Here is a 57671-nt window from a genome sequence, read left to right on the forward strand (position 1 = left end):
TTCGAGAGTGTTGATGAGATAGCGGTGAAGGGAGAAGAGATCACAAAGAGGTTCAAAGAGATCCTTGGAAGGATAGAGGAGATCAACAGCATGATAGAGAACACGGCGGCAACAGCTCAGGAGCAGGGAGCTGCGGCGGAAGAGATGGCGAGTGCCATGGACAACGTCACAAAGGTTGTGGAGAAAGTTGTGGAAAGTCTCTCGAGAATGGAGTCCCTCATAGAAAACCAAACCACTTCCTCTGCCAGGGTGAGTGAGGCGGCAGAGAGACTGTCTGATCTTTCTAAAAAACTCTCCGAGCTTGTGCAAAAGTTCAAAGTGTGAGGTGAAAGAATGCAGGCACGCTGGATCGGAAACATGATGTTTCATGTCAGAACAGACTCCAATCACGATGTCATCATGGATTCTAAGGAAGAGGCCGGTGGGAAGGACGCTGCTCCCCGGCCTCTTGAACTGGTTCTTTCTGGTCTCATGGGATGTACGGGAATGGACGTGGTATCCATCCTGAGGAAAATGAAAGTGGTCGACCGAATGAAGGATTTCAAAATAGAAATCGAGTACGAGCGAGCGAAAGATCATCCCAGAATCTTCACCAGGGTTCATCTGAAGTACATCTTCAAGTTCGATGGTGAACCTCCAAAGGATAAAGTCGAAAAGGCTGTTCAGCTTTCTCAGGAGAAATATTGCAGCGTCTCTGCCATTCTGAAGTGTTCCTCGAAGGTGACCTACGAAATCGTCTACGAAAGTTGAGGTGGAAAACATGTGGGAGTTCTACATGCCCACGGATGTGTTCTTTGGAGATCATATCCTTTCCAAAAGGGGTCCTGTAGTGAAGATACTGGGGAAAAGGGCTCTCATCGTCACGGGTAGAACATCTTCGAAGAAAAACGGCTCACTCGATGATCTGACAGATCTTCTGGAAAAGCTCGATATTTCCTATGTCGTCTTCGATGAGGTTGAGGAGAATCCTTCTTTTGTGAGTGTTGAAAGGGTAGCCGAAAAGTTCAGAGACGAAGATTTTGATTTCGTGGTGGGGCTTGGTGGTGGAAGTCCCATGGATTTTGCCAAGGCGGTCTCGGTTCTTCTGAAGGAAAAAAATTTCAACGTTGAAGACCTCTACGACAGCGAGAAGGTCAGAAGATGGCTTCCGGTTGTGGAGATCCCAACAACAGCAGGAACCGGCAGCGAGGTGACACCGTATTCTGTTCTCACAGATCAGGAGGGAAACAAAAGAGGATGCAGGTTGATGTTTCCCATCTACGCTTTCCTGGATCCCAGGTACACTTATTCCATGCCGGAGGATCTGGTCCTGTCAACGGGTGTTGATGCCCTCTCCCATGCCGTGGAAGGTTTCCTTTCCAGAAAGGCGACTCTTCCATCAGATGCCCTCGCCCTCGAGGCCATGAGACTCATCCGCAAACATCTTCCTAAAGCCATGAGTGGTGATGAAAAAGCCAGAAGGAAGATGTTGATAGCCTCCTGCCTTGCCGGGATGGTGATCGCTCAGACGAGTACAACCCTTGCTCACGCCATGGGCTATCCTCTCACCACGGAAAAGGGGATAAAACACGGAAGGGCAACCGGTATGGTTCTGCCGTTTGTTATGAACGTCATGAGAGAAGAAATCCCCGATCGTGTCGATGAAGTGAACAGGATATTTGGAAAAAGTCTGCTGAACTTTTTGAAAGATCTGGGTCTCTATAAAAGGATTGATGTTTCTCAGGAAGATCTGGAAAGGTGGTCCGAGAAAGCATCAAAAGCGAAACACGTGTCTAACACACCGGGGACTTTCACGAAAGAAAAGATCCTGATGATCTACAGGGAGGCCCTGAGTGTGTGAGGATCCTTTTTCTGTGTTTTCTTTTCACCCTGATGCTCTTTGTGAACCTGTATAGGTTGTTTCCAGACGACTATTATGATTACATCTCAAGTTATTCCGGTGACATAGATCCCAGGCTCATCCAGAGTATAATCTGGGTAGAGAGTAACTTCGACAGAGCCGCTGTGTCCTCAGCGGGTGCGTTTGGGTTGATGCAGATCATGCCATCGACGGCGATGTGGTTGAAAGAGAAGTTCGCTCTCACTCAGGACTACCAGAACCCGGAAGGAAACATACTCTACGGAATCGTTTACCTTCGCTTTTTGAGGGACATCTACGGTGATCTTGACAGGGCGATCATGGCTTACAACGTCGGGCCCGGCGCTTTGAATGATGGTAGATACATCGAGAGTGCACAAAGATATCTGAAGAAGGTGAAGAGGGTATATTTCATCTATCGTTTTCTCTATGGTGAGAGGTGATACAAAGTGAAAGTGACAACCGGTCGAGAGATGAAAGAAATCGATGAGATCACAATAAACGAATACGGTATGGATTCGAAGGTTCTGATGGAGCGAGCGGGCATCTCGGTTCTTCTTGCTCTGGAAGAGGAACTTGGAAACCTTTCTGGACGCAGATTTCTCGTTCTCTGTGGAGGGGGAAACAACGGGGGTGATGGATTCGTTGTTGCGCGGAACCTTCTGAATGTGGCCAGAGATGTTCTTGTTGTTTTCCTTGGAAAGAATAGAACACCTGACTGTGACTACAACTACAATCTCTACCTCAAATTTGGAGGAAAAATTCTTGATCGTTTCGATACTTCTCTTCTGAAAGAGTACGACGTGGTTGTGGATGCGATCTTTGGAACAGGGTTGAAGGGAGAGGTCACGGGTGAATTCGCAAAAGTGATAGATTCTGTGAACAACTCGAACACCTACGTTGTATCGGTGGACATTCCGTCTGGTGTGGATGCAGACACGGGAAAAGTCCTTGGAACCGCTGTGAAAGCGAACCTCACGGTGACTTTCGGAGCGCCAAAGGTGGGACACCTTATTTTTCCAGGAAGGGAATACACAGGAAGGTTGAAAGTTGCAAACATCGGACACCCTCTATCTCTTCTGGAGCCTCTCAAAAGGCATGTGATAACCAGAGAAATGGCAGTTTCGTTGCTTCCAGAAAGACCGAAAGATTCTCACAAAGGAACGTACGGAAAGGCGTTGATTATAGCAGGTTCAAAACTGTACTCTGGAGCTCCTGTTTTGGCTGGTATGGGGGCTTTGAAGGTGGGGGCGGGCCTTGTGACTCTTGTGGTGCCTTTTCCACAGAATCTGGTTGCAACATCCAACTTTCCTGAACTCATCTCCGTTCCCGTTGAAACGAAGAATGGATACTTCAGCGCTGAAAACGTGGAAGAGTGCTTGAAGATGGCGGAGAAGGTCGATGTGGTGGCTGTCGGCCCTGGACTTGGGAACAACGATGACACGAGAAGATTCGTCAACGAATTTCTGAAAAAACTGGAAAAACCCGTTGTTCTGGACGCCGACGGTTTGAACGTTCTAGATTTATCGATACTTTTGGAAAGGAATCATCCAACGGTGATAACACCGCATCCTGGGGAAATGGTAAGGCTCTCTGGTAAAACGATAGACGAGGTGAAGTACAACTACGGTTTCGCGGAAGAGTTCGCCAGAAAACACCGATGCGTCTTGGTTTTGAAATCAGCCACCACCATCGTCACAGACGGAGAAAATACATTCTTCAACACAACGGGTAACACGGGTCTTTCGAAAGGAGGCAGTGGGGACGTTCTGACCGGGATGATCTCAGGTTTCATGGCTCAGAAACTATCTCCTCTTGAGGCAAGCATTCTTGCGGTGTATTTGCATGGAATGGCGGCGGAGCTTTTCGAAGACGATGAAAGAGGTTTCACCGCCTCAGAGCTTTTGAGGCTCATCCCGAAAGTCATAAGGGGGCTGAAAGAATGAACGCTGTGGAAAAAATCGTCAGGGATCTTCTGAGCGAAAAAAGGATAACCGAAGCCCGCAATCTCCTCTCCCTCTTTCCTGGAGAGTTTCCTCACCTCGAACTGGAGGTAGAGTACGCTGCTCGAAACTGGAAAGCAGTAAGGAAAATCTATGAGTCTCTACCCGAAGAGTTGAAAGAAAAGTACGCAGAACACTACGAACATGCGACGAGTCAGTACAGCATAGACTATTCGAGAGAGGCAGAAGAAGCCTTGAAAGAACTCGAAAGAAAAAACGTCCAGGGAGCCATCTCCATCGTCGAGTCCATCGTGAAAGATTATCCTGAACTGGTCGAAGTCGTTGCGCTGAGATACAAACTCGCCAGACAGCGCAACGACAGGAAGGCAATGGAGAAGTATAGAAAGATTCTGACGGAACTCGATAGAACGCATCCTGTGCTTTTCGAAAATGGTCTTTCCAGTCGAAAAGCCGGTCTCTTTGAGATCCTGACCATATCTCTCCTTGTAGCCATCTTTCTTGTTTCCATTTTTGCTCTCTACATCGTTCCTTCGAGCGTAAAGGAAAAGGTTGGAGCGCCAGTGATCGAACAGGTGGTCGATGTAAAGCCTTTGGAGCAGCGTGTTGAAGATGTGCTGGCAAACATATCAGTTCTCGCTGAAAGCATGGGAAAACTGAACGATCTTGTTGAAGGAATGTTCACTGAAGTACAAAGCGACGTGAAAACTGTCTCTGAGGATCTCGAAAGCCTGAAGGATCTCCTGACAAACCTCAACAGGAAGCTTTCTCAAATAGAATCAGCACTGGGTGCGAGTTCAACCAGAGAGTCCACCCCTTCCGTGGTCTACGTCCCATTGAGGGAAAGTCGTATAGAGAGGGCAAGGTCTCTCTGGCTTCTCGGTTACATGTTCTACTTGAGAGGGGATTACGATGAAGCCATAAGGAGATTCGATCTGGCCATAGAAGAGATAGGAGAAGAAAACGTTTACTTCAAAGACGATGTCTATTACTACAGGGCGCTGAGTTACTACTTCAAAGGAGATCTCTTCACTGCAAAGAGACTCTTTGAAGACTTCATAGAGAAGTTTCCGGACAGTGAATACGCAGACGATGCCGAGTACTTCCTGAAGAGATTATGAAAAGCGCTGTTTTTTACAAAAGACTGGAAAAGTGTGATATCTGCCCCAGAACCTGTGGCGTGAATCGCCTGAAAGGTGAAAAGGGAGCCTGCGGTGTTTCTAACCGTCCCGTCGTTTCTTCATGGGGCCCTCACTTCGGTGAGGAAAGAATCCTCGTTGGGAATGGAGGAAGCGGCACGGTCTTTTTCACCTTCTGTAATTTGAGATGCGTTTATTGTCAGAATTACGAAATCAGTCAACTTGGTATGGGAAGAGAAATTACCATCGAAAAACTTGCAGAGATATTTTTGGAACTTCAGAACATGGGTGTGGAAAACCTCAATCTGGTGACTCCGACCCATCAGGTTCCCTTCATCGTTGATGCCCTTGAAAGAATAGAAAGGAAAATACCCGTTGTCTGCAACTGTGGTGGATACGAGTCCGTTGAAACGATCGATCAACTGGCAGGCTTTGTGGACATCTACATGCCCGATTTCAAGTACAGTGATCCGGAACTTGGTATGAAACTTTCAGGGGTCACAGACTATCCTCAGGTTGCCTTCGAAGCCCTGAAAGTTATGGTGAAACAAACTGGAGAACCCGTGTTGAAGAATGGTATCATGAAGAAAGGAGTTCTTGTGAGACACCTGGTCCTTCCTGGATACATCGAGAACAGCCTGGGTGTTATCGATCTGCTTTCAAAGATAGAACCAAAGCCTCTTGTGAACATAATGGCACAGTTTCGTCCAGAGTACCGTGCGCAAAAGTATGGCCTGGACAGGGGTATAACCCGGGAGGAATACCTGAAGGTAATTGAGTACGCACAAAAAAAGAACCTGAATCTCATAGAAACTGAGAGGTGGCTCAGGTGGTTGTAGTAGATTACGAAATAAAACCTCAGAGTTTTCCGTTCTTTCCTCTCGACTGGTCACAGATCTTTGGTAGAGAGTCGAAAATCGTCGTGGAGATAGGCTTTGGAAACGGCGAGTTCCTTGCGGAGATGGCAAGAAAACACCCCGAAAAGGACTTCGTGGGTTTTGAGGTTTCCATAACCTCTTTCGTCAAAGCGCAGAAGAAATTCAAAAACTACGGTTTGAAGAACGTGAAACTTGTGAAAGTGGACGGCAGATTCGGTCTGAGAGAACTTTTTCCCGACAACAGCGTAGAGAAGGTCTACGTGAATTTTCCATGCCCCTGGCCGAAGAAGGGGCACGAAAACAGAAGAATCACCAGTCATGATTTCATACAGACCCTCTCTGCTGTGCTGGAAATGGACGGTACCCTTGAGTTTGCAACTGATGAGGAATGGTACGCTAAAGAGGTGCACGAAGCTTTTGACACCTCCGAATATTTCGTAGTGGATTCCTTCGTGGAAAACTTTCAAAGGGAAGTGGAAACACGCTACGAGAGAAAGTGGAAGTCTCAGGGTAAAAGGACCTTCCTGATCATTGCACGAAAAGTAAAGCACGGAACGGTGAAAAGATTGCTGGAGGGGGAAAACACCGTGGCGCACGTCACTTTTGAAGGTACGGTTTCCTGGGAGAAACTGAAGAGTTTAGAAGGAAAGGTGTTCAAAAACAAAAACAAAGTGTTTGTTGTGAAAAGAGTCTATAGAGACGGCGGATACCTTTTGAAGGTGATCTCAACGGACGAGGGAGATTTTCGTCAGATTTACTATCTGGATCTTTCGGGGAAAAACGGAAGATGGGTTTTGAAACTGGACGATGGGTCCGATCCTTACAGAACTCCTGCCATAAAGTGGTCTCTCAGAAAGATCGCTGAAGAACTAACCACTTGAGGCCCTGTGGGATATCTCACCAACGATTTCATCGATGTACATCTTCAACTGCCTGTTTCCCTTGAGCAGGGAGTTTTTGACCTTTTTCACACTATCGGCGACCACAGGGTGGGACCTGTTGAACTTTTCCGCAATCGTCCTCAACGAACTCTTCAGATAGGTCTTTGCAATGTACATTCCTATTCTTCTGGCCATGAGTGCCTTTGCGTTCCGGCTGCTCGACAGAATCTCTTCCTTCGGAACATCCATCACCCTCGAGACGATCTCTATCAACTCATCGATGGGATCGAAAATCGGCTTTCTTTCGGGTTTTATGAAATCCTTCAAAAGTGCGATCGCCTCTTTCAGATCGACCTCTCTTCCCGTGGTTTCTTTGTAAACAAGAAGTTTTATTATCGCGCCCTTGAGTCTTCTCAGGTTGTCGTCCACATTCTCTGCAACGAAATCTAGAACCTCTTCTGGGAGTTCTCCCTCTTCAACTTCAAGCATTTTTCTTGCGATGCTCTTCCTTGTTTCCTTGTCGGGTGGCTCCAGCTTTGCAACGAGTCCCATCTGGAATCTGGAGATCAATCTGTCCTGAAACTCTTTCAACATGTGTGGTTCTCTGTCAGAGCAGATGACTATCTGTTTTCCCGAGTCATGAAGTTCGTTGAAGGTATGGAAGAGCTCTGTCTGAACTCCCGTTTTCCCTATGAGAAACTGAATATCATCTATCAGAAGAACGTCCACTTTCTTTCTATACTTTTCTCTGAACTCGGCAAGCTTTCCCTCTTTCATACTGTCGACCAGATCGTTCAGGAATTTCTCACTGGTGATGTACATCACTCTCAGATCAGGTTCTCTCTGAACGATGTAATTCCCTATCGATTGAAGAAGGTGTGTTTTCCCAAGTCCCACTCCTCCGTATATGAAGAGTGGGTTGTACTTTCCCGGGTGTTTTGCAACTTCCAGTGAGGCGTGATAGGCAAAGGAATTCCCCGGACCAACAACGAAATTCTCGAAAGTGTAGGCAGGGTTCAACGGCGTGAGAAGAACCGCTTTTTTCCTCACAAGAGGCTCACTGTAAGATGTGTGCGAGTCAAACGATTCATAGGTCAGTTCATAAGTTGCATCGTGCCCAAGAACCGTCTTCACCGCTCTTGAGAGCACCGAACGATACTTCTTCTCCAGCCACTCTTTTATGAAGAGATTCCCCACGGAGAAGATGACCTTGTTCCCCTCTATCGTTTTCACTTCGAAAGAGTTGAACCAGAGTTCCCAACTTTTTCTGTTCACTCTGGTCTTTATTTCCTGGAGTATTCGCTCTTTCATTCTGGGAAACCCCCATACAAGGTGTGCCAGGAATAATTATCCAACGAACAGGTTTGTCAGGTCAACAGAGAAAAAGAAACAGATCTGAAAAAATTCTAAAGGGGTGGAAGCCCACCCCTTCTTCCTCACTCTTCAACGCTGATAGCACCGGTGGGACAGCTATCAGCAGCGTCTTTCGCACAGGGAAGGTCAGTTTCAGGTTGGAGGACCTTGGCCTTTCCATCGTCACCGAGCTGGAAGACATCTGGACAGAGGTTTTCACAAACTCCACAACCGATGCAGGCATCTGCGTCGACCTTTACCTTCATGTTTCGCCCCTCCTTGGAAAGTTTTCGTACATTGTCTATTATATCATCGAAATGGTCACTTCGTATATTTTCTTCAATCTCTTCAAGAAGTCCTCCACAAAGGACACAAGATCGAAACCATCCTCGAAAAACCTGTCGTAACTGATCCTCAAACTGAGGAACGTTCTTCCCTCAGGATTTTGAGCCGGCTGAATGTTCTCCTTTTTCCTGAGAAGGACCCCTATTTCGTGAAGCAGTGAAACGTGGTCCTTTTCGACCCAGTCCGGCAAATCAAGGAACACATCTATTCCTTCGTTTCTCAGGATCAACTTGAGTTCTGAGTTCAAAAGATTGAGAAGCTTTTTCAGATCTTTCTCCGATACTCTCTCCTGAAACAGGAAAAATTCTTCACTTCTTACCCTCTCTTGAAGGAATATCTTCTGAAGCCACGTTTCATCGCCAACTGACCGCAAAACTTTCACTCTCAACGGCATACGGAAGATTCCTGAAGAAACCGAATCCACTTCTTTGAAGAGCTTCCTGTAGAACGAAAGTAGGGTGTCGGGAACGTCCGCAGACACCCGGTATATACACGGTTCTCTGTCGAACGGATCTTCAACGGAGAGGTTCAAAAGTTTCCTGCCGGATACGTCCATCATGAGAAAAAGACTTGGAAATCGGTGTCTTTTCACCCTCAGCAAGAACACGTGGAGATGAACGTTGTCGAGTTTTTCCTCGTATTCCTTCAAAGGGTTTACAAAAGAGATCTCTTCCAGAATAGACTCCATTTCTTCCTTCACGATAAAACCACCACCGCATCCTTACCGTACATTCTTCGGGCTTCTTTTTGAAAATCCTCGTTGTGGAATCTGGAGAGCACAAAGAGGATCCTTCTTCTTGCAAGGGGAACGTCTGTATGACCGTCCGTGAAAACGATCGTACCTTCCGCCTTCAACACCCGCTCGGAGTAGTCGACAGCCGGTTGAAGGTCGGTACTTCCACCACCCACGATCTCCAGATCCCGCCAGTTTCCCGATCTGTACCTGACAACGGAGGTCACATTCTTGTCAACTTGAACGAGCCAGACCTCTTCTTTCAAAATGCCTGCGATTCTCTCCAATTCCGATACGAACTGATTCAGTTCCCTTTCCACGACGCTCCCACTCGTATCGATCACCACCGCCACTCTGGGAAGATACTCGCTTTTCCACCCTGGAAGGTGATCGTACCTTCTGTTCGGTCTCAATGGTGTGGTGTACCGCTCCGCCTTTATGGAAACTCCGAAGAATCTCCGGATGAGGGTCTTCCAATCGAGTTCAGGGTTTTCCAGCAAAAGCTGAACTTCCCTTTTAACTCCAGAGGGAAGTGAATCTCCGAAGATGTTGAAAGCTTTTTTGGTCCTGTCTTTCGTGAGTTCCAGAATCATTTCAACCGGAACGTCCTCTTCGAACAGTCCTGAATGATCGTCCACACCTTCTCGAAACTCTGAAATCACTTCTATGTCGTATCTTCCAAGCCTTTCCATCTCATCAAGAATCCACCTGTGGTAGGTTTCTGCGCTTTCGAACATCATCTGCTCGGGTGGCAGAACGAACAGTGTGTCGTTGTCCACGGAATGGCCCTCTTTGACCAGAATGTCGAGTGGAACACCGAATGCTGCAAGTTCAGGAATGTACTGGTTGATGGCAGCGTCCATGGCAAGGTCCCAAATTTTTCTGTCTCTTTCATCTTTTGGTTTTATTCGAAAGTGCTGGAAGATCACGTGCATGACCTCATGCAACAGGAGAGCCTCAACCATTCTCACATGCTTTTTCTCCAGAACTTCAGGATTGTAGAGCAACATCACGTCTCCTGTCGTGGAAAAGGAGATCTTCAGGTTCCTGATGGACTTTGATGGAACGATCTTCATTCCAAGGAGAACGTAGTAATAGAATGGGGATTTTTTCCCCAGATTCAAAACAGCCTTTTTCAGCAGTTCCTCAGGTTTCATATTTCACTCACCATTTTTCGAAGTTCTTCTTTTTCCACCATCTTTTCCAGAATTTTATCGAAGAGATCGGATTTTTCACCATCTTTCTGGGATTCATCGACTATGAACCTCAGAATGCCATAGAAAGATTCCTTTGGGACTCTTTCAGCGAGTTTTGAAAGGTTTTCTGAAATGACGTTCAAATTCCTCTCAAGAGTGGTTCTGTCTGTTTTGTTCAGAAAGTCCACAATCCTCAAAACGAGGGTGTTTGTCGCATGGACATCGTCCATATCTTCCATTTCACCTTTCAAAAGAACACGTTCCACAGAGGGCACTCGCGTTTTCTGGAAGAAGGAGTCGTAAAAGGCTTTCGCTGCCTCCGGGCCCACGATCCCCGCGGCCAGGACGTATCCGTACTTTTCCTTTTCCTCTTCTGTGAGAGTCTTCAGAACGTTCGAAAGTTTGTACCAGCTCCTCGGAGAAGGTTTCAGAGATGTTTTCAGGGAGAGACTCTTCTCAGGAAAGAGAAACTCCGGATAGTTTTTGATGAAACCCCTCACTTCTTCTGAAACATCGTTTTCTCTTGCCCATTCCAGCCACTCCGAAACATCCGGATTGACCTCGAGTATGAAAAACCTCGATATGAAAGCGGGATCTGTTATGAGATCCGCCTGGTCGTATTCTTCCTCCGGTGGGTTCATGGCTGCCATGATCCAGGTCCCTTCTGGAAGAACATGGTTGTGTATCCTTCGGTCTATGAGAAGCTGCATGATCGCATTCCTCACCGAACGATGCGCTCTGTTTATCTCGTCCAGAAAGAGGAGGGTGTTTCCGTCCTCTGGCCACCAGTCTGGCCTCAAAAACACCGTTTTTTCCTCAGATCGTGCAGGAAGCCCTATCAGATCTCCTGGTTCCATCTGCGAAAGAACCAGTATGATCAGTTTTCTACCTGTTTCCATTGCGATGTCCCTTGCGATATCTGTCTTTCCAACCCCGAAGTGACCTACCAGAAGTGGAATCTCTCCTGCCAACATGATTTTCTTTGCCAGAAACTTTGCTTCTTCCACCTTCACGCTTCCACCTTCCTTTCCTCATCAATGATACCACGTTTGATATCATAGGAAAGGGTGATGAAAATGAGCGTTCTGGGAATTATCCTCACGGTTGCTGTCGTTCTTTTCATCGTTTTTCTTGCACTCTCGGAGAAGAAAAGAGAGATAACATCGGATCTTGTCTGTCAGGCTGTGAGAAAACACTACGAGAAGAAGAAATACCAGATCGTTCAGAAGACAGTGAACGGCTGCGAGCTGTTTCTGATAAAAAAGGGTGTTAGAAGATTGATCGTTGCGGTTGGAAATGTGAACTTCGATGTTGTGAAGGAGATCCTCTACACCGCGTATGTGAACAGGGTGCGCGATATAAGAGTGGTTTATTCTTCCATTACAAAAGAATCTCAGGAGGCCTTTGAGAGGATGAGGAAAACTTTCAAAGTTCATAGAACGAAGGTGAAAAGTGATGACATACGTCGTTTTGATTCTGTTGTCTATTAGTCTTGCTTTCATCTGGTTCTTTCTCAGAGGAAGAAAGAGAAACGAAAGATTAAAATCTCTTCTGAAAGCCGGCCTGAAGAACCCCTATCTATTCGAAGAGTTCGCAAGGGAATATCTTCGGGAACACGGTTTCAAAACGGTGAGGGTGACTCGCAAAAGCAAAGACTTTGGTGCAGACATCGTCGCAAAAAAGCGCGGAAGAACCGTTGTTTTTCAGGTGAAACTGAGAAGTTCTGCCGTAGAAAAGGGTGTGGTGAAAGAACTCGTGGCGGCTGCCTACATCTACGGTGCCGTTGAAGTGGGTGTGTTCACCAACGGTGAGATATCACAGGGTCTTGAAAAGGAACTGAAAGCCATCGAGTCGGCAGGAGGGTTCATAAAGAGGGTTCATGTTGTGGAGAACATCACTCCTGAGGAACTCTGAAGCGCACGATCCAGATGTCTGGTTCACTCCCTTTTTCGTACACAGAGAAGGCCACTAACTTTCCATCCTCAGAGAACGCAGGATAGAACGCATCGTAAGGGATGTTCTCTGTTAAACACCAGATTTTCCCACTTTCTAAATCTTTTGCGTATATCCTGAAAACACCGTCCCTGTTCGAGGAGAAGATCAGGTAATTTCCAAACACGTCCGGATCGAACTCGTTGTAGGGGCTGTTTTCCAGAGCCGTCACTGTTCCATCCGGAAGGAGTTCGTATATTCCAAAGTCGGACTCTTTCAAACCAACGAAAACGATTCCATCTCTGCCTTTGACGGGTGTGAAAACCCAGTCGAACAGAAGATGGTACGTCTTTTCCCTCATCGTTACGAGATCTTTCACAACGAGATGATTTGAGGTGGCATCCTCCTGAACGTACACCACCGTGTTTTCGTCGAGCCAGTTGGGATTGTACGCTGCAAATCTACCCCGTGAGATGAGTTTTATCTTCGAGGAATAATCGTTTGAGATCGGCATGTAATATATACCCCAGTTTCCATGGAGTGAACCCTGAAAGAGCAGGTACTTTTGATTCGGGGATATCCTCGGAAAGTACTCGCTGCTACCGTACACAGGCAGGGGAAGAAGTTTTTCATTTTTCCTGTCGATCAGAAACAGGTTTCTGTTCCCGGAAAGCCTCTCTGAGGAGAAAACAAAGTACTCACTGGAGAAGTCGCTGTACTCGTCGAGGGCAGGATGATACGTGAGGCGAAACACGTCTGGAAACTCATCTTTCGAAAACAAATAGAAAGAGACCTTTTCAAGGGGAAAAGAGGCACACTCCATCACAAAGTCTCTGTAATACTTGTATCCCTTTGGATCGTACTCGTATCTTACCGTTTCATCTTTGTACTTCCACTCTCCAACGTACACATTGCTTGTTGCGTTGTACGAAAGGAAAAAAGCCATCGAGAACGTTGCTGTTGCCGAATTGGTAACGGTTGCCTCTTCTGGGAGAAGTTCAAATATCTTACTTTTCACATCCATCAAAACAGACGAGGCCTGGTCTGTGCTGAACAGGCTTAAATTCAAAGTTACAATCGCGAAAGAGAAGAGAGGTATAATAGCAAAGATCGAAAAAAGAGTTTTTTTCATCTTTGTACCTCCGGAGGAGATACTTTGTTTGAAAGCGCCCTTGTTTCCTTTCTGATCTTTATAATAGTATACCTCTTCATCGTCTTAGAAAAACACCACAGAGCGGTTATCACTATGTTGGGAGGAAGCGCCACACTCTTTCTCGTGTTCAAAGATCCTATCGAAGCACTTGTCAGGTACGTGGACTTCAACACCATATTTCTCTTGATAGGCATGATGATCTTCGTTGCCGTTACGAAAAGAAGCGGTCTGTTTCACTTTTTGGGATTGTACTCTGTGAAACTTTCCAGGGGAAATGTGTTTGTTTTCTTTCTTTCGATCAATTTTCTTGTGGCCCTTCTTTCATCCTTCCTGGACAACGTGACAACGATCCTCGTGTTTGTACCAGTTACACTCGTGGTTTGTGATACGGTGGACCTCGATCCGGTGCCCTTTGTAATATCCGAGATCATCTCTTCGAACGTGGGTGGAACCGCCACGATGATAGGAGACCCTCCAAACATCATGATCGCCTCGGCGGCAAAACTTCACTTTCTGGATTTTGTTCTCAACGTGGCCCCTGCTGCCATTCTGGTGCTCTTCGCTGTGATGGGATTTCTCTCGATCGTCTACAGAAGGGTTATCTTCAAGAAGGTTCCAACAGAGGTGGTCAAAGGATTCGATCCAAAAAGGACTATTGTAAACAAAAAACTCTTCTATCTTTCCATAACGCTGACGGTTCTTGTCCTTGTTCTTTTCTCTCTTCAAAAGGTGCTCGGTCTGGAGAGTTTCGAGGTGGCTCTGTTTGCCGGGTTCTTCTCTCTTGCTTTTCTGGACAAAAAAGAGATAGAAAACGTTTTAAAGGAAATCGAATGGGGTGTCATTTTCTTCTTCATAGGTCTTTTTCTTGTCGTCGGCGGACTGGAAGAAACGGGTGTTCTGGAGAAGATATCGGCCCTTGTTTCCAGGATGTCGAGCGGGAAAATGGAACGTGCTCTGATATCCGTTCTGGGGATATCTGGCATCAGTTCGGCTTTCGTCGACAACATCCCGTTCACGGCCACGATGATCCCGGTGATAAAGAAACTTGCGATCCTCTCACCGGAGACCTTTTCTGACCTGGAACCTCTCTGGTGGGCTCTTTCTCTGGGAGCGTGCCTTGGGGGAAACGGCACCCTGGTCGGAGCGTCTGCGAACATCATAGGAACTTCACTGATCACAGATAGAAAACACATCACGTTCTGGGATTATTTCAAAGTGGGTTTTCCTGCGCTCATAATCAGTCTTTTAGTTTCGGGGGCGTACCTTTTGCTCAGGTATTGAGGTGATACGATGAAGGTGAAGGACGTGTGCAGATTGATCTCTCTGAATCCAACGATCGTGGAAGATGATGCACTCATAGAGGAGGTCATCGATAAAATACTGGAAGATCCCATCACGAGAACCGTATACGTTGTAAGGGATGGAAAACTCGTTGGCATGATTCCGGTTCTTCATCTTCTGAAGGTAACGGGGTTTCACTTCTTTGGATTCATTCCGAAGGAAGAACTCGTTCGCTCTTCCATGAAAAAACTGGTAGCAAAGATCGCCTCCGAGATAATGGTACCTCCTGTATACGTTCACCCGGACACGCCAGTAGAGGAAGCCCTAAAGATGATGATCGACAACAACATACAGGAAATGCTTGTTCTGAATGAAGAAGGCGAAATAATAGGAGATCTCAACTCCCTCGAGATTCTCCTTGCTCTGTGGAAGGAGAGAAGAGAATGATCCTGGGAAACTGTCTCATACTGAAGGATTTTTCTTCTGAACCGTTCTTTGGAGCCGTTGAAATAGAATCAGGGATCATAAAGCGGGTAATTCAGGGAAAGGTAGAAGTCGACGTGGACCTTTTTGGAAAGATGATCATGCCTGCCCTTTTCAACACGCACACACATGCTCCAATGACCCTTCTGAGAGGAGTGGCAGAAGATCTCAGTTTCGAGGACTGGCTGTTTTCCAGGGTCCTTCCCTTGGAGAACAGACTGACGGAGAAGATGATTTACTACGGCACGATACTTGCACAGATGGAGATGGCAAGGCATGGAGCAGCGGGCTTTGTCGACATGTACTTTCACGAAGAATGGGTTGCAAAGGCGGTCAGAGACTTCGGTATGAGGGCAGTTCTCACACGTGGCCTTGTCGACGATCATGGAGACGACGGAGGACGTCTCGATGAAAACCTGAAACTCTACAGCGAGTGGAACGGATTCGACGGAAGGATCCTGGTTGGTTTCGGACCACATTCGCCGTATCTGTGTTCAAAGGAGTACCTGAAAAGGATCTTCGATGTTGCAAAATCCCTGGATGCTCCCATAACCATTCATCTTTACGAAACGTCGAAGGAAAACTACGATCTTTCAGAGCTATTGGATCTGGGCATGAAGAACGTGAAAACGATAGCTGCCCACTGCGTTTATCTTCCAGAAGAACACTTTCGTTCGTTGAAGGATCTGCCCTTCTTTGTCTCCCACAATCCCGCCAGCAATCTGAAACTCGGAAACGGCATTGCTTCCGTCTGGAAGATGATAGAGCGTGGTGTGAAAGTCACACTCGGAACGGATGGATCTGCGAGCAACAATTCTCTGAACCTCTTCTTCGAAATGAGACTTGCCAGTCTCCTTCAGAAAATGGAAAATCCACGCAGGATGGATGTGGAAACGTGTCTGAAGATGGTAACGATCGAAGGGGCAGGGGCGATGGGTTTCAAGAGTGGAAGACTGGAAGAAGGATGGAACGCCGATCTTGTGGTGATCGACTTTGAACTTCCAGAGATGTTTCCCTCCAGGTACCTCAAGTGTCATCTCGTTCATTCCTTCTCCGGAAACGTCTTTGCCACCATGGTGGCAGGAAGGTGGATCTATTACGATGGAAAGTACCCGACGATAGACGAGAATGAAGTGAAGAGAGAGTTGAAGAGAATCGAAAAAGAACTCTACTCTTGAAGTGCTTTCTTTATCCTCCTTTCGAGCATCTCTATTCTTTCTTTCATCTCCTCGAGGTTTTTCAAGGTTTCCCTCAAATACATTCTTCCTCGTGGTGTGATCCTGTACACTTTCCTGGGAGGACTGACCGTTGTGTCCCATTCGGTTTGGACAAGACCGCCCTCTTCAAGACTTGCCAGCATACGATAAATGCTTCCCATGTGGCCGATACCGGGTATCTCTACTCCGAAATCCGAAAGTTTCTCTGCGAGTTCATATCCATGTGAGGGTTCTTCTGCTATAAGCAAAAGGAGGACGCTAGCCAGCCACCATCCGTGAAATCCTCTTCCGCCTCGAAACCTCATCTTTCTATCTCCTTTCTTGCAACACACCAGAGTCTTCGACTGTAGTCGGAAACAGGAGATTTGTTCAAAAGGTCATCGTAAAAAGAAAATATGAAACCTGCTTCTCTCAGAGCACTCGCTATCTCTTTGATTTTATAACCTCTTTCCCTGTGTATCTCATCGAATCTTTCCCAAAAATTTCCCTCTTTCCTCTCAAAAACCGTCACGTAGAAAGTGGCAATGGAATCTTCCAGATCGAACTCTATATCCTGAACTTCAAAAACGTTCGAGCTGTCCTGCTGGATGTACACTGGACCTTCTTGACTTGCCATGAACAGACCGTATATGGTGTTCATGTCGAAAAGAAAATACCCACCTGGTTTCAGCGCGTTCCACACACCCTTGAACGTTTTCTTCAAATCATCATAATCAAGAAGATAGTTCAAACTATCGAACCAGCATGTGACTATGTCGAATTCTTCCTGAAAATTCAGGTTCTTCATATCCATCTCCAGAAAAACAACGGGCACGTTTTCTCTCTCTGTCCTTTCCACAGCGAACTTGAGCATCTCAGGTGACAGATCTATCCCCACCACTTCGAAACCCTGCTTTGCAATCTCCACAGCAAACGTACCTTCTCCACATGCTACGTCCAGTACTTTTTTTCCGGAAATGTGGAAGTTTTCAAGAATCCTGGTGAAATTCTTTGCGATCCTCCTTGAAAACATCGTATAGGGTCCTTCGTGAAACACACGGGCAAATCTCCTGTAAATGTCTCTTCCCTCCTGTAAACGGCGTTCTATGCAAAATCATAACACAAAACCGCATGGTAAAATCTTTCGGGAGGGTGAGACGATGCTGAACATCTATTTGAAATCGAAAATTCACATGGCAACGGTAACGGGAAAAAAGCTGTTCTACGAGGGAAGTATAGAGATAGATGAAGAGTTGATGGAAAGGGCCGGTATCAGCGAAGGAGAGATGGTACTGGTGGTGAACGTCAACAACGCAGAAAGGTTTGTAACGTATGTCATAAAAGGGAAGAGAGGAAGTCGGGAGATAAATCTGAACGGAGCAGCAGCAAGGCTCGCCGAAGAGGGTGATAGATTGATCATCATGGCCTTCACTCTGAGTGAAACACCTGTGAAGCCCAAAACGATAATTTTGAACGACAAAAACAAGATCGTTCAGGAAAAATGAGAAACATGAGAATAGAAGTAACGAAAGAAAACTTCTACAGAAGACTGGACAAGTTTTTGAGAAACACACTGAAAGATCTTCCCCTTTCCACCATCTACAAGCTCATAAGGAAAGGGAAGGTATACGTCAACGGAAAACGGGTGAGGGATCCTGGATTCGATCTGGAAGAAGGAGACACCGTTGAGATCAAATACGTGAATCTGGAAAATCTCCCCAAAAGATCCGATAAAAAAGATCTCACACCAGTCCCCATGAAACTCGATATAATTTACGAAAACGACAACTACCTTGTCCTGAACAAACCGCCGGGAATTGCCATACACCCTGGAAAAGGTGTGCACGTTGCCACACTGATAGAAGGACTCCTTTACTACGGACAGACGAAGGGGTTCGAACCTTTCTTAGTTCACAGACTCGATAAAGACACATCCGGACTTCTTGTGGTGGCCAAGAGCAGGGAAGCTGCAAGGGTTCTCACAGAGATGTTCAAAGGAAGAAACGTGGAAAAAGAGTATATCGCACTCGTAAAAGGAGTGCCTGAGAACAACTTGAAAATCACTATTCCATTGGATGGACAAGAAACGGTCTCCGAGATCGTTTCGGTGAAACCCCTGAAGAACATCTCTCTTCTCAGAGTGAAAATCCACACTGGAAGGAAGCACCAGATAAGAAGACACCTTTCCCAAATAGGGTTTCCCGTTGTGGGCGATGATACTTACGGTGACAGACAATTCAACAGAGAATTCAGAAAAAAGTACGCCCTGAGAAGGCATTTTCTTCATAGCTATCGTATGAAATTTTTCGACCCATGGTCTGAGGAAGAAAGAGATTTCAGAGCACCTCTCACAGAAGATCTTCTCAACGTTTTGTCTCTTTTGGAAGAGAGGAGTGGTGAATGGTTAGAAGAGTTTCTTTCTTGATCTTTCTTTTCTTCCAGTTTCTCGTATTCCCGATGGAGGTTCTGTTCAACGAATACAACCACACAGGAATTCTTTCTTCTTCGAAGAAGATCTTCCCTTTCGAAACTACGAGGGATATAGAACCGTTCAGGGCCTTTCTCGAAACGATCTACATGCCGCCGGATGTTCGAGGAATCACATTGGATCTTCCTGAAAGCACCGTTCTTGTTCTGGACAATGGTGTGACGATCGGCACCGATGCAGGTGACATTCGTGTTCCAGAGGATGTATTCAACGATCTTCTAAGCAGTACCGATTGCACGTTTGTTTATGATGTCTTTCCCGTTGAGGTCTTTTCGCTGGACAGAGTCGTTGTGAAAGAACCTATCACCAGAGAAAAACTATCTTATTATCTTTCCTTCTTCTTCGATGAATTTGAAGTACCAAGAAGAATAGAGGGTGCAATCGATGTCATGCCGAAACCTCCAGAGGTGGAATATTCGAGGGTAGATCACCCTCTCGTCGGAACGGTTGTTTTTCTGAAGGTGACAGACGATTCCACCTTCACCGTTTTCTGGAACGGAAATCCCGGTAGTCTGACGTTCCATACTTCAGAGTCCACAAGGGTGGTCGTCGAAGTGAAAGATTCACTGGGTTATACCACGGAACTTTCACTTACCACGTCTTCCGCTTCTTACGAAATAAGGACGTTTCAGTCCCTTCTCGAATTCGGTGATACTCTCTTTTTGCCTTTTTACGTTGACTGGTACGATCCTGTAAGTGGTCGAAAGATCAACACTTTCACTCCAAAGTTCCCTGGCACTTACCACCTCATCGGCCACGACAGAAACGGCAACTTCATGAGATTGAGGGTTCTGGTAAAGGATACCTCACCACCCGTCATTGTCTCACCTGAGGTGGTGAAAGACGCTTCTTCTTTCACCGTAAGGATCTTTTGCGACGGGAAAGAAGTAGAAGAGATTCCCCCTGGTTATCACACCGTGTTCGTGGAGGCTGTGGACAACTTTGGAAACGCGAGCAACGCTTTCTTTGTGACGGACCATCCGCACATCGTAAAAGTTTCTGAACGACCCGTTTTGATATACTTCGGACCGAAAAGAAAAATCGAACTTGATGGTCTTTCGATAAAGGGAAGCGTGGTCTTTGGATGGGCGAAGGAACACTGTGAGGTGAGAATAGGTGGAGAGACTTTCAAGATTGAGAAGTAGACTTTATCTCATGTTTCTGTTGAGTTCCCTCGTCTTTCTTGTAGCCTTTCTTCCCGAAAGGATAGCGTCGGACAAAGAAGGGATGCGATTTTCCTTTCTTTTCGACGACATGATCGACGAAAAACGGGTGGTTCTTTTTGACCTTTCCAGTGAAAAGGGGATATCCGAGAGTGCAGAAATCGTGATTTTGAAAGGAGAACCCACCTTCTGGACACCAGAGACCCTTGCGGAAAAACTCAGGGGGAAGCTGGTTGGAATCGTGGAGTTCGATTCATCGTACGACTTTGCAAGAAAAGTTGCCCTCTTGAAGGGTGATGGGCTCTTCTTTCGCATTCACACGGTGAAACCTGAAGAAGTAGAAAAACTCAAACTGGACGAAGATGCCCTCTTTCACAGGTACAAAAGAGCAGTTCTGGAAAGAAGTGTGGAGGTACTCTGGATAAAAGACATCGCCTGGAAAGATTCAATCGTTAGAAGACTTTCTGAGTACTTCAAAGAAAGTGTGGTGCCGTTTCCCGCTCTTTCCCAACCGGCACTTTCTTTTCCACGATGGATCTTTCTGATTCCACCGCTTTTTCTGATCGTCTCTTACAATCCACTTTTCTTGATCGTTGTTGTCGTACTTTTTTTCTCAAAAGAATGGTTCGTGTCCCTTCTTTTTTCACTGGGAACGCTGACGGCTTATCTTGTTACAGAAAGAAAGTGGCTGAAGGTGTTGAACATCTTCCTACTTTCCCTTTCATTGTCTCTCAGCCTCAGTGATTTCTACCACCTCAATGGAGTACTGGAGTTTCGCGGTGTGAAACTTTCTCTTGTTCTTCTTCCTGGCTTTCTTTTCCTCAAAGGTCTGTGGGAAAACAGAAAGAACTGGAAAAAATATCTCCCCCTTCTCTTGTTTGCCGTTCCGGTAGGTTTTTACTACATCGTGCGTTCTGGAAACGCAGGATGGGTTCTGGGATTGGAAAGAAAGATCAGAGACTGGATTGAAGGTGTTTTGGTAGTCCGGCCTCGTTTCAAGGAGATCATCTGTTATCCTTTCTTCTGGCTGGAAGGTTTCAGGGAATACGATTTTCTTAGGGAAAGTTTTGGAAGTATTGCCCTTGTATCCATGTTCAATACCTTCTGTCACATCAAAACACCCGTTCTGGTATCGATCTACAGGAGTTTTCTTGGAGTCGTCATAGGTTATGCCGTGTTCTTGTTCCTGAAGAGAATTTTAAACCGCCTCTTAACTTCCAAATAATCACCAATTCACAAACCGCTGTTATATTCTAGGCATAAAGATGCAAAACAACAAACACCTCTGTCCCCGGGGACAGAATGGGTTGTTACTTTTCAAGTTTTGATCTTCACTTTCTTTGATCCTGCGTGTCAGGGATGATAATTATACCATGAATATCATCCACATTCAAGAGGAGGTGTTTCCATGACGATCGAGGAAATCAAGAAGATCATCGAGAAGGAGAACGTCCGCTTCATCAGACTCCAGTTCACCGACATCAATGGAATTCTGAAGAACGTGGAGATAACCCCAGAAATTTTCCTCGACTCCTGGGAAGATGGGATCATGTTCGATGGTTCCTCCATCGAGGGTTTTGTGAGAATCGAAGAGTCAGATATGTACCTCAAGCCCGTCCTCGACACTTTCGCCGTTCTTCCATGGACGGTCGATGGTGCAAAGAGCGCCAGAGTCATCTGTGATGTCTACACCCCGGATGGTACACCTTTCGAAGGCGATCCAAGATACCGACTCAAGAGAATGATGGAAAAGGCAAAAGAACTCGGATACACACCGTACGCAGGTCCTGAGATGGAGTTCTTCATTCTCCCCATCAACGAAAAGGGAGAACCCATTCCTGAATTCCTCGACCACGGGGGTTACTTCGATCTTCTTCCTCTGAGCAAAGCCGAAGAGATAAGAAGAGACGTTGCCATTGCCCTTGAGAAGATGGGAGTGATCGTTGAAGCCACGCACCATGAAGTTGCTCCCTCCCAGCACGAAGTTGATTTCAAGTACGATACCTTCCTGAAAACCGCCGACAACGCCCAGACCGTGAAACTCGTGATCAAAACAATGGCAATCTTCCACGGCTACTACGCAACCTTCATGCCCAAGCCCTTCTTCGGTGTGAACGGATCTGGTATGCACGTTCACATGAGTCTCTTCAAGGGCGACCAGAACGCCTTCTACGATCCGAACAAACCCCTCGAACTCTCCAATGATCTCAGATACTTTGTTGGAGGTATTCTGAAACACGCAAAGGCACTCGCTGCTGTTACCAATCCGACGGTGAACAGTTACAAGAGGCTCGTTCCTGGATACGAAGCACCAGTTTACATCACCTGGTCCGTTGGGAACAGAAGCGCTCTCATCAGGATACCGAAGGCAAGGGGAAAGGCCACAAGACTGGAGTACAGATCTCCCGATCCATCCTGTAACATCTACCTGGCATTCGCCGCCATCCTCGCTGCCGGACTCGACGGTATCATTAACAAGATAGAACCACCAGAACCCGTCGAGGAAAACATCTACCACATGACTCCAGAAAGAAGGAAAGAACTGAACATAGACTCTCTCCCTGGAACGTTGCAGGAAGCCATTGAGGAACTCAAGAAGGACGATGTTATAATAGATGCGTTGGGAGAACACATATTCGAAAAATTCGTGGAGGCTGCCGAGAAGGATTGGAAAGAGTACAGCACCTACGTTACAAACTGGGAGTTGCAGCGCTACTTGTATCTCTGATCGCGATCGCTTGCGCTGGAATCCTCGAAACAAAGAGGATAGCGCTCAATATGAACCCCATGAGAGGTACGATCAACGAGGGTGTCATCACCCTCGTTGATTCTTTAAAAAGGGAGATCGTATCCATAGATTCCAACTCAAAAAGTATCATATCCAGATTCACAGGTTTTTCCTACCCTGCCTGGGGAATGTACGTTGAGGGAAAGTGGTATGTCACCGACATGTTCGAAGGAAAATTCATAGAAATCTCCTCAGAAAACAGAAGACGGGAGATCACCCTGGGTGGAGATCCCACCACTTTTCTCTACCACAACGGCATCTTCTACATCTCTCTCTTTTCTCAGGGAATTCTTGTGGGAGTGGACAGAAGAACTTTCAGGGTGGTGGAAAGGTATCGCACGGGAGTTTCCAGCACCTACTTTGTTCCTACAAAAAAGGGGATTGCCTACCTCTGTTACTGGAAAGATGACGATGAACCTGATGTGATCTACCTTCACCGTGGAAACATGGACTCCGTTCGTCTGGGACTTGCCCGTCCTCTACGTTACATAGAAGGAGCAAGCGGTGATTACGTCCTTGATTACAGAAACGGCTGGCTTGTTAAACTGGTCAATGGAAAAGTTGTCTGGAAAAGAAACCTTCCGGATTTTGCCTATGGTATCTCGTTCCACAGTTCTGATCTGGCAATTTCTAGCCTTGTTTCTCCAGTTATCTCCGTTGTTGACAGAAACGGAAATGTGAGACAGATCAGTGTGCCACATCCCGTTCTTTACCTCGAGGAGGTTGGAGACTACCTGGTGGCACTCTCCGTGGAGGCAGAGGAGATATATCTGATAAAAAACGACAGAGTGGTACAAACGGTGAAAACGGGAAAATACCCCCTGAAGATCTTCAAGATCTCAGAGAGAGAGTTCGCCGTTCTCTGCACTGACTCTGGAGAACTCATCTTCTACACGGTTTACTAATCCTTTTCCAGAGTTACCAGATTCACCAAAAGGTTGTAGGAAAACCACACATCGTCCAGTTCAAAAAACTGAGGCTTTTTCGTCTTTGCATCTTGGTACACCATAATTCCTTCTTTGTACGGAATGACCGAGATGATCTTTTTGTAAGGAATCCTGTAGCTCCTTGTTTGTCCAACGAAATACAGATTTTTGTTCGTGAAGACAAGAACGCCTTCATCGACGTGGGTTAACTCTGTTTTTTCAACAGGATTTCCTTTGAAACCTCCTACCCTGTAGTAAACACCACGTGCGATCTTCACACTGAAACCAGAATATCCTCCCACGTATTCTCTGCACTTTCTCATCTCGTAGTTGCCAACGTTCTGGAAAACCCACACAGGAACTTCTGACTTTCCAAGAATGACTGGAACAGGTTCATAGAACTGCTCTATCTCGCCGTGCATCACCTTTCTCAGCAATCTTCCTTTCATGAATTTCGTGTACGAATCTTTCCCGGCCAGCCTGTCCACAGAAAGCCCCGTTTCTTTTATGAAACGAACCAGTTTTTCTTCCTCCACTTCATCCAAGTTGCCATCGTCCAGAAAGTGATCTACCATTTTTCCCCAGACCGTCGTGAGGACATCTTCCACATCTTTTTCCGTCCTGAAGTGATTCTGAGCTATTTCAAGAAGTTGACCTCTGAGAGATCGAAAGTTTCCTGTTGTGAAGGCTTTTTCGGCAAGATTCAGCATCTTTTTCCATCCTTCTTTGTAAATCATCTCACATGCTTTGTGCTTGGTTCTCAAAAAGCCAGCAGGTTTTCCACAGTATTTGCATTTGCCCAAGCTTTTCACCTCGCTATTCAACCACAATCTTGCTGCAGACCTTCATTCTCAGTCCTTTGATTTCCAGCGTGACTCTCAGGAAGTAGGCCTGATGAAATCCCGCGGGTTTTCCAGGAGGTACTCCAACCAGCAAATCTTCTTTTTCTTCTACGTTCTTTCTCAACCAAACCGTTTCTCTGAAATCTTTGCTCTTCGATATTGTAAACCGTAACTCCGCATCTACGATCTCTGGACTTTTCTCAACCGAGATCTTTCCATCTTCATAGAAAAACCTTACTTCCGGCAGTCTTGGATACAACTTGAAAAACGAAGAGATCGTCTCCACAATCTCTTTTACATTTTTCAGGTTGTGTCTGTCGTTTGGGGAGTAGAAAAGGAAGGTCTCCCCTGGCAAGTCGTCCACGTAGAGATTTGCTGAGTCGAGCGTCCAGTATTCGTCGTTTGTGCCGAGTACAAGAATCTTAGGAAGACTAAGCCTCAACCTCATAGCGTACGGATCGACTATTTCGAGAAGATCTTTCCCCCGTTTACTTTCTATCAGATCCAGGAGTCCTCTTTCCTGATAATCCTTCAGTTTTTCGCTGTAAGTGCCGTAGTACTCTTTTTGATGAAGAAGTTGTACCTCTATGTTCAGATTGTCGTACACCATAGGAACAATGGCAAAAACCCGTGGATCGAAGATACCTGCAAGGTAGGTGGTCCATCCTCTCTTTGAAGCACCAGAAACCATGAATCCCTTTATTTCAAAGTTTTTCTTTTCCAGAAAATCCTGTGCCGCGTCCATGGCTCTTATCACACCGTAGGTCATGGGGACAAGGAGTGGAAGGAACGGATCGGGTTTTTCGAGATACATCCTGAACGTCTCTGCAATCAACGCATCTTCTCTGAGACCAAAGATCGGTTGATTGGGAACATCACCCACAACCACGAAGGGAGACTCAAACATTCTCGCCACCCACAGGTACTCAAGAACATCCTCCAGAAACGCCCTGTAATAGGCTTCATTTTCCTCCCTTCTGCTTCCACCCGTTATCAGCAGGAAAGCACGATCTCTGTATCTTAGATTGGGTGGAAGAATGATTCCCACCCTGTGAAACCACTGGACCTCCTGCCACTTCATACCGTACGACTTGAGAACGTATATTTCCTCACCCTCTTGAGTGGTGGTTGAAATCTTGGTTTCATAAATTGGAGCGCCTCTTTCTCGTGTGAGAACGTCCAGAGGATGTACAGCAAAGATTATGGTGGTGAAAATCAGGATCATCAAACTTGCTGCTTTTCTCATACTTTCCCTCCTCATAATGTATAATTGAATTGATTTCCATCTTTTACTTTGGAAGGAGTTTCTGTGTTCAGAGTTCTTGGTTGGATCAACGTGGGTCTTTTGATTTTCAATCTTTTTCCTTTTTTCGTGAGGGTCATATATAAACTGAAAAGAGAATCTCGCCTTCTATTCCACATGATGAATATAGCAAAATACTTCAGAAAATACCACAAACTTTCAGGGTTAGTGTTGATCGTTCTTGGTTTTGTCCATGGATATCTGGCTCTGGGTGGATACATCTACTTCCACACGGGCACACTTTTGTGGATTCTCATCACGACCATGTTTCTGATCTACCTTCTTGGAAAACTGCGTTTTTTCAGAAGACACTGGATTATCTTTCACAGATACCTCGGTGTTTCTCTTCTGGTGTTCCTTCTGCTTCATCTTTTGACCCCATGGCTCTTTTAAGGAGGGATATTATGAAGGCTTTGATGGTGTTTCTTCTACTGGCAGTTACCATGATCTTTTCCATTGACCCAAAAATTATTGAAGAGAGTATCCCGAGTTATCCATTGATATCCTATCAGACTTTGAAGCAAAACGATGGTAAGAACGGAAAAGTGTGGGTAGCCGTAGGAGGTTTTGTTTATGATCTTACCGAATCAGATGCCTGGTATAAAGGTACACACATGGGGCAGCACGATGCCGGGGAGGAACTAACCTACGAAATTTTGAAACAGTCACCTCATGGTCTGGTTAAACTGGATGGAAAGAAAATCGTAGGAATCCTTGCGTTCACAATGGATGATCTCAAAAAATTCAATGAAAAAAACGGAAACAAAGCGTACGTTGCAGTGAACGGAATAGTCTACGATGTGACACATTCAAAGGCATGGAGAAACGGTGAACACATGGGACGGCACAGTGCAGGCTCTGAACTCACGCACGAGATCTTGAAGCTTTCTCCGCACGGTCTTTCTAAGCTTTCCAACGTCTATCCTGTGGGTGTTCTGGTGTTCACCCTGGATGATTTGAAAAAATTACTCCGGAAAGAACGGAAAGAAAGCCTACGTAGCAGTTGAAGGAATCGTCTATGATGTTTCGTACTCCAGGGCATGGAAGAACGGAAACCACATGGGGCAACACAGCGCTGGAGAAGATCTCACATACGAAATCGTGAAACTCTCTCCACATGGTTTGGAAAAATTGGAAAATGTGTATCGAGTGGGATTCCTTGCTTTCAAAGAAGTACCGGAAGGTTTCGTTCTTGAAGGAAGCATACTGTACAGAGAAGGGTTGAAAAGGGGCTTCATTCTTCACTGAAAACGGGTATTTTGATACCCATTGGAAGACCGTAGCGATCTTTCGGTGGGTTTTCTGGAATCGTCTCCAGTGAAAACTGTCCGGAGAGGGCAAGGACCATAGCATCGAGAAGATCGTGGAGAGGAACCTTCAGTCTTTCCCCATTCTTTTTTAGTTCGTTCACATCGAGTGTGAGGAATTTATTTAGCACATTTATTCTCTGTTTGATTCCTTCTTTTGTGTGCTTTGAGGCAAGAAGTCTTCCAGAAAGTTTCAAAAAACAAAGTTCTGGGTGGGACTCACTGATCACACTGACCAGTGAGGGATTTTCTCTCAAGAAAAGATCCACTTCCCTCACTTTTCCCACGATGTTCCAGAACTGAACGGGAAATCCCTTTCCTTGTTTTTTCCTGTTGACCCTCAAGGCCTCTTCGTAGGTTTTCTGATAAACCGCTTTTCTGACAGGCACGGTGAACACACATCCTGCCCGCTTCGAAAGGATCTTCTGTGCAAGTTCGTCACACACTCTCTCACCGGTCTCTGGTAGTCCAATGGGAATGTCTACAAGCACAGGAAATCCTGGGAACAAGAAGCGTTCCATGAGTCCTATCTTCAAAATTTTGCGTTCTTCAACCAGAACATACACCCATCCCCTTCGTGTACCATCCACACCGGCCGTGATCATCGTGTACATTATAAACCGGGGGGATATCGTGGGATTCAATCCAATTGAAAGATCGAAAAAAATAGAAAGTATTGTGATGAAAGGCGGAAAGAGAAAATACTACAGGTTCAGGTACTCTCTGTACTACGGTGGGATTGTAACAGCGGACTCTGTTGGGTGTAACCTGCTCTGTGCCTACTGCTGGAACTATTTCAAGAACATAAGGCCAGAGAAGGTAGGAGATTTCTTCTCGCCAGAAGAGGTGGCAGAAAAACTCGTGGAGATCTCAAGAAAAAGAAGATGTGGTCTTTTCAGAATTAGTGGAGCAGAGCCGATTCTTGGAAGAAAATCAGCAGAACACACAAGAGAAGTGATGAAACTTGTGAAGGGAACGTTCATCCTGGAGACGAATGGTATCTTGTTTGGCTACGATCCATCACTGGTGGATCTCTTCGCTGATCTTGACGTTCTTGTGAGAGTGAACGTGAAAGGCTGGGACGAAGAGAGTTTTGAGCGGATAACCGGCGCAGATGGGCGGTATTTCTACTATCAATTGAAAGCCCTGGAGAACCTGTATGGAAAGGTGCGTTTCTGGATTGCTATAATGTACGATCTGTTCGGCGAAGAAGGATTGAGTGAACTCAAAAAGAAACTTCCTGTCCCTTGCAGGATGGAAAAGGAGTATCTGGAACCTTATCCTTTCGTTGTGGAGAATTTGAGAAGAAAAGGATTTTTATGAAGGAGGGTGAGATACCTCCCACCCTCTTTGTGATCTTCACTCAACGTTTTCTTGGGTTATAAGCTTCAATTCGACTGGGAAGAAGACTGTACCTGTTGTCAGGTATTCAAATGCTTTTGTGACTGCTAACTGACCCATCAAATAAGGCTGCTGTGCGATTGTTGCTTCCATTTCTCCTTTCTTGATGGCTTCTATCGCATCAGGAATGGCATCAAACCCTACCACAACTATTTCATCAAGTTTTCCAGTCGCTTTAATAGCTTCAATGGCTCCCAGAGCCATTTCATCGTTTTGGGCAAAGACAGCGTCAATATCAGGATGTGCTTCAAGGATGTTTTCCATCACTATGAGTCCTTCAGCTCTGTTGAAATTAGCAGTCTGCTTTGCTACAAGCTGTAAACCAGGGTACTTTGCAATCTCCTCTTCAAAACCCTTTCCTCTATCCCTTGCCGCAGATGTTCCAAGAATTCCCACGAGTTCCACCACTTTTCCTTTTCCGTTCAAAACTTTCGCTATGTACCTTGCCGCCATTCTTCCGCCTTCAACGTTATCGGAAGCAATGTGGCACACCACTTTTCCACCGTTTGAAGCTCTGTCCACTGTTATGACGGGAATACCCGCTTCGTTTGCACTTTCCACAGCTGATACAATCGCATCACTATCAGTTGGGTTAATAATTATGAGATCGACCCCTCTTTGAATTAGGTCCTCAATATCGTTGAGCTGTTTTGCCGGGTTGTCTTGAGCATCCAGAACAATCAATTCGATCCCCAGTTTCTCTGCTGTATCTATAGCACCATCTCTTAATGTCACAAAGAACGGATTGTTAAGCGTTGACAGTGAGAGTCCCACGACGTACTTCGCTCCGAATGCTGCTCCCAGCATAAAAAGTGCTACCAGCAGAGTAAATACTAACTTCCTCATAACATCACCTCCCTGAGATTTTTTAGGTGCTTATTTTTCTCTTTCCAAAAGAACCGCTGCCAGAATGATGCTTCCTTTTACTGCTTGCTGATAAAATGGTGAAACATTCAACAAGTTGAGACCGTTGTTTATGATTCCCATGATCAAAGCCCCAAAGAGTGTTCCTAATACTGTTCCTTTTCCTCCGGAAAGACTTGCTCCACCAAGAACTACCGCTGCAATAGCATCAAGTTCGTATCCCTCACCAAAAATAGGTTGAGCACTGTTGAGTCTTGCTATTAGGATCATGGCACTGATAGCAGAATACACTCCGCTTAAGGTGTAAAAAATAATCTTGTAATTGTCAACGTTGACTCCACTTAATCTAGTTGCCTCTTCATTGCCACCTATTGAGTACGCGTATAAACCGAGTTTCGTTTGGGAAAGGAGGTACCATGTCAAAAAAAAGACCCCAAACATTATAAAAACAGGAACAGGGATCGAGAAAATCTCACCACGACCAATAAATCTGAAGGCATCGCTGAAACCCGTTATTGGCATACCGTTTGTGTACAGAAGGGTAAAGCTTCTGGCAATTGCCATCGTTGCGAGTGTTACAATGAAAGGTTGTAGTTTCGCCTTGGCTATCACAAAGCCGTTGAAAAGACCAAAAAGAGCTCCAACTCCCAGGCCAGCCAACACAGCTAGAAGAATGGATCCTTGCTTCAGAATTGATGCAAGTACAACGGCGCTGAAAGCAAAAACAGATCCCACCGAGAGGTCTATTCCACCGGAAATGATGACGATGGTCATTCCAAAGGCTATAATCGCTTGAACGGAAACCTGCCTCAACACGTTGAGCAAATTAGAGATCGTTAGAAATCTATCGGAAAGGATCGACAGAACAACTAACAGTGCGATGAATCCAACAACTACCGGGTATCGCCTCATAAGATTCCATATCCCTTTCATTTTGCTTGCACCCCCACTGCTGCTTTCATGATGTTTTCTTGGGATATTTCATCTTTCTCCAGCAATGCTGTCATTCTGCCTCTATGCATAACCATCACTCGATCACACAGATTCACTATCTCCGGTAACTCAGAGGAAATGAAGATAATTCCCGTCCCTTCATTTGCCAGGTGGTTCATCAGCTCATAAATTTCCACTTTAGATCCCACATCGATACCACGGGTTGGTTCTACAAACACGGCAAGTCGCGGTTTCTTGGCGAGATATTTTGCTATCACCACCTTTTGTTGATTACCACCTGATAGATTCTTAACCAGCTGCTTAATGGATGGTGTCTTGATGTTCAGTTGCTTTACGAATTGCTCAGCAATCCTGGCTGATTGCTTCCAGTTTATTTTCATGAATCGTGAAACAATATCTGTATTTGGTAGGATGATGTTCTTAATCACACTCAACTCGAGAATAAGACCCTGAGTTTTTCTATCTTCTGGGACCATAACGATACCATTTTTCAAAGCATCTAAAGGACTTTCCAATCTTGTTATATCCTTTCCAAAAAGTGTCATTCTTTTGAAAAAGGATTTCATGGCTCCAAAAAGTCCCAAAGCAAGTTCACTTTTACCGCAACCAACCAACCCTGCTATCCCAAAGATTTCCCCTTTTCTCAGTTCGAAAGAAAGAGGTTCTACATAGCCTGGTACGGAGAATTCCTCTACTTCAAAAATTACCTCCTCTGTGCATTTGTTGAATTTAGGATACATTTCCGATATTCTCCTTCCTATCATCATCTGTATAATGGTGTCACGATCGTAGTCTCTCAAACTTCCTGTTCCTATCTTTTGTCCGTCTCTCAAAACGGTGATCCTGTCTGCTATTTCAAATACCTCATCGAGACGATGCGATATGAATACTATAGAGATTCCGCGTCTCTTTAAATCGTGCATTATTTCAAAAAGCCTTTTTACCTCGTGTTCGGTAATGGTTGCAGTTGGTTCGTCCATTATCAGAATCTTAACTTTCCTAGAAAGTGCTTTAGCTATGGACACTAGCTGTTTCTCCGAAACACTCAATTCTTCTACCCTTTTATCAGGCTGAATATCAAATTCGAGCTGCTCAAGGAGCTCTCTGGCTTTTCTTACGAGATTTTTCCTCGAAACGTTCCAATTTTCTTCCAATCCCAAAAAGATGTTCTCAGCCACTGTAAGGTTCTCACAGAGGCTCAACTCCTGATGAATCATCGATATCCCATAGTTCTGCGCTTCGAGAATAGAGTTAAAAGTCACTTCTTTTCCATCCAGGAAGATTTTTCCCTCATCTGGTCTGAGAATTCCTGATAATATTTTCATCAGAGTACTCTTACCGGCACCGTTTTCTCCAACGAGTGCATGAATTTCCCCCCTTCCCAGGTCAAAATCCACTTTGTCAAGAGCCACTACCCCTGGGAAGCGCTTCGTAATTTGTTTCATTTCGAGCAATTTCAAAATATCACCCCACTCACGAGGATGACGTTCGAATACGGCTTGTCCGCTCCTGTCCTTACAAATCCTTTTGAAGTTCTGGAAATTTTTTTGAACTCCTCATGAGGTATGAATTCTATTTTTACATTACTATTGTTTTTCTCTACGAGATTAATCAGTAAATCTCGAGTCTCAGAATTTTTTTCGTTCATCTCCTCAGCCAGAATGATTTTCTCAATCTCTAATTCCTTTAGAATAACTTCTACCACTTCCAGAAGGCCAGGTTTTCCCTTGTCAACCACTAAATCTACTTTTTTGGCTCCATCAGGTATAGGGAAACCCATATCAACTATTGTCAACATGTCGGTATGTCCCATGTTTGCCACCATCTCGGATATGGTAGAGTTAAGAATTCCCATTCGTTTCATACTCTGATCCTCCTTTGGTTGATTCTCTGATGATCAACTCTGTTTCAAGCACGATCTTTTTATTTTCCTTACTTTTCCCACTTATCATCCAATGAAGTATCTTTGCGGATTCATAACCCATTGCATGGAAGGGTTGCCTAACCGTTGTCAACGAGGGTTTATAATGTTTACTGAAAGGAAGATCATCAAATCCGGTGACACTCACATCTTTTGGAACTCCATATCCCATTTCTTCCAGAGCATCTATTGCCCCGTACGCCATAAGATCGTTCCCACAAACAATAGCATCGGGAATCTTCTTCAATTTTTTCACAAGTGAAAAACCACTTTCATAGGTGAATTGTCCGAAGAAAACCACATAGTCCTTTATCCCAGCTTCTTTGAGAGCATCCACAAATCCCTTTAACCTTTCCGTAGCACTGTACGTTCCTTCTTCTCCATTCAAAAAGGCAAACGATCTGTGCCCTGTCTTTACCAAGTACCACACAAGTTTTTTCATACCGTTGTAATTGTCGCTAACCACATACGGTGCATCGTACCCTTCGTACACCCTGTCCACAAAAACTACTTTCACTCTATTTAGGATGCTGCTCAATAGTCGATTGTTACTTCCTGCACCTATCAGTAACAATCCATCCATTTTCTTTGAAACCAGCATCTCAATTAACTTTTCTTCTTCTTTAACATCATGATTTGAACTACAAACAACCAGGGAGATCTTTTTCTTTTTGAAGAAATCCTCAGCTCCTTTGATGATGAGCGAAAAGAATGGGTTTGTTATGTCAGGTACAATGAATCCCACTGTGTCGGTGTATCCCTTCCTCAAACTTCGTGCCACCAGATTCGGTGTGTATCCCATTTTCTTGATAACCTCAAGTACTTTTTCCTCAAGTTCTTTTCTCACCGGTGCACTTTTGTTTATCACTCTTGAAACTGTAGAAGGTGAAACGCCTGCCTCACGTGCTATATCTCTTATGGTCACTTTTTTCATAATTTCACCTTCAAAAACTCTTCTACTTCCTGCCGTGAGGGTATAGAACTTTGAGCCCCTAATCTTGTTACAGATATAGCCGCCGCTGCCATACCGAAGATCACAGCATCTTCGAGATTCTTACCTTCTGCCAGCCCAACAGCGAAAGCACCATTGAAGACGTCGCCAGCTGCTGTCGTATCGACTGCGTTTACTTCAAAAGCTGGAAAGTGCTTTTTTCCCTTCTTGTTCAGCAAAAGAATTCCTTTTTCGCCGAGTTTTACAAGAACGTTCTTTACACCTAGTTTCAAAAATCTTTCAGCTGCGTTCTCAACTGTGGAAAAATCTCCAAAGATTTCTCTGGAGAGGGTTTCTATCTCCTCCTCGTTCGGCGTAAGATAGTCCACGTATTGAAAGATCTCTTCATTTATTCCCTGTGCTGGAGCGGGGTCGAAGATCACAATACCGTTGAACCTTTTTGCACACTCCAGAGTAGTTTCAAACGGGATCTCGTTTTGAAGAAGTAAGATTTCGCTTCTGGATAGTTCTTCCCAGTCTATCAATTCTTTCTTGAGTTCCGCGTTCGCACCGGGAAAGATGATGATTCTGTTCTGGCCGCTTCTGTCCACCTCTATGAAAGCTCTTCCAGTAGGGACATTTATCTGGATGTACCCTTTTATTCCATGCCTTTCAAAATTATCCGAGAGGATTTTTGCATAATCGTCGTTTCCCAAACATGTCAAAAAACGGCAGCTTTTTTCTCCTATTTTTGCAACGGTCACAGCCTGATTTGCCCCTTTTCCACCGGGAAAAATGTTCATCTCAAGTGCCTTTTGAGTTTCTCCTGGTCTTGTGAAGTGATCGACCTTGAGGACGATGTCTATGTTCGAACTTCCAACAACCGATATCATTTTGTTTTTCCTCCCCATGTGGATCTTTTGAAAACGTTTTCGAAATCGTTTTCACGAGAATGGTAACACAAATAAAAGCAAAACGTCAACCTGAGAAAAACGAAGAAAATCCACTACAAACACTTATAATTTCCGTTAATCGTCAGAAAATAGATTTTTTCCACATTATCTACGAACGAAAAAGTCTAAATCATAAAATTCCATGGTAACATTCTAGGAGTGGAAGGAGGGATTTCTGTGAAAAAGGGCCTCATCGTTCTGATAATTGTTCTGATCGTTGCGGTCGTCATCATCGGTACCACGATCGGATATTACAATTACCTTGTTTCGCTGGAACAGGAAGTGGAGGAAAAGTACAGCCAGATCCAGAACCAGCTCCAGAGAAGAGCAGACCTCATACCCAATCTCGTGGAAACTGTGAAGGGCTATGCTGCACATGAGAAAGAGATTCTCGAAGAGATAGCGAACGCAAGATCGAAACTGATAGGTGCAAGAACACCACAGGAGAGCGCTCAGGCCGATGCAGAACTTTCATCAGCCCTTTCAAGACTTCTTGCCATAGCGGAGAACTATCCCAATCTCAAGGCTGACACGAACTTTCGCCAGCTCATGGATGAACTCGCCGGAACGGAAAACAGGATTGCAGTTGCTCGAAGAGACTACAACGAAGCGGTGAAAAGATACAACACCGCTATAAAGAGGTTTCCCGGTGTGATCTTTGCAAGGATGTTTGGATTCGAAGAGAAACAGTACTTTGAAGCAAGGGTTGGAGCAGAGCAGGTGCCAGAGGTGAAGTTCTGATGAGAAGAATTCTTTTTCTGATTCTCATTGCTTTATTTGTTCTTTCGTTTTCAGTTGAGTTTCCAGAGCCCACTCCGTACAAGTATGTGAACGACTACGTGGGTGTGCTGGATTCAGAAACGGTGGAAAAGATAGTTGCCGTTGGAAAAGAACTGGAGAAAAAAACAACGGCTCAGATCGTTGTGGTGGTTGTTCCTTCACTCTCTGGTCTTACGGTGGAAGAATATGCGAACCGGCTTTTCAGGGAATGGGGAATAGGTCAAAAGGAAAAGAACAACGGGGTGCTTCTTCTTGTTGCGATGCAGGATAGAAAGGTGAGAATAGAAGTTGGATACGGCTTGGAAGGAGCCATTCCAGATGGAAAGGCAGGAAGAATCCTCGATGAATACGTGATTCCCTATTTCAAAGAGGGAGAGTACAACAAAGGTATCTACTATGGCTATCTGGCGATCGTCAGAGAGGTGGCCAGAGAGTACGGGGTGGAAATCACAGGAACCTCAGACCTTCCTGAAAGAGGAACGGACATCAATGGTCTTTCCATTATTATCATCGTCGTCGCGTTCATCATCTTCTCTTCCATCATGGGAAGGGGAAGATACTGGTACAGAGGTCCCAGGTTTCCGGGTGGATTCGGTGGACCCAGGGGTGGATCAGGTGGCTCTGGGGGCTTTGGAGGAGGATCCTCCGGAGGCGGTGGTGCATCAAGAGGATGGTGAAAAAGCCCCGGGTTTCCGGGGCTTCATCTTTCTATTGCTTCTATCTGTTCTGCTACGAAGTTGACGATTTCTCTTATGTACTCCCTTGAGAAGCTCAACTCTATTCCCGCTGCTCTGTATACTTCGTCTACTGAGGCTGAACATCCCACGGATAAAAACCTCTGGTAGTCTTTCAGGGTTTTCTCCGGATCTTTCAGGTAATTCCTGTAAATTGCAAGGGCACCGATCTGGGCTATCCCATACTCTATATAATAGAACGGCACCTCGAAGATGTGAAGTTGAAAGAGCCATCTTGTTTTCTTTTCCTCATCCAGATTTGACCAGTCCACTCCGGGATTGAACCTGTCCATCAGGTGAGCAAAGTATTCGTCTCTTTCATCTGGTGTGTGATCGGGATTGGTGTAAATCCAGTGCTGGAAAGCATCCACTATCATGCACCACGGCAAAAAATAAAGTGTGCCTTCGAGTTCTTCGATCTTTGCCTTTTTGAAATCTTCCGGGTCTTCGTAAAACTCCTTCCAGTACTCCATGGAGATGAGTTCCATCGACATCGAGGCGAGTTCAGCAACTTCCATTCTGTGAGGTCTGTAGAAGGCTGGAAGGTTCAGCGTTTCGAACGAGTGCATCGAATGTCCCAGCTCATGGAAAATCGTTCTCACATCCCCTGGCTGTCCGACAGCGTTCATGAAGATGAAAGGAGCCCCCGTCTTTGGAAGTGTATGGTTGTAGCCCCCTGGAGCCTTCCCTCTTCTGTTTTCAAGGTCAAGGAGTCTCTTCTCTTTCATGAGACGAAATCTTTCTGCAAAGAGGGGGTTCAATCTTTTCAGGGCCCGCTGTGTTTTCTCTACGAACTCGTCTGTTGAAGAAAATGGTTTCAACACCTTACCATCCACATCCACTGCCGTGTCCCACGGTCTTACGCTCTCAACACCGAGTTTTTTCCGTCTGAGTTTTGTTCTTTCCATCAGGTACGGAACCACCTCTTTTTCCACAGCAGCGTGAAACTCAAACAGGTCTTCTGGTGTGTACTCGAATCTTCCCTTCAACCTGTGCATGTAGTCTCTGTAGTTGGAAAAGCCAGCGTTCAGAGCCTGCTGGTGCCTTATACCTTTGAGTTCGTCGAAGAGTTCGTTGAGTTTTTCTCTCACACTCCATATTCCTTCGTACCTTTTCCTCCAGGCAAGCTCCCTTGTGGATCTGTCGGGGTCTTTCAGATAGGTGGAGAGTTGCTGGAGGGTTTTCTTTTCCCCTTTGAACTCCACCTCGATGCTTCCAACGAGCGTTCCATAGTTTTTGGCCAGTATACTTTCTTTCACCTGAAGAGGAACGTTCCCTTCCCTGAAAAGTTCCACGTCGTTTTTGAGAATCCTTATCATGTGTTCGTATCCAAGAGGCGCAAAACGTTCGTTTTCAACGATCTTTTCTTTGATCTTCTGTTCGTAAGGTTTGAGTTTTGCAACGACCTCTTTCATGAACTCTTCGTAGGATTTTGCGTACTCTTTGTTGTCTGCGTTCACGGTCATTTTGATGTAGAGCCAAGCGTGTTCTTCCTCCACTTGATCGAAGAAATCCGTTACCCTGTTAATAAAACTTCTGAAGTCTTCAGAAGAAGAGATGGAAAAATTCAGAAGTTCGTTCACCAGAGGTTCAACATCTTTCCACTGCATCCACTGCATCCCTCCTTCGCAGGTGTTCTACTAGTATTCTCACTCGAATTCCTTCAATGTGCTTTGTTTTAATTCAGATGTTACTTGGTTCGGAAAGGTAATTAGTATATACTCATTATCTAAAGGAGGGAGCAAAAAATGGAAAAGATTCTCTATCTCGATCCGTTCTCCGGGATTGCAGGTGATATGTTCCTTGGACTTCTTGTCGACCTTGGTGTTGATCCTGAAGAACTCAAAAGACGCCTTTCAAAACTGGGCATCGAGTTTGAATTGAGAATAAAAAAGGTCAACAAAAAGGGTATAACCGCAACGAAGGTGGACGTTGTCTTTCCAGGAAAAGATCACCACGAAGACCACATGGATCACGAGCACCACGGAAGACATCTTTCAGAAATAATGGAGATACTCGAAAGACTCGAAAGTCCCGCAAGAGAAAAAGCAAAGAGGATGTTCGAAACCCTCGCCGAAGCAGAAAGCAAGGTTCATGGTCTTCCAAAAGAGAAGGTTCATTTCCATGAAGTAGGGGCTATGGACGCGGTGATAGAAATCGTGGGAGCTGTGATAGGACTGGAACTTCTCGGTGTGGAAAGAATCTTTTGCGGCACCGTCAACACAGGGAGTGGCTTTGTGATGACAGAACACGGTAGATACCCGGTCCCAGCCCCGGCAACCGCGGAACTTCTGAAGGACATACCGATCTACATGGATCAAAAGGTGCGGGCAGAACTTGTCACACCAACGGGAGCTGTGATCTTGAAGGAATTGGTCGACGAGTTCAGAACACCGATTCTGAGAATAGAAAAGGTGGGATACGGAGCAGGGACAAGAGATCTTGAGATACCGAATGTTCTTCGAGGCTACCTCGGTTCTCTGGAAGGAAAAAGTGAAAGAGACATCCTCATAGAGACGAACGTAGACGATATGAATCCTCAACTTTTTGGATATCTCATGGAAAAACTGTTCGAAACAGGTGCAAAGGACGTTTTTTACACACCCATATACATGAAGAAGAACCGCCCGGCTGTGAAAGTTTCTGTCCTGTGTTCTGAGGAAAAAAGAGATCAGATTCTGAAGATTCTCTTCAAAGAAAGTACCAGTATAGGTGCAAGGATTCTCCACCTCGAAAAGGTGGAAGCTCCTCGCAAGGTGATAACAGTGGAGACAGAATACGGAAAGATCCCTGTGAAAGTAGCATATTTTGATTCTGAAGCCGTGAACGTCTCTCCAGAGTACGAAGCCTGCAAAAAGTTGGCACAGGAAAAAAAGATACCACTCAAAGAGGTTTATAACGCAGTCTGCAGAAAGATATCGGAGGTTCAAGGAAATGTTTGAGAGCATCCTGAAAGCTCTTTTAAAGGGTGAAATAACACTCGATGAAGCAGAAAGGAAAATCCTGGAGACGTTCTATGAAAGAACTGATGAGTTGATGCTCGATCTGGAAAGAGAAAGACGGCAAGGCTTTCCTGAAATCGTTTTTGCATCTGGGAAAACTCTCGAACACATAATCCTGGCCGTGGAAAAGTTTCTGGAGAAGAAGGGAGTCGCTTTTGTTTCCCATCTGGATGAGGAAAAGAAAAAGTTGGTAAAGGACAGATTCAGAGAGTACGAGATAAAAGAAGCAGGCAGACTTCTGGTTGTAAAGAAGAACAATCTTTCAGAAAGACTGGATGGAACAGTGGGCATAATAACCGCGGGAACTTCCGATGTTCCCTTTGCTGAAGAGACTTCTTTCATACTCGAAGAACTTGGTGTCACGGTGAAAAAGGTCTACGATGCGGGAGTTGCAGGAATACACCGATCTTTTTACGCAATGAAACAGGTAAAGGATGCTGATCTCATCGTAGTTTTCGCCGGGATGGAAGGAATTTTACCCTCTCTGGTTGCTTCTTTGACGGATCTTCCCGTGATAGCGGTTCCCACACCTGTCGGTTACGGACACGGTGGAGAAGGTATGGGAGCTCTTACAACGATGCTTCAAACGTGTGTTCCTGGCCTTCTTGTGGTGAACATAGGAAACACCGTCGGTGCCGCTGCAGCCGCCGTGAGGATCCTGAGGAAAATCGGGAGTGCAAGAAGATGAGCAAGATCAGAAAGATCCTGGAGGCTCTGAAAGAAAAGAAGAAGGTTGTGGTGATGTTTTCGGGAGGAGTGGACAGTACACTCCTTGCAAAACTCTCTTACGAAGCACTGGGTGAAAACAGTGTGGCGCTCACAATAGATTCTCCTGTCATTCCAAGAAGAGAAATAGAAGAGGCAAAAAAACTGGCAGATCTCATTGGAATAAGACACGAATTCATCGAGTTGGACGAACTCAAGAGCAGACATCTCATAGAGAATCCTCCAGACAGGTGTTATCTGTGTAGAAAACTGAGAGACAGCGTTGTGAAGAACTGGGCAAAAGAACATGGATTCGAAGTGGTAGCGGACGGTTTGAATTTCTCTGACCTTCGAGATTACAGACCGGGTGTGAAGGCCTCTACGGAGGATGGTATCTGGCATCCTTTCATAGACTTCGAGGTGACAAAGGAAGAAATCAGGGAGTTCTCAAGAAAACTGAACCTTCCAACCTGGAACAAACCTGCCATGGCCTGTCTGTGTTCTAGATTCCCATACGGATTTGGTCTGGATGAGGGGAAAGTCAGAATGGTGGAGGCGGCAGAGAACTTTCTCAGAGATCTTGGCTTTGAAGAGGTGAGAGTAAGATTTTTCCCGTACAGAGTGGCACTGATCGAGTTAAAGAAGGAGGATATGGGACTTTTCATGGAAGAAAAGGAAAGGATCGTTTCGAGGCTTCGAGAAATAGGTTTTTCCTTTGTGACGCTGGATCTGGAAGGTCTGGTGAGTGGTAAACTGAACAGGACCATTGAAGATGTTTCAAAGTAATTTCTTGGTAACTAAGAAGAAATATTAGTTTACGATACTATATTGTACGGAAGTATATTTTTGTATTATCTACTTTAGAAGATATAAAGAAACAAAGTGTAGATATGTCAAAATTTTATCATTCACGATATTAATCAATAGAATATTAGTTGATATAGCTATTCTTGTTTTATATCAAATAATCTTCGGTACCTCAACACCTTCGCTGGCTATTTTCAGGTATATGGAAGTGGTTGAAATGTTGGCGTGACCAAGAAGGGCCTGTATCTTGTTCAAGGCGATTCCTCGCTCTATCAGAGCTACAGCAAAGGAATGTCTGAAGATGTGCGGTGTCACCTTCTTTCTTATTCTAGCCTTTCTGGCGTATCGTTTGACCGCTCTCTGTATCGATCGAACAGAAGGTTTCTTCTCGAAAAAACCAGATCTTATGAGTTCTTCCACCAGATCCCTGGAGACGTTGATAATTCTTTCTTTGTTTCCTTTTCCTCTTATCCTTATCCTGGCGGTATCGTTCAGTGAGATGTCCTGTAATGAGAGGTTTACAAGCTCTGACACCCTCATTCCCGTGTTGGCGAGCACTTTGAAGATCGCTCTGTACATTCGATGATCACACACCTCGATGATGCGCTTGATTTCATCGAGTTCCACGGCCTTTGGTAGCACCGTGTGGCGAGGGGGTTCGGCTTCGTTCCAGAAGCGATCCTGCACGTTCAGGATTCCCCTGTCTGCCTTCCAGTTCAGATAGTTCTTCACCACAACGAGTTTGTTGCGCTGAGTGGTGGGGGCGTTGTTTGATATCCTATGTAGATACTCTTTCCAGGAATCGGGGGTGACAGGTTCGTACTCAGCGAACTCTTTCAGAATGGAACGGTACTGATACAATGTTCTTTCGCTTCTTTTCTTCACTATCCTGAGATACTCAAGGTATTCTTCCATAGGAACCACCCTCTAGATTCAGATCACTGAAAAACAGGTTCTTTGTTTCTTTTTGCATGATACATGGCTATATCCGTCTTCCTGATGAGATCGTCGAGTACTTCAGAATAGAAAGCCACCACGAAGTTTCTAGGACTCTTGGATCGCACTCCATACTCGTATTCAGGAAACATGAAGAATTTTCCATCCAGTCTTGCGAATATCAGATAAACCGTGAAGGGGTACAGCGTTTCATGAATTCCTTTGAGCAGCTTCATGACTTTTTCCTCTTGTTGAAAGACATCAACGTCACTCACAACCCTAAAGATTTTTTCGCACCTTCAAATCGTTGCGAATACCGGAAAAGAACGTCAGCACGAAGAACAAGATGGCAACGAAAAGGGAAAAACGAAATAAGCTTGCTTTCAACGTAAGTTGTGAGATTCATACCTTCGTCCATGGTTGAGCCCTCTGATAAAGATGACGGAACTCACGGAATATTATACGATATATATGTCGTAAAATGTCAATTTTACGACACAGACAAATCAAACGAAGTTCTACAACCGAAGAAAAGAACTTGACTTTTTTCAAAAGGTAAAAGGCAAGGCGCATTGGAAAGACTACATTGATAAGAAAAGTCTTCGAAGATACAGAAGCCTTTTACTACTTTGTGGAGGTTAAGAAAGAAGAGACACTCCTGAGAGATCTGAGTTTCTCTTTCTCAAAAGCCGTGTACAACAGCTGGTACGATTTATTCTCTGAACTCTTCAACAGATACGAGTACATCGTGTTCGATGAGTTTCAAAATTTCCATAAGGTGAATCCGGATATCCTCTACGCTCTTCAGCACGCATGGGACGATAACAAAAACAAAACAAAGCTGATCGTACTCGGCTCTTATGTGGGTTTAATGAAGAACATCTTCACGAATGAAAAGATGCCGTTGTTTGGCCGAGCAGACAGCATCATCAACATCAAAGAATTTCCTCTTGGTGAAACAATTTCCATGTTAAAAGACTTTGGATACGATGTTTGCGAGGCATTCCAGATATACGCAATGGTGGGAGGTGTTCCAAAGTACCTGTGGCTGTTCAAGGACAAAAGAGACATCGAGCAACTGATCTACGACATCTTCATCGATGAATTTGCCCCTCTGAGAGAAGAGGCAAGGAACCTTTTGATATCAGAATTCGGTTCAGAACACAAGACGTACTTTTCTATACTGGAAGCAATTGCAGGGGATATGAAATCACTGTCTGAAATTTCCGATTCTTCTGGTATAGATGTAACAAAGCTTTCCAAATACCTGAGCGAGCTTTCGGAGGTCTACGAGATACTGTCAAAAGAGCGTCCTTTGCTCTCCGAAAAAAAGAGGAATTACAAATACAGGATCAAAGATCACTATTACAACTTCTTCTTCAAAAACATCTACAAAAACTACTCCATCATGGAATACGCCCCAGAAAAAGCTCTTGAAATCGTCTGGAGTAACTTCAATCAATACATGGGCTTCCAGTTTGAAGAGATATGCAGGCAGTTCCTTCTGGAAAATCCCAGCCTTTTTGGTTTCACCCCGAAAGCCATTGGAAAGCACTGGGGAAGGGTTCCTCACAGAAAGAACGAATCGTACGATATAGACCTTGTCGCATACGATGAGGAAAACGTGTTGTTTGGGGAATGCAAGTGGTCTAACAAAAAAGTGGGAGAAGAAGAATATCGAAAACTTCTTCTGAGGAGTGAATACGTGAATACTGGAAAAAGAAAAAAGATCTACGCTCTGTTTTCCAGAAGCGGCTTCGAAGAAAAACTCCTGAAAATGAAGAGTGAAAACCTGTTTCTCATCACACCAGGAGATATGATGAGGGTGTATGGAGTAGTAGAATAAAATAAATAAAATAAAGAATGAAAAAAAGACATTAAGGGGAGATACCATGACCTTCAAAGAGGCTGCCTATTTTATCCTGAAAAGAGAAAAAAGGCCCATGACGGTAAAAGAAATAGTAGAAATAGCCTTGAAAGAGGGACTGATAAAAACCTCCTCCAAATCACCTGATAGAGATATGGCGGTAAATATCTACGATGACATCAGATTGAATGGAAAGAATTCACCGTTTGTGAAGGTAGGAAGGGGGCTTTTTGGATTGAGAGAGTTTGAAGAACAAGAAAGAAAAACAACCACTGAAGGAGTAGAGCATCTTACAAGAAAACTCAAGGAAACGCAGTACAGGAGCAACTCTCCTTCAGAGTTCGAAGAGGTTCTGAAAGAAGCCTTTTCTTTTCTTGGATTTGAGACGGACCTCATAGCAACACCTGGAAACACAGACGTTGTTCTCAAAGCGAACATAGGACATGAATCATACACTGTGAACGTGGATGGAAAAACCAGCAAATCCGGAAAGATCTCAGACGTTCAGATAGACTGGCTCTCACTTGAAGATCACAAAGGGAAAACTGATGCAGATTTTGTTGTGGTTGTAGGTCCTGACTTTGCAAAAGGAAATGTGGAAAAAAGAGCCCATAAAAGTGGTGTTGTCCTTCTAAAGGTGAAAGATCTGATAGAACTTTTGAAAGAACATATCAGATACCCATTCAACCTGCTTGAGTTAAAAAGACTCTTTGAAACACCCGGTGATGCTGGTCATGTCGTAGAAGAAATCATAAGCGCTCATCGGAGCAGAACACATTTTCTGGAAAACCTGAAACTCATCGTGGAGGAGATGGACAATCTACAGAGTGTGCTCGGGTACTTCACCGTTGATTCACTGGTTGCAAGAACGGTGGAGAAAAAACTGGAGCCTCAGATGATAAAAAGCGTCATAGATCTTCTGAATTCTCCCTTGATAAAAGCTGTTGAAGAGGTTTCTGAAGGAAAGTACGTCCTTATCATGAACAAAAAAAATTTGTCACGTGTTTTCAAGCAAATGGCTGGTTTGTTTGAAGAGGAAGAAAAGAAAGAAGAAAGGGAAGTAGCATTTGTGGAAAACAACGAAGAAAACAAGAAACTTGCAACGAAGTATTTCAAATGGGAAATAAAAAACAAATCGGTGGTTGCTTGGGCTCGGAAAGAGAACCCGTATCAGCATTTTTGTCCTCTTAAGCATTTTCATTTCATCATAAGAAAAATTGTGGAAGTGTTTAAAAACAATGCTGAAGTGAGTTCTAGCACAGTTTTCTCTCTGCTCGAAGGTGAAGAATTGGTACCAGGAAGACCATTCCGTGGCAAAAGCGAAAGGTACAAGATGGACATGGCACTGGGCATCCTGGAACTGGAAGGGTTCATCGAATGGACAGGAAAAAAGATGCCTGTGACGTACAGATTGAAAAAACCTGTTGAAGAGATAGAAAAATGGGTGGCACAGAGGTTTGGAATGTAACGGGGGGATTTTTTATGGTTAGTCTAAGGGAAGGATGCATTGTAGAAGGAATTGTAGGCGAACCCATCAGAATTGAAAAGATCCAAGAGATTGGAAATTATATACGCATTCTGGGAATCACACTGAATTCAAAAGAATTTGTGGATAGGATTATAGAAAAGGATCAACTGGATAAACTAAATGTTCTGGAGTTCAAAAGAGATCTCATGGGAGATCCTGAAAACGTTTTTCTCTTCCTGGAGGCAACACGATTCAGATATGCTTCTCTCTTCGATCCTTTGCTTGCCGTGAATGTTTCCAAAATAGATCCCCTTCCATTCCAGATAGATGCGGTCTATGGATACATTTTAAAACAACCCCGCATTAGGTTTCTAATAGCTGATGATCCCGGTGCTGGAAAAACAATAATGGCCGGTCTTGTTTTGAAGGAGTTGAAACTCAGAGGTGTTGTAAAGAAAACACTGATCGTCGTGCCGGGGCATTTGAAAGACCAATGGAGAAGAGAACTGAAAGAAAAATTCGATGAAAAGTTCGTTGTTCTTGACAGGGGAACGTTCAACACCCACTATGGTGAAAATCCATGGGAAAAATACGATCAGGTGATAACGTCTATTGATTTTGCAAAGCAGGATGAAATCCTCACAAGTTTAAGTTCTGTCATGTGGGATCTGGTGATCGTGGATGAGGCTCACAAGATGGCAGCCTACAGATATGGTGATAAAACCCAGAAAACTCAAAGATACAAACTCGGTGAAGTCCTTTCCAGAAATTCCAACCATCTTCTCTTTCTAACGGCTACTCCTCATAAAGGAGATCCAGAAAATTTCAGGTTGTTCCTGGATCTTCTGGTACCAGGATTTTTTGCAAAAAGCGAGATGATAGATGAATCGATTAGGAACAAAGACAATCCGTTCATCAAAAGGCTAAAAGAAGACCTCAAAGATTTTGAGGGAAAACCTATCTTCACAAGAAGGTTTCCAAAGACAATAAAGTTTCGACTGTCCGACGAAGAAATGGAACTGTACAACGAGGTGTCCAGATACGTGGTGGAGCAATACAACAAAGCGATTCAATCGGATAAAAAGAGAAATGTCGCCTTCGCTCTGGTTATTCTTCAAAGAAGGATGGCATCGAGTACCTATGCCCTTTTGAAATCACTCGAAAGAAGGAAAACAAGACTGGAAAAAATTCTGAGAGGCGAAGAAAAGCAAAGAGAAACTGTGTTCGATGAGGACATATATGAAGAGGAACTTGAAGAAAAAGAAGTATGGAAGAAAGAAGAAGAATGGGAGGCTGTCACATTAGCACAGAACTCAGAAGAGTTGAAAGAGGAGATAAGAACACTGGAAAAACTCATTGAAAAAGCAAGCCGTATAGTAAGGGAAGAAAAAGAAGTGAAGCTCAAAGAATTAAAGGAAGCAATCGAAGAAGGGTTCAGGAAAATCAGAGAGATGAACGGAAGTCCAAAAATACTGATATTCACTGAATCGAAAGACACCCTAGATTACCTAGTCGAGAAGATAAAAGGATGGAACTACAAGGTCAATTGCATCCACGGTGGGATGAGTATGGAAGATAGAATAAAAGCAGAAAAGATCTTCAGAGATGAGACAGAAATAATGGTCGCTACAGAGGCCGCGGGAGAGGGTATAAACCTTCAGTTCTGCCACATCATGATAAACTATGACATTCCCTGGAATCCGAACAGATTAGAACAGAGAATGGGAAGAATCCACAGATATGGACAGCAGAAAGATGTGTATATCTTCAACCTCGTTGCAGATAACACAAGAGAGGGAATGGTCCTTTCCAGATTGTTCGACAAACTTGAAGAAATAAGAAGTAAACTCGGAAACGACAGGGTCTTCGACGTCATAGGAGATGTGTTTGAAGGTAAAAATCTCTATAAACTCATAATCGAAGCCGTTACCAACGCCAAGAGCATGGATGATATTCTGAAAGAGCTAGATATAAAGCCCGATGAGGAATACATAGCGAAGATAAAAGAAGTTCTTGGTGAGAGTCTTGCCACCAGGTTCATTGACTACACAAGAATAAGAGAAATGACCGAGAAAGCAAAAGAATACAGGTTGATACCAGAATACGTTGAGGAGTTTTTCAAGAAGGCTTTCACCAAAGCAGGTGGAAAGTTTGGGGAGAACAAAAAAGGCTTCATAAGCATAGAATCAGTTCCTTATGAAATAAAGAAAATAGCAAAAGATGGTAACTTTAAAAACAAATACGGAGAGTTGATGAAAAGATATCCCAAGGTTACTTTTAACAAAGATGTTGCCTTCAAAAATCCCGATGCTGAATTCATCGCTTTTGGTCACCCACTTTTTGAAGCACTTCTCGAATGGATAATTTCCAGTTACAGAGAGGATGCGAAGAGGGGTGCCATGTTCAAAGATCCGTCCGGAAAATACAACGGATACATTTGGCTTTATGTGGGACAGGTCAAAGATGGAAAAGGAAAGACAGCGGGGAAGAAGATAATAGCCTTATATGATGATGGAGAAAGTGTGAAAGAAATCAATCCTGTTATCCTGTGGGATCTTGTTCCAACAAAGTGTGAGTTCTGTTCTGATACAATTCCGGATGAAAGTAAACTTTTAGAATTTGCGATTCAAGCAGTGGAAAGTTACAGAGAAGAATTACTCCAGGAAAGAAAAAAGCAAGCCGATATAAAGAAGAAGTACGGGCTGAGGTCTCTTGAATATCTCATTCGAAAGTTAGACGAAGAACTTTCCGAACTTTACGATCGTCAAGCCAGAGGAGAGAAAGTGGATCTACCTATAAGAAACAAAGAAGACCAGAAGAGAAAATACGAAGAAGCCAAAAAGGAACTGGAGAAGGAAATAGAACTGGAGCAAAATCTGTCCATATCGACGCCAGAACTTCTGACAGTCATCAGAGTGATACCTGAAAAGAATGAAATGTCAGAAGACGAAGAAATAGAAAGAATAGGCATGGAAATTGCCATGGAATACGAAAGAATGAATGGAAGAACACCGGAAGATGTGTCCAAAGAGAACCTTGGGTTTGACATTCGATCAAAAGATGAGAGAACAGGTGAAGTGAGATACATAGAGGTCAAAGCAAGATCGGGTGAAGGTGAGGTGGCTTTGACTCCCAACGAGTGGTTCAAGGCGAAAAGGTTCAAAGATCAGTACTATCTATACGTTGTGGCAAATGCAGCAGCAAATCCCACTCTTTACATCGTTCAAAATCCAGCCGACAGGCTCTCAGCAAAAGAAAAGGTCGAAATAGTAAGGTTCATAATACCTCTTGAGGAGTGGAAGAGTAAAAAGACGGAGTTGTGGGAAAAATGAAAGATGATCTAAGAAGAGAAATTGAGAGCGCCCTCAGAGAAGAAAGATTTACACTGGTCAAAATTATACTCTTTGGCTCAAGAGCATGAGGGAATCATACATCGGAAAGTGACGGGAATATTCTCGTTGTGGTGAAAGAACAACTCAGTTCGGTGAAAAAAACGGGATATCTGGCTAAAGATTTACAAGGCTTTGCACCGGATCAGGAATTTGAAAGCGAAAAATTTGTGGTTAACACGATATCAAGCGAAGCTATAAAAGAAGGGATACCGGCAAAAGAGATATTATAAAGCGCTGGATCCAGAAAGCTGAGCCTGATCTGAAGACTACCAGAATTCTGATGGAATTCGAAGTTTCTCCCAAAAACTTCTCATTACCTTCACAGACACAAGGGTTGGGAAAACGATATAGCCACCTTGCTTGAACTTTGTATTGAAAAAGACGAAGACTTTAAAAAACTCGACTTGGAAAAGCTGGAAAAACTCACGTTTTATGCCATTTAGATATCCTGATACCTTCTACATACCTTCACGAGAGGAAGCCAGGGAAGCCCTGGAATTTGCCGAAAAGGTAAGAGATTTCACCCTGAAAAAGCTTGGAGGGGTGTTGAGATGAACGATAAACGCTACATCGAAGAGAGTTTTCCAGTGAAAGAAGTGAGTGACATTTCTTCAAAGGAGAAAAACATAAGACACGGGCATATATCAACTCTACATATCTGGTGGACTCGCAAACCTCTGGCATCTTCAAGAGCTACGAGTTATGCCGCGTTAATTCCTGCTCCAGAAGATCCGGAAGAATGGGAAAAGACAAGGCAGTTCATAATAGAACTTTCAAAATGGGAAAATTCTCTTAATCAGCATATTATTGAAAAAGCAAGAAAAGACATTTTGAAAGAAAATGGAGGAAAGCCTCCTAAAGTTTTAGATTCGTTCTCAGGAGGTGGCTCAATTCCCTTAGAAGCGTTAAGGCTGGGATGCGAAGCCTATGCGGTTGAATACAATCCTGTTGCCACTCTAATCTTAAAATGCACCCTTGAGTATCCGCAAAAATATGGAAAAACAAAAGAAGTAAAGAATGATTGGGGATTGCTTGGAACTCAAACAAAAAACCCCCTTCTTGAAGATGTGAAGAAATGGGGAAACTGGGTTTTAGAGGAGGCGAAGAAGGAGATTGGAAAGTTTTATCCCAAGGATGAGGATGGCTCCATTCCCGTAGGCTATATCTGGGCAAGAACAATTCCATGCCAGAATCCTGCATGCGGAGCAGATATTCCCTTAAAGCACCAGTTCTGGCTTGCCAAAAAGAGAAACAAAAAGGTTGCCCTTTATCCATATGTGGAAGGAAAAGAAGTTAAGTTTAAAATTGTAGGCGATGGCTACGAAAAAATGCCAGAAGGTTTTGACCCATCGAAGGGCACGGTTTCCAAGGCAATTGTAGTTTGTCCTGTCTGCGGTTCAGTGGTGGATGCAAATACCACGAGGAAACTCTTTCAGCAGGGAAAAGCAGGACAGAGAATGGTGGTTGTGGTTTCACACAAGTCCGGAGCAACAGGAAAGATATACAGGCTGGCAACGGAAAAGGATCTGGAAGTTTTCAGAGAGGCGGAGAGGTATCTGGAGGAGAAGAGGCAAAAACTCATAGAAGAGTGGGGCATTGACCCTGTGCCGGATGAGGAATTGCCACCGGAAGAAACCCTTGGTTTTCGTGTTCAAAGATATGGCATGCTCAAATGGGGCGACCTCTTCAACTCCCGCCAGAAGCTCGCTTTGATAACATTCACTGAGAAAGTGAGAATGGCTTATCAGAAGATGATTGAGGAAGGATATGAGAAGGAGTATGCAAAGGCGGTGGTGAGTTATTTGGGGTTAATTCTTAATCGTTTAGCGGATAAAAATGCAAATTTGGTGGTTTACAATGTCGTAGGAGAAAAAATTGAACATGTATTTGGAAGGCAAGCACTGCCTATGACTTGGGATTATATCGAACTGAATGTATTCAGTGGTGGAAATGGAGATTGGATTGCTCACCATAACTGGATTCTCAATGTCCTCTCCCACCTCTCCCAGATCCCGCCTGTAGAAAACAACGGTAAACAGATAATCCCCACCATCAAGCAAGCCTCCGCAACAGAACTTCCCTATCCCGACAATTACTTTGATGCTGTTTTCACCGACCCGCCATATTATGACAATGTGCCCTATTCTTATCTTTCCGACTTCTTCTATGTCTGGCTGAAAAGGAGTATTGGTGATTTGTATCCTGAACTTTTCATGACACCTCTTACACCCAAATCCAAAGAAATCGTTGCCTATTCCCATCAGAAAGGAGGCTTTGAGGCAGGCAAGAAATACTTTGAAGACATGCTCAAAAAGGCATTTCAGGAGATTGCAAGGGTTTTAAAACCCAATGGCATCGCAACCATCGTCTATACCCACAAATCCACCTCCGGCTGGGAGACCTTAATTAATTCCCTTCTTGAATCTGATCTTGTTCCCACTGCATCATGGCCCATTGATACGGAGATGAAGGAAAGGCTCAGGGCAAAGGAATCCGCCGCCTTAGCTTCGTCCATCTACTTTGTCTGCCGAAAGATGGAGAGAAAGGATATGGGCTGGCTTAACGAAGTTAAAGAGGAGATAAAGAATCACATCACGAAAAAACTCGAATCCCTCTGGGAAGAAGGTGTGAGTGGAGCAGATTACTTTGTTGCCGGAATCGGTTCTGCTATAGAAATTTTTGGAAAGTACAAAAAAATAATGGATTATGAAGGAAGAGAAATAAGTACTGAAGAGCTCCTTGAGTACATAAGGCAGGTTGTGACTGATTACGCAGTAAAGCAGATACTGCATAACGGAATTGCCGGCGAACTTTCGCCGCTTACAAAATTTTATATCCTCTGGCGTTGGGCTTATAAAGAGAGCAAAGTACATTTCGATGATGCAAGAAAACTGGCGCAGTCCATTGGTGTATACCTAGAAAAAGAATGGAACAGAGGATTTATAAAAAAGGAGAAAGAATTTATAATGGTACTAGGACCTCAGGACAGAAAACTTGAAGAACTCAAAAGCGCAAGAGATTTGATAGATGTTCTTCATAAAGTTTTACTTTTGTGGAAATCTGGAAACAAGGAAGAGATGAAAGCAGTTCTGAAGGAAACGGGATACGGTGAAAAAGAGTCTTTCTACAGAGTTGCCCAGGCAATATCTGAAACGCTTCCACTTGAAAGCAAAGAGAAAAAACTCCTTGATGGTTTTCTCAGCGAAAAGAACAGATTGGTCAGAGAAATCACCGGTGAGTTTGAACAGAGAAGGTTATTCTGAAACTTTCGTCAACCAGAAGTTTTCATTGGAATGGGGGGATGTACATGAAACCGTTTTCTCAGATAGCAACTTCACACAAAGACATTGTCCAGGGTCATCTCACGATGGATGTTTTTGCCGCTGATCTATGGCAGATTGTAAGCGGCAAAGCCCCGCTCGATTATAAAGACCCTGACCTTTTCTTTAAAAAGACCTTTCTCACAAAAGGTCTCAAAAACATCCTGGATACTGCCGAAAAAAGACTCAAAGGAAGCACGGGTGATTCAGTCATACAACTTCAGACACCGTTCGGCGGAGGAAAAACTCACACTCTCATAGCACTCTATCACAAGGCAAAGGAGTGGAATGCAAACGTTGTGGTTATCGATGGAACAGCCCTGGATCCAAAAGAAGAAAAGCTCTGGGAAGAAATGGAAAGACAGTTGACAGGAGAAGTTACCTTAACAAGAGGAAATACATCTCCAGGTAAAGAGAAGCTGATTGAACTCATCTCAAAAAAGTCTCCAGTGTTGATCCTAATGGACGAAGTTCTCGAGTACATGGCCAAGGCTATGGGTGTAAAGGTAGGGGATTCCAATCTTGCCACACAAAGCCTTGCGTTCATACAGGAACTCACAGGAGCGGTATCCGCTGTTGGAAATGCCCTGCTGGTTGTCACCCTTCCATCAAGTGTTCTAGAGCACTACGATGAAAACACAGAAAGAATGTTTCAGAAACTTCAGAGAATCACCGGAAGAACCGAAAAGATATACACACCGGTGAGTGATGAAGAAATCGTATGCGTTGTGAAAAAAAGACTTTTTGAAAGAATAAACGAGGAAGAGGCAAAAAAGATTGTCGATGAATTCATTGAATACGCAAAGAGTGAAGGAATCTTATCATCGGAAGAGGAAGTACTCGAATACAGAAAAAGATTTCTGGAAAGTTACCCTTTCAAACCGGAAGTGATCGATGTTCTTTACAAAAGATGGGGTTCTTTTCCTTTCTTCCAGAGAACAAGAGGCGTTTTGAGGCTTCTTTCTTTGGTTGTTCATGAACTTCTTAAGGAAAATCTTCCATTCATTCGAATCTGTGATTTCAACTTAAAAAACGAAGATTTACGAAAGGAACTCGTAAAACACTTAGGCAGTGAATGGGAGAGCGTCATCTCTCAGGATATAACTGATAGTAGTTCGGGAGCGAAAACGGTCGATAAAGAGCTTCCTGCCTCATACAGTTCATACAAACTCGGGACAGCTGTTAGTACAGCGATTTTCATGATGTGTTTCACAGGAAGGGGATCGATAGAGGTCAGCATCAAAGAAATAAAGAAAGCCGTTTCTGTCCCCGGACTACCGAGTAGTGTGATAGACACCGTTATAAACAATCTGAAAGAAAAACTCTTCTTCCTGTCGGATGAAGGGCTCTTCTTCACAAACCAGCCGAATCTCAACAGAATTCTGGTCACCAGAGAAGAAAACATTGAGGAAAATGAGATTTATGAGAAGGAGTTAGAAATTCTGAAGAAACATGTGACAAATGGTTCCCATGGATTCAAGGTTTACTTGCATCCGAAGTTTCCAAAAGATGTACCGGACAATTCAGACCTAAAACTTGTGATTCTTGCCAGCGAAAAGCCGAGCATTGATTTTCTTGAAAGATGTGGTGAAAGCCCAAGGGTCTACAGGAACACACTGGTATTTCTTTGTGTTGACGAAACCCAGAGGGGTGCCTTCTATGGATATTTGAAAAAACTCATTGCAGCCATGAGTGTTCAGAGAAGTGACCTAGTTAGAAGTTTAACGGAAGGGCAAAAAAGAGAACTGGGAAATAAAATTAAAAACTACGAAGAAAGAGAGTACGAGGAACTGAGGAAGTATTACCGAAAATTGTTCCTTCCAGGAAAAGATGGATTTGAAGAGATGGATATGAGTTACCCAATGTACGGAGGAGAATCATTCCTGGACAAAGAGATATATGAGTATCTGAAGGAACAGGGTAAGATTCTCGAAGACATATCTCCTAAATTCATAAAAGCCAAGTACCTTTCTGAAAACGACTATCTGGAAACATCCAGGTTGTATGACGCTTTCCTTAAAACTCCTGGTGAAATCATGTTGAAGTCAAAGGATGTACTGATAAACGGTATAAAGAGGGGAGTTGAAGAAGGACTGTTTGGTTTTGGATACCTCGAGGAAGAAAAACCTGTCTGCGTGAAAATAGATGATCGTTTGGAAGATGTAACGTTTGAAGAGAACGAGATAATAGTGAAACCAGATATTTGCAAAAAAGACGCTCAAACAGAGAAAAAAGAAGGTGAAGAAGGGACGGGTTCATCAGAGGAAAACCAGACTTATGGTGGAATTGAATTAGGAGGCTCTGTCACTATAAGCGAAAGTGCTGAAACAAGTACTGTATCAGATGAGAAAAAAATAAGACAACTGAGACTTGAACTCAAAGTTCCCATTGGACAAACATCGACCGTCACAAGAATTTTGAATTATCTGAAGGACAGGTTCTCACGCGTAACGGTAACCGTGTCTATCCAGGCAGAAGATGGCGGACTGGAAAAATCCGATTACGAGGATAGAATACTGGAGGCTTTGAGACAGTCCGGGATCAATATCATCTCTGAGGATAAGAAATGATGCTATTCAGCATCAGAAAACAGACCTTTTCACTAATTCAACTCCTTCATTTGAAAAGTGAATCTGAACGAAAAAAACGGACGAATAATATATTCAGTTTCCGTTCACCAGCTTTATTTGCCTCGTCATGAAATATCAAAACATCACTTTCCGTTCTCATGCTCATTTCAATTCCCCCATAAGCTTTTCAACAGCATCCAGAAATTCTTCAGCTTTTCTTAGCCAGCCTTTCACATCTTCCTCCTCAAACTCAACGAGTTCCCCATAATCTCCAGTTCTTCTGTGTTCAAACATGCGGTTGTAAAATTTCCCCAATTCTTTATCTATCTTTCCGGTTTTTACAAACTCTCTGTTGAAAGCTGCCAGAACTCCACTGTGTTTGGAAAACGAAAGGCCCTTGGTGAGGAGAAGCGCAGAAACTTGATAAAATAGGGCATAATATATTCTGTTTACCGCAGAATGAAATCTCTTATTTTCCAAAAGCAGTTTTGCGTCATCAAGGCATTCTCTTGCTCTCTTTCTCCAGTATTCAATGATTTTCTCCCTCTCGCTCATACAACTACACCTTCTTTTTCGATGTTGATGATGAACGGAAGGACTCCCCTGTATCTATCCCATTCCTTTCTCGAATAAACGCTTACATCCAGAACAACATCGTATTTGAGGTTGAGTTCATAAGCAATGTCGTAAATAGATTCCCTCACTTTAATATCAACGTCTCTGTCCAGTATCACAAGGATATCAATATCCGATTCCTCTTCGGCTTTGTCTCTTGCACGAGAACCGAATAGTATAACCTCCACCTTGCCAAATTTTTCAGAAACCTTTTCCTTGAATTCCGCTACTATTTGGAGTATTTCCATCATTTCATCACCTCCAGAACAGGTACAAAGCACTCCATCAAACTCAGGCCACCGTGGATATAAATACTGTATCCTCCAGGAACAGGCCACGAATAGCGAGATTTTGCCAAATAATACCCATTAAACTCCTTTCTTTTCATCCCCACTTTTTCACAACAAACTGACAGGATTATATCTTTCAGAATATCTCTTTTTTCTACAATGTTGATTTGTTTCCTACAATCGATTTTACTCCAAGTTAAGATGATAACATCAAAGTATCTGAAAACTATTAGACGGTGTTCACATGTAGAGAACAGCATTCATATCTGATGAAAACATGCGGCAGATGACAAGGTTTTGTTTACAGCACCAAAAAAACAGGCTCTCCCACTGGGGAGCCTGGAAGTGTCGGGATTTTCCTGGGTATTACTCCCAGTCCAGGAGTCTTTTTTCTCCCTCGAGTTTTCTTATGTCGGTGATGTCCTGAACGACTTCGAGGGTGCCCATGTAGTTTCCATTTTCATCCAGAACAGGGAAGTATCTTATGTGGATCTTTCTCTCCCCCATGTTGATCCAGAACTCTGCAGGGTCTTTTCTTCCCTCTTTGAAGGCCTTCAGGATCTTGTTCACGATATGAACGCTTCTTGGTGGGTGACAGAACTGTACCGGTCTTCCGAGGACGGTGGGTGATCTGTGGAATATCCTGTGGCTTTCTGAGAAGAAACGAACTCTGTCGTGTTTGTCCACAAAGGTGACATCGATTGGCAAAGTCTTGAAAATTGCGTTCAACTCCTCTATGGAAAGATATCCGCTTTTCAGTTTCAGATCATTTTCTCGAACAAGTGAATACTCAGTGTCAGGTCTGAGTGCTCCTACAACCCTTTTGATCTCTTCGGGTAGCTTTTCGTACGTTTCGGGAGAAACGGTTGGGTCTATCTGGTGTGGAAGGAGTGGCTCTGCAGAAGTTTCCCACTCTTTCACCACTTCCACCTTGTAGTATCCTATGTCTTTTTCAAACATCTTTATGGCCTTCCATTCACCTTCGGAGAGAAGAACCTTCAAAGTTGGATAGAGGATGTTGTTTTCTCTGAAGACCATATCCGAGAGCATCCTTGAAAGTTCGAGGGCTTCTTTTTTCAGCCGTTCATCGTCTTCTTCTTTCTTCAGAAGGTTGATCAGGAGTTTTATTTTCAATCTCACCTCATCATGTTTTGACCAGAGAACGGTGGGAACTGCGGTGATTCCCCTTCTTTCGATGTATGGAAATATCAACATCTCCTCTCTTGTGTAGTGCGTGTATCCTATTCTGGAAAGTTCCGACACGTGCTGGATGAGTTTTTCGTAGAAGTTTCTTCTTCGAGGATCTTCCTTTTGAAGGGAAAACGTACTGGAAGCCAGCAAACCCAGAGCCTCTGCGTCTTTGAGTATCTGTTTGTTCTCTTCGTACAGAGTTCTCAGAGGATGACCTTCTGGAAGGTTTTCTATTTCTCTACCAGCCTCTGATACGGCTCCCCTGAAGAACTCAACATGAAGATCGCACATCTTGATGATGTCTCTCACATTGATCTCACCTTCTCTGAGAAGTTCCTGTTCTATAACGGGAATTTCAAACGGTGACAATCTGGAAAGCAGCTCGCCAAACTGTTTCTTCAGAGACTCTATATCCTCACCTCTGTGAAGTCTCTTCAGTATGTCTTTGAAGACTTCCACCTTTTCTCTTTCCATACCGATCACTCCCCTCAACTATATTTAGGTAATCCTTATTAGATTATAGCACAGGGTGGATTGCGATGGTTTTCCTACTGCCGAACCAACCGAAGCGGATCATCGTATTACACTTTTCAAAAAATTGATTTATGTTTAGTGATATAATAACACAAACGACAGAGCAAACTGGGGGTGGGGGTATGAGAAGTTTGCTTTTTTCCTTCATTATCTTTATGACTGCTTTCCTCTTTGGAGGCTATGCGTACTTTTCAGGAGATCCCATCCTGCGAACTGGTGAAGGAATTTCTTTTGTCATTTCGGACATGGAAAATGTTGTCTTGAATGTGTGGAAAGTGGAAGACGAAGAGAAATTCTTGAGGGCTGTTTTCGCTGGAGAAAACTTCGATTTCTGGTGGCAGAAAAACAACCCCCTCGTTTACAGAAAAACGTTCTCTTCAAGGAACGAGTGGAAAAGATTCTCTGTGCCCTTGAAAGAAAAGGGCTTTTATTTTGCTACTCTGACTTCTCCAGCACCCTTCATGTCAAAAGAGCTCGACAGAGGTTTGTTCATCGTCACCGATCTTGAGGTAATCTACTTTTCCGATGGAAAAAGGACGGTGCTCCATGTTTTTGATATCGACGATGGTTTTGCAGAGAAAGCGGAAGTGATTCTGTACAGAGATTCGAAACCTATCGGCAGATTCTTCACCGATGAATATGGAACCGTTGAAGTTACCGATCTTTTTGACACAGTCTATGTCAGGTATAAAGACTCTCTCTTCGTCGGTGAAGTGTTCACCTCTGGAAGGACTTTTGAAGATGAAAAACTCTTTTTCATCACAGACAGGCCCATTTACAAACCGTCCGATACCGTTTACTTCAGAGGACAGCTTTTCAAAGTTGATGGAAACGTGTACAAGGCTTTTGAAAAAACAGAAGTAACCGTGACTGTTTTTGATACGAAGGAAAACGAAATCTACAGGTCAACTTTTGAAACCAACTCACTCGGAGGCTTCAACGGAAGTTTGAAATTACCAGACACGGCTCCAGTTGGTCTTTACAGGATAAAGATCGAGCATGGTGAGAACACGTTCTGGGAGAACTTTCTGGTTGAGGAGTACAGAAAGCCAGAATACAGAGTAAACATCGAAACCGACAGGGAAACGTACATATCCGGAGAAGTTATAAACTACCGAATCAGAGTTAAGTATTTCAACGATCAGCCGGTCGAAAAAGCAGAGGTTGCCTACTACGTCCATGCGTTCCCAGAAGACGAAAGTGGTTATTTGGTCTACAGAGGAACAGGCT

At 44.2% G+C, this 57671-nt stretch carries 57 protein-coding genes and 1 pseudogene (1 of these 58 running past the window's edge); 35 read left to right on the forward strand and 23 right to left on the reverse strand.

What is annotated here, in order from left to right:
* From AS006_RS05400 to trmB, 8 genes and pseudogenes are all read left to right on the forward strand, one after another.
* A pseudogene (locus AS006_RS05400) lies at window positions 1-324 on the forward strand (methyl-accepting chemotaxis protein); the annotation flags it as partial.
* A 9-nt stretch (window positions 325-333) separates the two neighbouring features.
* Window positions 334-750 (forward strand): OsmC family protein, encoded by a 417-nt coding sequence (locus AS006_RS05405; protein WP_101513349.1) that lies wholly within the window; start codon window positions 334-336, stop codon window positions 748-750.
* A 10-nt stretch (window positions 751-760) separates the two neighbouring features.
* The gene (locus tag AS006_RS05410; RefSeq protein ID WP_101513350.1) at window positions 761-1840 is read left to right on the forward strand and encodes an iron-containing alcohol dehydrogenase family protein; all 1080 of its coding nucleotides are present in this window, start codon (window positions 761-763) and stop codon (window positions 1838-1840) included.
* Window positions 1837-2301, forward strand: a complete 465-nt coding sequence (locus AS006_RS05415; protein WP_101513351.1) for a lytic transglycosylase domain-containing protein — start codon at window positions 1837-1839, stop codon at window positions 2299-2301. The genes AS006_RS05410 and AS006_RS05415 overlap by 4 nt, the downstream gene beginning before the upstream one ends.
* 30 nt (window positions 2302-2331) lie before the next feature.
* On the forward strand, window positions 2332-3804 hold the full coding sequence (locus tag AS006_RS05420) for an NAD(P)H-hydrate dehydratase (protein ID WP_101513725.1): 1473 nt from the start codon (window positions 2332-2334) through the stop codon (window positions 3802-3804).
* The gene (locus AS006_RS05425) at window positions 3801-4940 is read left to right on the forward strand and encodes a tol-pal system YbgF family protein (protein ID WP_101513352.1); all 1140 of its coding nucleotides are present in this window, start codon (window positions 3801-3803) and stop codon (window positions 4938-4940) included. Before AS006_RS05420 ends, AS006_RS05425 begins: the two co-directional genes overlap by 4 nt.
* The gene (locus AS006_RS05430; RefSeq protein WP_101513353.1) at window positions 4937-5797 is read left to right on the forward strand and encodes a radical SAM protein; all 861 of its coding nucleotides are present in this window, start codon (window positions 4937-4939) and stop codon (window positions 5795-5797) included. The genes AS006_RS05425 and AS006_RS05430 overlap by 4 nt, the downstream gene beginning before the upstream one ends.
* Complete coding sequence (gene trmB, locus AS006_RS05435) at window positions 5788-6717, forward strand: tRNA (guanosine(46)-N7)-methyltransferase TrmB (protein WP_101513354.1); 930 nt, start codon at window positions 5788-5790, stop codon at window positions 6715-6717. Before AS006_RS05430 ends, trmB begins: the two co-directional genes overlap by 10 nt.
* Here trmB and dnaA read toward each other — a convergent pair.
* From dnaA to AS006_RS05460, 5 genes are all read right to left on the reverse strand, one after another.
* Complete coding sequence (gene dnaA, locus AS006_RS05440) at window positions 6706-8028, reverse strand: chromosomal replication initiator protein DnaA (RefSeq protein ID WP_101513355.1); 1323 nt, start codon at window positions 8026-8028, stop codon at window positions 6706-6708. The two genes, trmB and dnaA, sit on opposite strands and share 12 nt — an antisense overlap.
* A gap of 125 nt (window positions 8029-8153) precedes the next feature.
* Window positions 8154-8336, reverse strand: a complete 183-nt coding sequence (locus AS006_RS05445) for a ferredoxin (RefSeq protein WP_038067923.1) — start codon at window positions 8334-8336, stop codon at window positions 8154-8156.
* A gap of 38 nt (window positions 8337-8374) precedes the next feature.
* Window positions 8375-9115, reverse strand: coding sequence for a DUF4895 domain-containing protein (locus tag AS006_RS05450; RefSeq protein WP_101513356.1), 741 nt, complete (start codon window positions 9113-9115; stop codon window positions 8375-8377).
* The gene (locus AS006_RS05455; protein WP_101513357.1) at window positions 9112-10305 is read right to left on the reverse strand and encodes a VWA-like domain-containing protein; all 1194 of its coding nucleotides are present in this window, start codon (window positions 10303-10305) and stop codon (window positions 9112-9114) included. The genes AS006_RS05450 and AS006_RS05455 overlap by 4 nt, the downstream gene beginning before the upstream one ends.
* Window positions 10302-11357: an AAA family ATPase gene (locus AS006_RS05460; protein ID WP_101513358.1), complete on the reverse strand. Its 1056-nt coding sequence runs from the start codon at window positions 11355-11357 to the stop codon at window positions 10302-10304. The genes AS006_RS05455 and AS006_RS05460 overlap by 4 nt, the downstream gene beginning before the upstream one ends.
* A 63-nt stretch (window positions 11358-11420) precedes the next feature.
* On the opposite strand from AS006_RS05460, the gene AS006_RS05465 reads away from it, so the two are divergent.
* Window positions 11421-11834, forward strand: a complete 414-nt coding sequence (locus AS006_RS05465; RefSeq protein WP_199167419.1) for a hypothetical protein — start codon at window positions 11421-11423, stop codon at window positions 11832-11834.
* Window positions 11800-12258 (forward strand): restriction endonuclease, encoded by a 459-nt coding sequence (locus tag AS006_RS05470; protein ID WP_101513360.1) that lies wholly within the window; start codon window positions 11800-11802, stop codon window positions 12256-12258. The genes AS006_RS05465 and AS006_RS05470 overlap by 35 nt, the downstream gene beginning before the upstream one ends.
* On the opposite strand, the gene AS006_RS05475 is transcribed toward AS006_RS05470, so the two are convergent.
* Complete coding sequence (locus AS006_RS05475; protein WP_101513361.1) at window positions 12239-13408, reverse strand: PD40 domain-containing protein; 1170 nt, start codon at window positions 13406-13408, stop codon at window positions 12239-12241. The genes AS006_RS05470 and AS006_RS05475 overlap by 20 nt on opposite strands.
* A gap of 24 nt (window positions 13409-13432) precedes the next feature.
* Here AS006_RS05475 and AS006_RS05480 point away from each other — a divergent pair, with 24 nt between their 5' ends.
* Genes AS006_RS05480 through AS006_RS05490 form a run of 3 tightly spaced genes read left to right on the forward strand, consistent with a single transcriptional unit; the run spans window position 13433 to window position 16371 of the window.
* Window positions 13433-14710: an ArsB/NhaD family transporter gene (locus AS006_RS05480; protein ID WP_101513362.1), complete on the forward strand. Its 1278-nt coding sequence runs from the start codon at window positions 13433-13435 to the stop codon at window positions 14708-14710.
* 9 nt (window positions 14711-14719) lie between these two features.
* Window positions 14720-15157: a CBS domain-containing protein gene (locus AS006_RS05485; protein ID WP_101513363.1), complete on the forward strand. Its 438-nt coding sequence runs from the start codon at window positions 14720-14722 to the stop codon at window positions 15155-15157.
* A complete protein-coding gene (locus AS006_RS05490) occupies window positions 15154-16371 on the forward strand; it encodes an amidohydrolase (RefSeq protein WP_101513364.1) in 1218 nt (405 codons plus the stop codon). The genes AS006_RS05485 and AS006_RS05490 overlap by 4 nt, the downstream gene beginning before the upstream one ends.
* On the opposite strand, the gene AS006_RS05495 is transcribed toward AS006_RS05490, so the two are convergent.
* Together AS006_RS05495 and AS006_RS05500 are read right to left on the reverse strand one after the other, a co-directional pair.
* Entirely contained in the window at window positions 16362-16715 is a 354-nt protein-coding gene (locus AS006_RS05495; RefSeq protein ID WP_101513365.1) for a PadR family transcriptional regulator, read from the reverse strand. The genes AS006_RS05490 and AS006_RS05495 overlap by 10 nt on opposite strands.
* Window positions 16712-17446 (reverse strand): bifunctional 2-polyprenyl-6-hydroxyphenol methylase/3-demethylubiquinol 3-O-methyltransferase UbiG, encoded by a 735-nt coding sequence (locus AS006_RS05500; RefSeq protein ID WP_233185657.1) that lies wholly within the window; start codon window positions 17444-17446, stop codon window positions 16712-16714. Before AS006_RS05500 ends, AS006_RS05495 begins: the two co-directional genes overlap by 4 nt.
* A 103-nt stretch (window positions 17447-17549) precedes the next feature.
* Between AS006_RS05500 and panD the strand changes: the two genes are divergently transcribed.
* The 6 genes from panD (at window position 17550) to AS006_RS05530 (ending at window position 23733) form a co-directional block, all read left to right on the forward strand.
* A complete protein-coding gene (gene panD / locus AS006_RS05505) occupies window positions 17550-17894 on the forward strand; it encodes an aspartate 1-decarboxylase (protein ID WP_101513366.1) in 345 nt (114 codons plus the stop codon).
* Between the two features lie 5 nt (window positions 17895-17899).
* Window positions 17900-18814 (forward strand): RluA family pseudouridine synthase, encoded by a 915-nt coding sequence (locus AS006_RS05510; protein WP_101513727.1) that lies wholly within the window; start codon window positions 17900-17902, stop codon window positions 18812-18814.
* A complete protein-coding gene (locus AS006_RS05515; RefSeq protein ID WP_101513367.1) occupies window positions 18790-20022 on the forward strand; it encodes a hypothetical protein in 1233 nt (410 codons plus the stop codon). The genes AS006_RS05510 and AS006_RS05515 overlap by 25 nt, the downstream gene beginning before the upstream one ends.
* Complete coding sequence (locus tag AS006_RS05520) at window positions 19994-21265, forward strand: DUF5693 family protein (protein ID WP_199167421.1); 1272 nt, start codon at window positions 19994-19996, stop codon at window positions 21263-21265. Before AS006_RS05515 ends, AS006_RS05520 begins: the two co-directional genes overlap by 29 nt.
* Before the next feature lie 183 nt (window positions 21266-21448).
* Complete coding sequence (gene glnA / locus AS006_RS05525; RefSeq protein ID WP_101513368.1) at window positions 21449-22768, forward strand: type I glutamate--ammonia ligase; 1320 nt, start codon at window positions 21449-21451, stop codon at window positions 22766-22768.
* Entirely contained in the window at window positions 22708-23733 is a 1026-nt protein-coding gene (locus tag AS006_RS05530; protein ID WP_101513369.1) for a hypothetical protein, read from the forward strand. Before glnA ends, AS006_RS05530 begins: the two co-directional genes overlap by 61 nt.
* On the opposite strand, the gene AS006_RS05535 is transcribed toward AS006_RS05530, so the two are convergent.
* Together AS006_RS05535 and AS006_RS05540 are read right to left on the reverse strand one after the other, a co-directional pair.
* The gene (locus tag AS006_RS05535; RefSeq protein ID WP_101513370.1) at window positions 23730-24557 is read right to left on the reverse strand and encodes a hypothetical protein; all 828 of its coding nucleotides are present in this window, start codon (window positions 24555-24557) and stop codon (window positions 23730-23732) included. The genes AS006_RS05530 and AS006_RS05535 overlap by 4 nt on opposite strands.
* Window positions 24558-24570: 13 nt before the next feature.
* Window positions 24571-25842: a PhoPQ-activated pathogenicity-related family protein gene (locus tag AS006_RS05540; protein ID WP_101513371.1), complete on the reverse strand. Its 1272-nt coding sequence runs from the start codon at window positions 25840-25842 to the stop codon at window positions 24571-24573.
* A 63-nt stretch (window positions 25843-25905) separates the two neighbouring features.
* On the opposite strand from AS006_RS05540, the gene AS006_RS05545 reads away from it, so the two are divergent.
* The 3 genes from AS006_RS05545 to AS006_RS05555 are packed head-to-tail and all read left to right on the forward strand — an operon-like array spanning window position 25906 to window position 27147.
* The gene (locus AS006_RS05545; protein ID WP_101513372.1) at window positions 25906-26292 is read left to right on the forward strand and encodes a hypothetical protein; all 387 of its coding nucleotides are present in this window, start codon (window positions 25906-25908) and stop codon (window positions 26290-26292) included.
* 11 nt (window positions 26293-26303) lie between these two features.
* Window positions 26304-26906 carry a cytochrome b5 domain-containing protein gene (locus AS006_RS05550; protein WP_199167423.1) on the forward strand — a complete coding sequence of 201 codons (603 nt, stop codon included), beginning with the start codon at window positions 26304-26306 and terminating at the stop codon, window positions 26904-26906.
* A gap of 4 nt (window positions 26907-26910) precedes the next feature.
* Entirely contained in the window at window positions 26911-27147 is a 237-nt protein-coding gene (locus tag AS006_RS05555; protein WP_101513373.1) for a hypothetical protein, read from the forward strand.
* Here AS006_RS05555 and AS006_RS05560 read toward each other — a convergent pair.
* Window positions 27134-27772 carry a DUF429 domain-containing protein gene (locus AS006_RS05560; RefSeq protein WP_233185658.1) on the reverse strand — a complete coding sequence of 213 codons (639 nt, stop codon included), beginning with the start codon at window positions 27770-27772 and terminating at the stop codon, window positions 27134-27136. The genes AS006_RS05555 and AS006_RS05560 overlap by 14 nt on opposite strands.
* 67 nt (window positions 27773-27839) lie before the next feature.
* Here AS006_RS05560 and AS006_RS05565 point away from each other — a divergent pair, with 67 nt between their 5' ends.
* Window positions 27840-28529, forward strand: coding sequence for a radical SAM protein (locus AS006_RS05565; protein ID WP_101513375.1), 690 nt, complete (start codon window positions 27840-27842; stop codon window positions 28527-28529).
* Between the two features lie 36 nt (window positions 28530-28565).
* On the opposite strand, the gene rbsB is transcribed toward AS006_RS05565, so the two are convergent.
* From rbsB to rbsK, 6 genes are read right to left on the reverse strand one after another with little or no spacing between them, the layout of a single operon-like run.
* Window positions 28566-29453 (reverse strand): ribose ABC transporter substrate-binding protein RbsB, encoded by an 888-nt coding sequence (rbsB, locus tag AS006_RS05570; protein WP_101513376.1) that lies wholly within the window; start codon window positions 29451-29453, stop codon window positions 28566-28568.
* 30 nt (window positions 29454-29483) lie between these two features.
* On the reverse strand, window positions 29484-30404 hold the full coding sequence (locus AS006_RS05575) for an ABC transporter permease (protein ID WP_101513377.1): 921 nt from the start codon (window positions 30402-30404) through the stop codon (window positions 29484-29486).
* A complete protein-coding gene (locus AS006_RS05580; RefSeq protein WP_101513378.1) occupies window positions 30401-31885 on the reverse strand; it encodes a sugar ABC transporter ATP-binding protein in 1485 nt (494 codons plus the stop codon). The genes AS006_RS05575 and AS006_RS05580 overlap by 4 nt, the downstream gene beginning before the upstream one ends.
* Window positions 31882-32289 carry a D-ribose pyranase gene (gene rbsD / locus AS006_RS05585; protein WP_101513379.1) on the reverse strand — a complete coding sequence of 136 codons (408 nt, stop codon included), beginning with the start codon at window positions 32287-32289 and terminating at the stop codon, window positions 31882-31884. Before rbsD ends, AS006_RS05580 begins: the two co-directional genes overlap by 4 nt.
* Entirely contained in the window at window positions 32267-33280 is a 1014-nt protein-coding gene (locus AS006_RS05590) for a LacI family DNA-binding transcriptional regulator (protein WP_101513380.1), read from the reverse strand. Before AS006_RS05590 ends, rbsD begins: the two co-directional genes overlap by 23 nt.
* On the reverse strand, window positions 33277-34170 hold the full coding sequence (rbsK, locus tag AS006_RS05595) for a ribokinase (RefSeq protein ID WP_101513381.1): 894 nt from the start codon (window positions 34168-34170) through the stop codon (window positions 33277-33279). The genes AS006_RS05590 and rbsK overlap by 4 nt, the downstream gene beginning before the upstream one ends.
* Before the next feature lie 237 nt (window positions 34171-34407).
* On the opposite strand from rbsK, the gene AS006_RS05600 reads away from it, so the two are divergent.
* Window positions 34408-34971: a LemA family protein gene (locus AS006_RS05600; RefSeq protein ID WP_199167425.1), complete on the forward strand. Its 564-nt coding sequence runs from the start codon at window positions 34408-34410 to the stop codon at window positions 34969-34971.
* The gene (locus AS006_RS05605) at window positions 34971-35687 is read left to right on the forward strand and encodes a YgcG family protein (RefSeq protein ID WP_101513383.1); all 717 of its coding nucleotides are present in this window, start codon (window positions 34971-34973) and stop codon (window positions 35685-35687) included. Before AS006_RS05600 ends, AS006_RS05605 begins: the two co-directional genes overlap by 1 nt.
* 23 nt (window positions 35688-35710) lie before the next feature.
* On the opposite strand, the gene AS006_RS05610 is transcribed toward AS006_RS05605, so the two are convergent.
* On the reverse strand, window positions 35711-37354 hold the full coding sequence (locus AS006_RS05610) for a M3 family oligoendopeptidase (protein ID WP_101513384.1): 1644 nt from the start codon (window positions 37352-37354) through the stop codon (window positions 35711-35713).
* A 138-nt stretch (window positions 37355-37492) separates the two neighbouring features.
* On the opposite strand from AS006_RS05610, the gene larC reads away from it, so the two are divergent.
* Genes larC through larE form a run of 3 tightly spaced genes read left to right on the forward strand, consistent with a single transcriptional unit; the run spans window position 37493 to window position 40237 of the window.
* Window positions 37493-38686 (forward strand): nickel pincer cofactor biosynthesis protein LarC, encoded by a 1194-nt coding sequence (gene larC / locus AS006_RS05615; protein ID WP_101513385.1) that lies wholly within the window; start codon window positions 37493-37495, stop codon window positions 38684-38686.
* Window positions 38679-39434 carry a nickel pincer cofactor biosynthesis protein LarB gene (larB, locus tag AS006_RS05620; RefSeq protein ID WP_101513386.1) on the forward strand — a complete coding sequence of 252 codons (756 nt, stop codon included), beginning with the start codon at window positions 38679-38681 and terminating at the stop codon, window positions 39432-39434. The genes larC and larB overlap by 8 nt, the downstream gene beginning before the upstream one ends.
* Window positions 39431-40237 (forward strand): ATP-dependent sacrificial sulfur transferase LarE, encoded by an 807-nt coding sequence (gene larE / locus AS006_RS05625; RefSeq protein WP_101513387.1) that lies wholly within the window; start codon window positions 39431-39433, stop codon window positions 40235-40237. Before larB ends, larE begins: the two co-directional genes overlap by 4 nt.
* A gap of 174 nt (window positions 40238-40411) precedes the next feature.
* Here the strand turns inward: larE and AS006_RS05630 are convergent, their stop codons facing one another.
* Entirely contained in the window at window positions 40412-41173 is a 762-nt protein-coding gene (locus AS006_RS05630; protein ID WP_101513388.1) for a tyrosine-type recombinase/integrase, read from the reverse strand.
* Window positions 41174-41196: 23 nt separating this feature from the next.
* The gene (locus tag AS006_RS05635; protein WP_101513389.1) at window positions 41197-41430 is read right to left on the reverse strand and encodes a hypothetical protein; all 234 of its coding nucleotides are present in this window, start codon (window positions 41428-41430) and stop codon (window positions 41197-41199) included.
* Window positions 41431-41780: 350 nt separating this feature from the next.
* Here AS006_RS05635 and AS006_RS05640 point away from each other — a divergent pair, with 350 nt between their 5' ends.
* The 6 genes from AS006_RS05640 to AS006_RS05665 all read left to right on the forward strand — a co-directional run bounded on the left by AS006_RS05640 (window position 41781) and on the right by AS006_RS05665 (window position 53811).
* Window positions 41781-43040 (forward strand): ATP-binding protein, encoded by a 1260-nt coding sequence (locus AS006_RS05640; RefSeq protein WP_233185660.1) that lies wholly within the window; start codon window positions 41781-41783, stop codon window positions 43038-43040.
* A gap of 46 nt (window positions 43041-43086) precedes the next feature.
* On the forward strand, window positions 43087-44529 hold the full coding sequence (locus AS006_RS05645) for a winged helix-turn-helix domain-containing protein (protein WP_101513390.1): 1443 nt from the start codon (window positions 43087-43089) through the stop codon (window positions 44527-44529).
* 14 nt (window positions 44530-44543) lie between these two features.
* Window positions 44544-47861, forward strand: coding sequence for a helicase-related protein (locus AS006_RS05650; protein WP_101513391.1), 3318 nt, complete (start codon window positions 44544-44546; stop codon window positions 47859-47861).
* 492 nt (window positions 47862-48353) lie between these two features.
* On the forward strand, window positions 48354-48476 hold the full coding sequence (locus AS006_RS09715; RefSeq protein ID WP_101513392.1) for a HEPN domain-containing protein: 123 nt from the start codon (window positions 48354-48356) through the stop codon (window positions 48474-48476).
* Entirely contained in the window at window positions 48473-51184 is a 2712-nt protein-coding gene (locus AS006_RS05660; RefSeq protein ID WP_101513393.1) for a DUF1156 domain-containing protein, read from the forward strand. Before AS006_RS09715 ends, AS006_RS05660 begins: the two co-directional genes overlap by 4 nt.
* A 44-nt stretch (window positions 51185-51228) precedes the next feature.
* The gene (locus tag AS006_RS05665; RefSeq protein WP_101513394.1) at window positions 51229-53811 is read left to right on the forward strand and encodes an ATP-binding protein; all 2583 of its coding nucleotides are present in this window, start codon (window positions 51229-51231) and stop codon (window positions 53809-53811) included.
* A 162-nt stretch (window positions 53812-53973) separates the two neighbouring features.
* Here the strand turns inward: AS006_RS05665 and AS006_RS05670 are convergent, their stop codons facing one another.
* The 3 genes from AS006_RS05670 to AS006_RS05680 form a co-directional block, all read right to left on the reverse strand.
* Window positions 53974-54366, reverse strand: coding sequence for a HEPN domain-containing protein (locus tag AS006_RS05670; protein ID WP_101513395.1), 393 nt, complete (start codon window positions 54364-54366; stop codon window positions 53974-53976).
* Window positions 54363-54677, reverse strand: a complete 315-nt coding sequence (locus AS006_RS05675; protein WP_199167427.1) for a nucleotidyltransferase domain-containing protein — start codon at window positions 54675-54677, stop codon at window positions 54363-54365. Before AS006_RS05675 ends, AS006_RS05670 begins: the two co-directional genes overlap by 4 nt.
* 405 nt (window positions 54678-55082) lie before the next feature.
* On the reverse strand, window positions 55083-56381 hold the full coding sequence (locus AS006_RS05680) for a DUF438 domain-containing protein (protein WP_101513396.1): 1299 nt from the start codon (window positions 56379-56381) through the stop codon (window positions 55083-55085).
* A gap of 182 nt (window positions 56382-56563) precedes the next feature.
* On the opposite strand from AS006_RS05680, the gene AS006_RS05685 reads away from it, so the two are divergent.
* On the forward strand, window positions 56564-57671 hold the start of the coding sequence (locus AS006_RS05685) for an MG2 domain-containing protein (RefSeq protein WP_101513397.1). The gene runs 3500 nt beyond the window's last position; 1108 of the gene's 4608 nt are visible here — the first part of the coding sequence; the start codon lies at window positions 56564-56566; its stop codon lies beyond the right edge, outside the window.

Origin of the sequence: Thermotoga sp. SG1, from assembly GCF_002865985.1 — a bacterium.
Classification (GTDB): Bacteria; Thermotogota; Thermotogae; order Thermotogales; family Thermotogaceae; genus Thermotoga.

Excerpts from the sequence above, each read along its gene's own strand:
- AS006_RS05405 (WP_101513349.1), top strand. The coding sequence starts at position 334 with ATGCAGGCACGCTGGATCGGAAACATGATGTTTCATGTCAGAACAGAC.
- AS006_RS05410 (WP_101513350.1), top strand. The coding sequence starts at position 761 with ATGTGGGAGTTCTACATGCCCACGGATGTGTTCTTTGGAGATCATATC.
- AS006_RS05420 (WP_101513725.1), top strand. The coding sequence starts at position 2,332 with ATGAAAGAAATCGATGAGATCACAATAAACGAATACGGTATGGATTCG.
- AS006_RS05425 (WP_101513352.1), top strand. The coding sequence starts at position 3,801 with ATGAACGCTGTGGAAAAAATCGTCAGGGATCTTCTGAGCGAAAAAAGG.
- AS006_RS05430 (WP_101513353.1), top strand. The coding sequence starts at position 4,937 with ATGAAAAGCGCTGTTTTTTACAAAAGACTGGAAAAGTGTGATATCTGC.
- dnaA (WP_101513355.1), bottom strand. The coding sequence starts at position 8,028 with ATGAAAGAGCGAATACTCCAGGAAATAAAGACCAGAGTGAACAGAAAA.
- AS006_RS05445 (WP_038067923.1), bottom strand. The coding sequence starts at position 8,336 with ATGAAGGTAAAGGTCGACGCAGATGCCTGCATCGGTTGTGGAGTTTGT.
- AS006_RS05455 (WP_101513357.1), bottom strand. The coding sequence starts at position 10,305 with ATGAAACCTGAGGAACTGCTGAAAAAGGCTGTTTTGAATCTGGGGAAA.
- AS006_RS05465 (WP_199167419.1), top strand. The coding sequence starts at position 11,421 with ATGAGCGTTCTGGGAATTATCCTCACGGTTGCTGTCGTTCTTTTCATC.
- AS006_RS05470 (WP_101513360.1), top strand. The coding sequence starts at position 11,800 with ATGACATACGTCGTTTTGATTCTGTTGTCTATTAGTCTTGCTTTCATC.
- AS006_RS05475 (WP_101513361.1), bottom strand. The coding sequence starts at position 13,408 with ATGAAAAAAACTCTTTTTTCGATCTTTGCTATTATACCTCTCTTCTCT.
- AS006_RS05485 (WP_101513363.1), top strand. The coding sequence starts at position 14,720 with ATGAAGGTGAAGGACGTGTGCAGATTGATCTCTCTGAATCCAACGATC.
- AS006_RS05490 (WP_101513364.1), top strand. The coding sequence starts at position 15,154 with ATGATCCTGGGAAACTGTCTCATACTGAAGGATTTTTCTTCTGAACCG.
- AS006_RS05495 (WP_101513365.1), bottom strand. The coding sequence starts at position 16,715 with ATGAGGTTTCGAGGCGGAAGAGGATTTCACGGATGGTGGCTGGCTAGC.
- panD (WP_101513366.1), top strand. The coding sequence starts at position 17,550 with ATGCTGAACATCTATTTGAAATCGAAAATTCACATGGCAACGGTAACG.
- AS006_RS05510 (WP_101513727.1), top strand. The coding sequence starts at position 17,900 with ATGAGAATAGAAGTAACGAAAGAAAACTTCTACAGAAGACTGGACAAG.
- AS006_RS05515 (WP_101513367.1), top strand. The coding sequence starts at position 18,790 with ATGGTTAGAAGAGTTTCTTTCTTGATCTTTCTTTTCTTCCAGTTTCTC.
- glnA (WP_101513368.1), top strand. The coding sequence starts at position 21,449 with ATGACGATCGAGGAAATCAAGAAGATCATCGAGAAGGAGAACGTCCGC.
- AS006_RS05540 (WP_101513371.1), bottom strand. The coding sequence starts at position 25,842 with ATGAGAAAAGCAGCAAGTTTGATGATCCTGATTTTCACCACCATAATC.
- AS006_RS05550 (WP_199167423.1), top strand. The coding sequence starts at position 26,304 with ATGAAGGCTTTGATGGTGTTTCTTCTACTGGCAGTTACCATGATCTTT.
- rbsB (WP_101513376.1), bottom strand. The coding sequence starts at position 29,453 with ATGAGGAAGTTAGTATTTACTCTGCTGGTAGCACTTTTTATGCTGGGA.
- AS006_RS05575 (WP_101513377.1), bottom strand. The coding sequence starts at position 30,404 with ATGAAAGGGATATGGAATCTTATGAGGCGATACCCGGTAGTTGTTGGA.
- rbsD (WP_101513379.1), bottom strand. The coding sequence starts at position 32,289 with ATGAAACGAATGGGAATTCTTAACTCTACCATATCCGAGATGGTGGCA.
- AS006_RS05590 (WP_101513380.1), bottom strand. The coding sequence starts at position 33,280 with ATGAAAAAAGTGACCATAAGAGATATAGCACGTGAGGCAGGCGTTTCA.
- rbsK (WP_101513381.1), bottom strand. The coding sequence starts at position 34,170 with ATGATATCGGTTGTTGGAAGTTCGAACATAGACATCGTCCTCAAGGTC.
- AS006_RS05605 (WP_101513383.1), top strand. The coding sequence starts at position 34,971 with ATGAGAAGAATTCTTTTTCTGATTCTCATTGCTTTATTTGTTCTTTCG.
- AS006_RS05610 (WP_101513384.1), bottom strand. The coding sequence starts at position 37,354 with ATGCAGTGGAAAGATGTTGAACCTCTGGTGAACGAACTTCTGAATTTT.
- larC (WP_101513385.1), top strand. The coding sequence starts at position 37,493 with ATGGAAAAGATTCTCTATCTCGATCCGTTCTCCGGGATTGCAGGTGAT.
- larB (WP_101513386.1), top strand. The coding sequence starts at position 38,679 with ATGTTTGAGAGCATCCTGAAAGCTCTTTTAAAGGGTGAAATAACACTC.
- larE (WP_101513387.1), top strand. The coding sequence starts at position 39,431 with ATGAGCAAGATCAGAAAGATCCTGGAGGCTCTGAAAGAAAAGAAGAAG.
- AS006_RS05630 (WP_101513388.1), bottom strand. The coding sequence starts at position 41,173 with ATGGAAGAATACCTTGAGTATCTCAGGATAGTGAAGAAAAGAAGCGAA.
- AS006_RS05635 (WP_101513389.1), bottom strand. The coding sequence starts at position 41,430 with ATGAAGCTGCTCAAAGGAATTCATGAAACGCTGTACCCCTTCACGGTT.
- AS006_RS05645 (WP_101513390.1), top strand. The coding sequence starts at position 43,087 with ATGACCTTCAAAGAGGCTGCCTATTTTATCCTGAAAAGAGAAAAAAGG.
- AS006_RS05650 (WP_101513391.1), top strand. The coding sequence starts at position 44,544 with ATGGTTAGTCTAAGGGAAGGATGCATTGTAGAAGGAATTGTAGGCGAA.
- AS006_RS09715 (WP_101513392.1), top strand. The coding sequence starts at position 48,354 with ATGCCATTTAGATATCCTGATACCTTCTACATACCTTCACGAGAGGAA.
- AS006_RS05660 (WP_101513393.1), top strand. The coding sequence starts at position 48,473 with ATGAACGATAAACGCTACATCGAAGAGAGTTTTCCAGTGAAAGAAGTG.
- AS006_RS05665 (WP_101513394.1), top strand. The coding sequence starts at position 51,229 with ATGAAACCGTTTTCTCAGATAGCAACTTCACACAAAGACATTGTCCAG.
- AS006_RS05670 (WP_101513395.1), bottom strand. The coding sequence starts at position 54,366 with ATGAGCGAGAGGGAGAAAATCATTGAATACTGGAGAAAGAGAGCAAGA.
- AS006_RS05675 (WP_199167427.1), bottom strand. The coding sequence starts at position 54,677 with ATGATGGAAATACTCCAAATAGTAGCGGAATTCAAGGAAAAGGTTTCT.
- AS006_RS05680 (WP_101513396.1), bottom strand. The coding sequence starts at position 56,381 with ATGGAAAGAGAAAAGGTGGAAGTCTTCAAAGACATACTGAAGAGACTT.